Consider the following 54,974-nt stretch of genomic DNA (forward strand, 5'->3'; position numbering starts at 1 on the left):
CATGGCGGCGTTCAGCTTCCAGGTGATCCTGACCGGCGTCGAGCAGTTCCTCTACACAATCTTCCCCTGGGCATCCGAGGCGCAGCGCATCGTCTCGCTCAGCAAGATCGCGCCCGCCATCGCACTGTTCGGGGCGCTCTACATCCTGTTCTACTCGCTCACGCCCGGCCGCTACCGGAAGAGCAAATGCCCCAAATGGCCGGGCGCGCTGTTCACTGCGGCCTGGTGGCTGCTGGTCACCGCGCTGCTGCCCAAGATCCTCGGCACGCTCGGCAATTACGACCTGACCTATGGCAGCCTGGCCGGCGTGATGATCGCGCTGATCTTCTTCTTTCTCGTCGGACTGGGGCTCGTCGTCGGTGCGGAGTTGAACGCGGCTCTGGCGGAAACGCCCGAGAACGGTCTAGAGGAGCCCAGAGAAAGGGAGAATACGCCGTCGTGACCGGATTGATGCAGGGCAAGCGCGGGCTGATCATGGGCCTCGCCAATGACAAGAGCCTCGCCTGGGGCATCGCGAAGAAGCTCAGCGAACAGGGTGCCGAGCTGGCGTTCAGCTATCAGGGCGATGCGCTGCTGAAGCGGGTGAAGCCGCTCGCCGAGCAGCTGGGCTCGGATACGCTGATCGATTGCGACGTGTCGGACATGGACGCGCTCGACACGGCGTTCGACACGCTCAAGGCGAAATGGCCGACGATCGACTTCGTCGTCCACGCGATCGGCTTCTCGGACAAGTCGCAGCTGCGCGGGAAGTTCTACGACACCACGCTCGACAATTTCCTGATGACCATGAACATCTCGGCCTATTCCCTGGTCGCGGTGGCCAAGCGCGCGCGCGAGATGATGCCGGACGGCGGCTCGATCCTGACGCTCACCTATTACGGTGCCGAGAAGGTGATCCCGCACTATAACGTGATGGGCGTCGCCAAGGCCGCGCTGGAGACCAGCGTGAAATATCTCGCGGTCGACATGGGGCCGGAGAATATCCGCGTGAACGCGATCTCGGCCGGCCCGATCCAGACCCTGGCCGCGCGCGGGATCGGCGACTTCAACTATATCCTCAAGTGGAACGAGCTGAACTCGCCGCTCCGCCGCACCGTGACGATCGAGGATGTCGGCGGCGCCGGGCTCTACATGCTCTCGGACCTGTCGGCCGGCGTCACCGGCGAGATCCACCATGTCGATTCGGGCTATAACGTGATCGGCATGAAGGCCGAGGACGCGCCGGACATCGCGCTTTCGTGAGCATCGCCATTCGCCCTGCGACGGGCGGGGATGTCGCCGCGATCGATGCCTTGCTGCGCCGCGCCTTTCCGGCGGAGGACGAGGCCAGGCTGGTCCAGCGGCTGTGCATCGACGGCGACATGGTGCTGACCCTGGTGGCGGACGACGAGGAGACCGGCGCGCTCGCCGGCATGATCGCGTTCAGCCGGATGGACGTGGCGATCGCCGGCAAGCCGATCGCGGCGGTGGCGCTCGCGCCGCTGGCGGTGGGGGCGGCCTGGCGCAGGCAGGGCGTGGGCGAGGCGCTGGTGCAGGCCGGGATCGCCCAGCTTGCCGATGCGGGCGCGATGCTTGCCTTCGTGCTCGGCGATCCGGCTTATTATGGCCGCTTCGGCTTCGCGGCGGAATGGGCGCGCGGATTTGCCTCGCCCTATGCCGGCGACTATCTGATGGCGCTGCCGTTGCAGGGCGGCGCCATGCCGTGCGGGGTGCGCGGCGCCGCGACGCACGCACCGGCGTTCGCGCAACTGGGCGGGGAATCGTGAGCTTCAACACCTTCGGACGCGTCTTCCGCTTCACCACCTGGGGCGAAAGCCACGGCCCGGCGCTCGGTGCGGTCGTGGACGGCTGCCCGCCGGGGCTGGCCCTGTCCGAGGGCGGCATCCAGCCCTTCCTCGACAAGCGCCGCCCGGGCCAGTCGCGCTTCACCACCCAGCGCCAGGAGCCGGACCAGGTCCGCATCCTCTCGGGCGTGTTCGAGGGGCGCACGACCGGCACCCCGATCGCGCTGCACATCGACAATGTCGACCAGCGCTCCAAGGATTATTCGGAAGTCGCCAAGGCCTATCGCCCCGGCCATGCCGACTATGCCTATGACGCCAAATACGGCTTTCGCGACTATCGCGGCGGCGGCCGCAGCTCGGCGCGCGAGACGGCGGCGCGGGTGGCAGCGGGCGCGGTGGCGCGGCTGGTGATTCCCGAAGTCACGATCCTCGCCTGGGTGGAAGCGATCGGCGGCGACGCGATCGACTATGCCAATTTCGATGCGGCCGAGATCGGCAACAACCCGTTCTTCTGCCCCGATGCGGAAGCGGCGAAGCGCTGGGAGGCGCTGGTCGACGGCGCGCGCAAGGCGGGCTCGTCCCTCGGCGCAGTGATCGCCTGCGAGGCGAGCGGGGTGCCCGCCGGCTGGGGGGCGCCGCTCTACGCCAAGCTCGACAGCGAACTGGCCGCCGCCTGCATGTCGATCAATGCCGTGAAGGGCGTCGAGATCGGCGACGGCTTCGCGGCCGCCGCGCTCACCGGCGAGCAGAATGCCGATGCGATGCGCCCGGGCAATGACGGCAGGCCCGTCTTCCTGGCCAACCATGCCGGCGGCATCGCCGGCGGCATTTCGACCGGCCAGCCGGTGCGCGTGCGCGTGGCGTTCAAGCCGACCAGCTCGATCCTGACGCCGGTCGAGACCGTGACGCGCGAAGGCGATGCGACCGAGATCATGACTAAGGGGCGCCATGATCCCTGTGTCGGCATCCGCGGCGTGCCGGTGGTCGAGGCGATGGTCGCACTCGTCCTCGCAGACCAGAAGCTGCTCCACCGCGCGCAGACGGGCTGAGCGCCCCGAAGCCCGAGGCGGGGTGTGATCTTCCCCTCCCGACGACCTTCGCTTCTTCGGCCCGTCCCTCGTCCGGCTCGGCTCGCTGCCCAGCCGTGCGCGGGCCGGGGCTGGCCGTAACATCGGGAAACAATCCGGACATGCGCGGCGGCTCGAAGGGTCTCCGGCAAAAACCGAAGGAGGATTGCCCCGTATGTTGCTCAAGACCCTGATCGGCGCCGCGGCGCTGCTGGCTGCCCCCGCGGCCTTCGCCCAGACCACTTCTCCCACCGATCCGTCCGCGACGCCGCCGACGGAACATCCCGCTCCTGCGCCGGCACCCGATCCGGGCGCCAATCCCCCGGCGCCCGCGCCGGATGCCGCCACGGCCACGCCCGCGCCCGATCCGGCTTCCCCCAGCCATGATCCGGCGATGTCCGAGGATTCGGACAAGCGCGGCAAGAAGGACAAGAAGAAGCCCCATTAAGGGCTCTTGACGCAGGGGATGCGCTACCCGCTCTGGCCGGACGGGTAGCGCATTGCCCCGATCGGTCCGCGAAGGGACCGGGGCCAGGCCGGATCGGTCCGCGAAGGGACCGGGGCCAGGCCGGATCGGTCCGCGAAGGGATCGCGGACCAGGCCAAATCAGTCCGCGAAGGGATCGCGGACCAGGCCAAATCAGTCCGCGAAGGGATCGCGGACCAGGATCGTGTCCTCGCGCTCGGGGCTGGTCGAGACCAGGGTCACCGGACAGCGGATCAGTTCCTCCACGCGGCGGATATATTTGATGGCGGCTGCCGGCAATTCGGCCCAGCTGCGCGCGCCGGCGGTGGTTTCCTGCCAGCCCGGCATGGTTTCCCATACCGGCTCGACCGCGGCCTGATCGGCGGCGTTCGAGGGATAATAGTCGATCTCCTCGCCGCGCAGCCGATAGCCGACGCAGACCTTGATCTCGTCGAAGCCGTCGAGCACGTCGAGCTTGGTCAGCGCGATGCCGGTGATGCCGGAGACGGCGGCCGACTGGCGCAGCAGCACCGCGTCGAGCCAGCCGCAGCGGCGCTTGCGTCCGGTGACGGTGCCGAACTCGCGGCCGCGTGTGCCCAGCCGCTCGCCCACGTCATTGTCCTGCTCGGCGGGGAAGGGACCCGAGCCGACGCGGGTGGTATAGGCCTTGGCGATCCCCAGCACGAAGCCGACCGCGCCCGGGCCCATGCCCGAGCCCGAAGCGGCGGTGCCCGCCACCGTGTTCGACGAAGTGACGAACGGATAGGTGCCGTGATCGATGTCGAGCAGCACGCCCTGCGCGCCTTCGAACAGGATGCGGCGGCCGCGTTCGCGCGCGGCATTGAGCGCGCGCCACACCGGCTGGGCGAAAGGCAGGACGAAGCCGGCGATCTCGCGCAGCTGCTCGATCAGCGCCGCGCGGTCGATCGGCGGCTCGCCGAAGCCGGCGCGCAGCGCGTCGTGATGCGCGGTCAGGCGATCGAGCTGGGGGCCGAGATCGTCGAGATGCGCCAGGTCGCAGACGCGGATGGCGCGGCGACCCACCTTGTCCTCATAGGCGGGGCCGATGCCGCGCCGGGTAGTGCCGATCTTGCCGGCACCGCTCGCATCCTCGCGCAGCCCGTCCAGGTCGCGGTGGAAGGGAAGGATCAGCGGGCAATTGTCCGCCACCATCAGCGTATCCGGCGTCACGTCCACGCCCTGGGCGCGGATCCGCTCCACTTCGTCGCGCAGCGCCCAGGGATCGAGCACCACGCCATTGCCGATCACCGAAGGGGTGCCGCGCACGATGCCCGAGGGGAGCAGCGAGAGCTTGTAGACATTCTCGCCGACCACCAGCGTGTGGCCGGCATTGTGGCCGCCCTGGAAGCGCACGACCATGTCGGCGCGTTCGGCGAGCCAGTCGACGATCTTGCCCTTGCCTTCGTCGCCCCATTGGGCGCCGATAACCGCTACATTTGCCATGGATACACGTCTCCGCCTGCCGGGGCGGGCCCGAAGCCGCCCTTCGACAGGACTCGGCGGCTGGGCGGTACGGTGGCCGGGGCGCGGGGCGCCGGAGCCGCGGCGCGCATGGCCCCTGGGGGCGATTCGGTCAAGACCCTAAGCGTCCAGCGCGGCGCGAACGGCGGTGGCGAGACGATCGAGATCGAAGGGCTTGGCGAGGATCGTCTCGCCCGCCACGCGCGCCGTTTCCGGAGCATAGCCGCTGGTCAGCAGCACCCTGAGCCCTGGCAGTTTCGCCCTGGCGCGCGCGGCCAGCTCGTGCCCGGTCAGCTCGGGCATCACCACGTCGCTGAACAGCAGCGAGACGTGCGGCGCCCGCTCGATCAGCTGCAGCGCCTCGGGGCCGTCGCGTGCGCCGAGCACCTGATAGCCGAGCTCGCGCAACGCCTCGATCGAATAGTTGCGCACCCGCTCCTCGTCCTCGACGACGAGCACCACTTCGCCGGGCCGGCCGCCGGCGGGCGCCGACGCGGACCGCTCGGAGCGCGCCGCCGGCGCCTCGCCCTGATGGACGGGCAGATAGAGATGCACGGTGGTGCCCCGGCCCGGCGCGGTCTCGATCCGCACCGCGCCGCCCGACTGGCGGACGAAGCCGAACACCTGGCTGAGCCCGAGGCCGGTGCCCTTGCCGACGCCCTTGGTGGTGAAGAACGGATCGAAGGCCCGTGCGGCGACTTCGGGGGTCATGCCGGTGCCGCTGTCGGCCACGGCGATCTCGACATAATCGCCCGGCTGCAGCTCCAGCCCCGTGGCCTCGGCCGCCTCGAACCGCGCATTGGCGGTGGTGAGCACCAGCCTGCCGCCGCCCGGCATCGCGTCGCGTGCATTGACCGAGAGATTGAGGATCACATTCTCGAGCTGGTTGGGATCGGCCAGCAGCGGCGCGATGCCGGGGGGCAGCACGGTCTCCACCGTCACGTCGTCGCCCAGGGTGCGGACGAGCAGCTCGATCATGCCCTCCACCATCGCATTGGTGTCGATCGCTACCGGAGCGAGCGGCTGCTGGCGGGAAAAGGCGAGCAGTCGCTGAGTCAGCCCCGCGGCGCGCGTGGCGCCGTCGCGCGCGGCGGTGATGTATTTGCCGATGTCGCGATTGCCCTGCTTCAGCCGCCGCTCGAGCAGGTCCAGCGCGCCGATCACCACGGCGAGCATGTTGTTGAAGTCGTGCGCGATGCCGCCGGTGAGCTGGCCGACCGCTTCCATCTTCTGCGCCTGGCGCAGCCGCGCTTCCGCCGCCATCAGCTGCTCGGTGCGCTCGCGTACGGCCGCCTCCAGCGCCTCGCGCGAACGGGCGAGCACTTCGCGCGCATCGACGATGTCCTGGATGTCGGTGCAGGTGCCGAACCAGCGGGTGATCCTGCCCCGCTCGTCCCGCACCGGCTGGGCGCTGCCCAGCACCCAGCGATACCGGCCCGAACGATGGCGCAACCGATATTCGATCCGATAGCGCTCGCCGGTTTCCAGGCTGTGGTGCCACACCGCCCAGGTGCGCTCGCGGTCGTCGGGGTGGAACATGTTCTTCCACGCCTCGCCATCGGTGCTGCCCAGGGGTACGCCGGTATATTCGTACCAGCGGTCGTTGTAATAATCGTGATAGCCGTCGGGCAGCGACGACCAGACCATCTGGTCGATCGAATTGGCGATGGCGCGGAACTTGGTTTCGCTTTCCCGCAGCGCCGCCACGGCCTCGATGCGTTCCACCGCGTCCCAGGCCGTCTCCGCCACCGCTTCGACGAAGGCGACTTCCTCGGCCGACCAGCGGCGCGGGGCCGCGGTGTTGATCGACATCACCGCCACCCATTGCCCGCCGCGCAGCAGCGGCACGCCCACGCCTGCGCCGGCGATGCGCGCCAGCCCCGGCGCCTCGCGCGCGACGTCGTGGAGCACCACGGTGCGCCCGATGCGATAGGCGCGGGCATTGTCTCCCAGCGCGTCGATCGCCAGCGTATCCTCCAGGGGCGCCAGCACGTCATTGCTCCAATGCGGGCCGAAGCGCACTTCGTCGCCCTGCACGCGGTGGAAGCCCACCCGGTCGAGCCCCAGCTGCTCGCCCAGCGCCGCGGCAGTGAAGCGCATCACCGCATCCGCCGAATCGAGCGCCCGCTGATGATCGGCCAGCGCGCCGAGGAACGCCTGGGCTTCGTTCGCCTCGCGCAATTCCTCGGCGGCGTCGCGCGCGGCTTCCTCGGCCAGCTTGCGCTCGGTGATGTCGAAGGCGACGCCGGGAAAGCGCAGCGGCGTGCCGTCGTCGTCGAAGGTCGCGCGGCCCTGGGCGCTCACCCAGCGCAGCGTGCCGTCGGGCTGGATCAGCCGATATTCCTCGTTGAACGGCACGCGCGCGCCAAGGGTGCGGGCGATGCCCGCCTCCAGCCGAGCGCGGTCGCCGGGATGCACGTTGACGAAGAATTGCGCGATCGGCGTGCCCGTGCCGGCCAGCCCCTCGTCGACGCCGTAGAGGCGCAGGAAGCGGGCATCCGCCGTGACCAGGTCGGCGGGCACGTCCCACACCCAGGTGCCGACGCCGAGCGAGGCGTTGAGCGCGAGCTGCAGCCGCTCCTCGCTCCGGCGCAGCGCCTCTTCCGCCGCCGCGCGCTCGCTCACGTCGTTGGCGACGACGAAGATGTCGGTGGTGTTGCCGCCCTCGTTCTTGACCGGCTGGTAGACGAAATCGAGGAAGCGCGTCTCGGGCGGCGCCTCGGCGCTGCGCTGGAGCAGCACCGGCACGCCGTCCGCGCGGAAGGGCGCGCCGCTGGCACGGACGGTGTCGAGCAGGGCGACGAAGCCCTGCTCGACCAGTTCCGGCAGCGCCTCGGCCATTGTCCTGCCGAGCACCGGGCGCCCGCCGACCAGCGCGAGATATTCCGAATTGGCGAATTCGAAGCGGTGCTCGGGGCCGTGGAGCAGCGCCACCGCGCCGGGCGCCTGCTCGAACAGGTCGCGCAGCCGCGCCGCCTCCGCCAGGCGCGTGCGCTCCGCCAGCACGGAGCGCGTCGTCTCGTTGCCCTGGTTGATCAGCCCGCATACCCGGCCGGCGCCGTCGCGAATCGGCGTGAAGCTGTAGTTCCACCAGGTCTCCTGGCTGCGGCCGTCGCGTTCCATCGCCAGGAACTGGTCGTAGATCGCGAAGCCCCGCCCGGTGGCGGTCACGCTTGCCATCTGCGGACCCACCACGTCCCAGATGTCGCGCCACACGTCGCGCGCCGGGCGGCCCAGCGCGGCGGGATGGCGCTCGGCCGGGATCGGCGCCCAGGCATCATTGTAGAGGAGGTGGAGATCCTCGCCCCAGTAGATGGCGGTGGGAAAAGTCGAGGCGAGTGCCAGGTCGAGCGCGAAGCCGAGCGCGTCGGGCCAGGTTTCGGGCGGTCCGAGCGGGTGGTTCGCCCAGTCGAACGCGCGGATTCGCTCCGCCATCTCGCCTTCGTGATCCAGAAAGCGCGGGGTGGCGTCCATGGCCCCAACCGATGCGGGGGGCTGGCGCGCGAGTCAACCGACCGAGTCAACTCGACTTGCCCGCGCGGGCGGCTATGGATGGAGCAAAGGAGAGACTGATGAAGCTCGCAAGCCTGAAGAACGGCCGTGACGGCAAGCTGGTAGTCGTATCGAACGACCTGGCCTGGTACGCCAGTGCCGACATGATCGCGCCGACGCTGCAGGCGGCGCTCGACAATTGGGACCGGGTAGAGGCCGATCTGCGGAACCTCGCCACCGATCTCGACCATGAAGTGATTCCGCGCGAGCGCTTCCACGAACGGCTCGCCGCCGCGCCGCTGCCGCGCGCCTATCAATGGGCCGATGGCTCGGCCTATGTGAACCATGTCGCGCTGGTGCGGCAGGCGCGCGGGGCGGAGATGCCCGAGAGCTTCTGGCACGATCCGCTGATGTATCAGGGCGGCAGCGACGGGTTCCTCGGCCCGCGCGACCCGATCCCGCTCGCCGACGAAGCCTGGGGCTGCGACCTGGAAGGCGAAGTGGTGGTCGTCACCGGCGACGTGCCGCTGGGCGCGAGCCGCGAGGAGGCGCTGGCCGCGATCCGGCTGGTCGGCCTCACCAACGACGTTTCGCTGCGCAACCTGATCCCCGCCGAGCTCGCCAAGGGTTTCGGCTTCTTCCAGTCCAAGCCGGCCAGCGCCTTCTCGCCGGTCTTCGCCACGCCCGATTCGCTGGGCGACTGGTGGCAGGACGGCAAGCTTCACCGCAAGCTGATGGTCGATGTGAACGGCAAGCCCTTCGGCCGGGCCGAGGCCGGGGTGGACATGACCTTCGACTTCGGCACCCTGGTCGCCCATGCCGCGAAGACGCGCCGGCTCGGCGCCGGTACGATCATCGGCTCGGGCACGGTTTCGAACCGCGGCGCGGATGGCGGGCCGGGCACGCCGGTGGGCGAGGGCGGCGTCGGCTATTCCTGCATCGCCGAGATCCGCACGATCGAGACGATCCGCGGCGGCGCGCCGGTCACGCCCTTCCTCAAGGCCGGCGACACGGTGCGCATCTGGGCCGAGGACGACCGGCACCACCCGATCTTCGGCGTGATCGAGCAGACCGTGGGGGGATAGGATGCCCGGACGGGCCGGAGCTGCGGGGCACGGCTTGCGAATGCCGGCCGGCGTCCCGATCTTCGGCCCGGGTGCGGCGGTGCCGCGGGCTGGTGGAGCATCATGACCGTCGAGAGCTTCTATACCGTGTTCGAGACTGTGGCCGGCTTCGCCGCCATCGGCTGGAACGCGCAGGGCGTCAGCAGCTTCCGGCTGCCCCCAGGCACGGCGCGGGAGGCGGAGCGTTCGCTGCTGCGCCGCCTGCCGGATGCGAAGGCGGTGCCGCCGCCGCCCCAGGTACAGGCTGTGATCGACGATGCGCGGCGCTATTTCGCCGGGGAGCGCGTCGACTTTGCGGGCGTGGCGGTCGACCTCGGGCGGCAGGAGCCGTTTTTCGACCGCGTCTATGCCCATGTGCGCCAGCTCGGCTGGGGCGAGACGGCGACTTATGGCGCGATCGCCAGGGCGCTCGACGCGGGGCCGGAATTCGCGCGCGACGTCGGCCAGGCAATGGCGGGCAACCCGGTGCCGTTGATCATTCCCTGCCACCGCGTGACGGCCGCGAACGGGCGCATCGGCGGCTTCTCCGCGCCCGGCGGATCGCTGTCCAAGGCGCACATGCTCGCCATCGAGGGCGTCGAGGTGCAGGACGGCATCGTCACCCGGGACATGCCGCAGCTGGGCCTGGGCTTCTAGAAGCCGAACGATCCCTGCCGGTCGATCAGCGGCCAGCGGCCCAGCTCGATATGCCGGTGCGCGCCCAGGATCGAATGGATCAGCACGAAATCGGTCGCGTCCCAGCCGATCGGCTCGATCCTCCGCGTGAAGGGGCGGCCCTTGCGGTAGAGCAAGGTGACGTGCGGGTGGAACTCCCAGCCCCGGCGGAGCAGGGCGGCGGCGGCCAGGCCGCGCTGCAGCTGGCGGCCCAGCTCGGCGAGCGTGTCGATCTTGCGGGCGGGCCGCAACGCGATCGAGTCGCCGCCTGCCGAGACACGGTCGAGCGTGACCGGCACCGGCGCCGCCGCGACCTGCTCGCCGATCGCGATCAGCTGCTTGGCCTCGGCATAGGGGCGGTGGCCGAAATCCTCGGTGATGGCGAGGGTCATGTGCAGCCGGTCGTTCCCAACCAGGGCATCGGCCAGCCCGAGCTGGTCGCGCTGCACGCCGATCAGGTTGCGGGCCAGCGGGGCCGGGCGCAGCGCGTAGAACAGGCGGTGTCCGTGGATCGGCATCAGTGGAAGTCCCGCGAGCGCACCGGGATCAGGTCCGGCGCCTTGAGGCTGCGGCGCGGCGGCCAGTTGCCGGCCGAGTGCGGCCGGTCGCGCGGATCGATCTCGCCGCCATGCCTTGCGCCGTCGCCGGGCATCGTCATGTCCGGCAGCTCGAGCTCGCCGACTTCGCGCAGCCATGGCGTGAGGTCGGTGATCCGTTCGGCGACGAGATGGATGACGATGCCCTCGCGCTGTACCCGGCCAGCGATCGCCAGCATCGTCGCCGACATCACGGTGCGGCGATTGGCTTCGAACCGGTCGGCCCAGAGCACGGCATTGGCGATGCCGGTCTCGTCCTCCAGCGTGACGAACACCACGCCCTTGGCGCTGCCCGGCCGCTGGCGGACGAGGATCAGCCCGGCGACTTCCACGCGCTGCCCGTCCTGCATGTCCAGTAGGTCCGCGCACCGCGCGATCCGCCGGTCCGCCAGCCGCGCGCGCAGGAAGGAGAGGGGGTGGGCGCGCAGCGACAGCTGGGTGGCGCGATAATCCTCCACCACTTCGCGCCCCGCGGTGAGCGGCAACAGCGCCACCTGTGGCTCGATGATCTCGGCCATGCTTGCATCGGTGCGGGCATCGGCGGCGGCGAACAGGTCGAGCGGCGCCTGTCCCAACCCCCGGATCGCCCAGAGCGCCTGGCGCCGGTCCAGGCCCAGCGCCTGGAAGGCATCGGCACGCGCCAGCCGTTCGAGCGCGGCGGGTTTCACGCGGGAACGGCGCCAGGCATCCTCGATCGACGCGAAGGGCCCCCTGGTGCGGGCCTTCAGGATCGCCTCGGCGTCTTCCTGGGACAGCCCCTGCACGATCCGCATGCCGAGCCGGATCGGCTGCAGGCCCGCCCAGTCCGCGTCGGTGCCGCAGAACTTGGGGTCGCGCGCGCGCGGGTTCGGCCCCTCGGGCACCATTCGCGTGTCCCAGTCGCTGTCGTTGATGCAGACGGCGCGCGCTTCCACCCCATGCGTGCGCGCATCGCGGATCAGCTGGGCGGGCGCATAGAAGCCCATCGGCTGCGCGTTGAGCAGCGCGGTGCAGAATGCGTCCGGATGATGGCATTTCATCCAGCTCGAGGCATAGGCGATCTTGGCGAAGCTGGCGGCGTGGCTCTCGGGAAAGCCGTAATTGCTGAAGCCCTTGATCTGCTCGACCATCTGCGCGGCGAAGGTCTCGCTGATCCCGTTCCTGCGCATGCCTTCGATCAGCTTGGGGCCGAACTCGCCGATATCGCCGCTCGACTTGAACGTCGCCATCGCGCGGCGCAGCCGGTCCGCCTCGCTGGCGGTGAAGCCGGCGCCGACGATCGCCACCTGCATCGCCTGTTCCTGGAACAGCGGCACGCCCAGCGTCTTCTTCAGCACGTCTTCCAGTTCGGGCGAGGGGTAGGTGACCAGTTCCGGCTTCTGCCGGCGCTTCAGATAGGGATGGACCATGTTGCCCTGGATCGGCCCGGGCCGGACGATCGCGACCTGGATCGCGATGTCGTAGAAATTCACGGGCTTCATCCGCGGCAGCATCGACATTTGCGCGCGGCTCTCGATCTGGAACACGCCCAGCGTATCCGCCTGCCGGATCATCTCGAAGGTCGGCGGGTCCTCGCCCTGCATCAGCGGCGCGGCGAGGGTGAGATGGATGCGCTTGTGCGCGGCGAGCAGGTCGAAGGCGCGGCGCATGCAGCCGAGCATGCCGAGGCCGAGAATGTCGACCTTCATGAAGCCCAGTTCCTCGATGTCGAGCTTTTCCCATTCGACGACGTGGCGATCGATCATCGCGGCGGGCTCCACCGGGATCAGGTCGTGCAGCCGGTCGCGGGTGAGCACGAAGCCGCCGGGATGCTGGGAGAGGTGGCGCGGCGTGTCGACCAGCTGGCGCGCGAGCTCCAGGGTCAGCGCCAGCCGCGGATCACTGCGGTCGAGGTTGAGCGCATCGGCATGGCGGTCGTCGACGTCGTTCGACCAGCCCCAGACCTGGGAGGAGAGCGCGGCGGTCATGTCCTCGGGCAGGCCCATCGCCTTGCCGACTTCGCGCAAGGCGCTGCGCGAGCGGAAGCGGATCACCACCGCGGTGAGCGCGGCATGATCGCGGCCATAGGTGTCGTAGATCCACTGGATCACTTCCTCGCGCCGCTCATGCTCGAAATCGACATCGATATCGGGCGGCTCCTTGCGCTCGGTCGAGATGAAGCGCTCGAACAGCAGCTGGTGCTTGATCGGATCGATCGAGGTGATGCCCAGCGCGAAGCAGATCACCGAATTGGCGGCGCTTCCCCGGCCCTGGCACAGGATCTGCTGGCTGAGCGCGAACTGGACGATCGAATTGACCGTGAGGAAATAGGGCGCGTAGCCCATCTGCTCGACCAGGCCGAGCTCATGGGTGAGCAGGTCCCGATGCGCCTGCGAGGGCTTGCCGGCGAATTTCTGCCTGAGCCCGTTCCAGGCGAGCGCGGCGAGCGCCTCCTGCGCGCTGCGGCCATGGATGACCTCTTCCTCGGGATATTGGTGCCTGAGGTCGCGCAGGGTGAAGGTGCAGCGCTCGGCGATCGCCTCGGAGGCGGCGAGCGCCTGCGGATAGTCGCGGAAGCGGCGCGCCATTTCCGCGGGCGACTTCAAGTGCCGGTCGGCGCTGCGTTCGCGGCGGAAGCCGAGTTCGTCGATCGTGCATTTCTCGCGGATCGCAGTGACCACGTCCTGCAGCATGCGCCGGTCGGGCGTGTCGTAGAGCACGTCGCCGGTGGCGAGCGGCGTGAGGCCGAAGCGGCGGGCGGCGAGGTTCAGTTCGTGCAGCCGCATCGCGTCGCCCGGGCGGCGATGCTGCGTGAGGCAGACATGGCCGCGCTCTCCGAACAGGTCGGCAATCCATTGAAGGGCCTGGGAGTCGCCGCGATCGGCGAGGCCGGGCACCAGCGCGCCGACCATCCCCCGCGCTGCCTCGGCCAGGTCCTCCCAATGGAGGAAGCATCGCCCCTTCTCGCCCTTCTGCGCGTCCGCCCGCGACTTGCCGAGGGTGAGCAGCCGGGTGAGCCGCGACCAGGCGGCGCTGTCTTCGGGCCAGACCAGCACCGAGCTGCCGTCGGTCAGGTCGAGCCGGCAGCCGGCGATCATCCGGATCGGCACGCCGAGATCGCTGATCTGCTCCGCCGCGACCAGCGACCGCACCACCCCGCCCACCGAATTGCGATCGACGATGCCGAGTGCGGGCAGGCCGAGCAGCGCGCCCGTGCGGAACAGGTCCTCGGGCGAGGAGGCGCCGCGCAGGAACGAGAAATGCGTGGTGACCTGGAGTTCGGAATAGGTCATCCGAACACTCCGTGGAGATACCAGCTGAGATCGCCGGTCACCGCGCGCTCGCCGTCGCCCGAGCGGAACAGCCAGTAGCGGCGGCCCGTCTCGTCCTCGACGCGGAAATAGTCGCGCACGCTCATCCGTTCGGCATCGCGCTTCCACCATTCGCCCTGGATGCGCTCGGGCCCGTCGGCATGGATCACCTGATGGGCGCGCCCGCGCCAGGTGAAACGGCGCGGGGCATGGTCGGGCAGCTCGGCCATGACGTGATCGAGCCGTTCGGGCCGCGCGAGCAGCCGCGCCGGGCGCGGCCAGCCCGGGTGCCAGGGCGGCAAGGGCGGGTTGCGATCGAGCTGGCGGACATCGTCGCGCTTCGTGCGCATCGCGCCGCGGGCGGGCGGATCGAGCACCGGCGCGCGGATCAGGGATCGCTCGGGCACGTCGCTCTCCACCGGCCGCATCCGCCACAGGGCCGCCGGGCCGATCCGGGTCGCCAGCGTGTCCACCAGCGTGGCGAGGTCGGGCGCAGCTTCCTCGTCCAGCCGCTCGACCACCGGCTCGGGCCCGAGCATGCCGGCGCGGCGGACATGGAGCGTGATCGCATCGATGCCGTAACCCGGCTCGACATCCTCGATCCGGCGCTTGAGCAGGCGGAGCAGATGGGCGCTGTCGCGACTGGGGCGGGCGAGGCCGAGGCGGATGCGTTGCGGCACGCCGTCGACGCGTTCGGCGATGCACTCGAGCGCCTGCACGCCCAGCCCCTCGGCCTCGAGCGCGGCGGCGAGGCGCGGGGTGAGCACGCCCAGCCAATGCGCGATCGCCTCGGCAGTGGCGATCGGCTCGGCGAAGCGCTGGCGGACGGCGATCGCCTCGGGCGGGATCACCGGGACGAGCGGTTCGGCGATGCGGCCCAGCGCCTGGTCGAGCCGCAGCACCGTAGCGGCGCCGAAGCGGCGGACGAGCGGGGCGCGGGGCAGGGCGGCGAGCTGGCCGATCCGGTCGATGCCCAGGCGCCTGAGCAGTTCCACTGCCGCCGCGTCGACGCGCAGCGCCGGGGTGGGGAGATCGTCGAGCGCGCGGGCCTGCTCGCCGGGTGGACAGATGCAGTTGCCCTGGAACCGCGCCAGCGCCCAGGCGGCGCCCGGCGTGTCGGCGATGGCGATGCGGGCGGCGAAGCCGGCGCGCGCGAGCAGCGTCACGATGCGCCGTGCCATGCCTTCCTCGCCGCCGAACAGATGCGCGGTGCCCGAGATGTCGAGCATCAGCCCATCCGTTCCGGACACCGCCACCACCGGCGACCAGCGCCGCGCGGCAAGGATTGCCAGGCTCCTGAGCGATGCGAGATCGCCCTCCGGATCGGCCGGCCGGATATCGAGCCCCGGCACCTGCGCACGTGCCTGGGTGACTGCCATGCCGGGCCTCAGCCCCAGTGCCTGGGCGGCGGGGCAGGCGGCGGCGATCTCGATACGGCTGCCGTTGCGAAGGGAGGTGACGAGGGGGGCGTATACTTCCTCTCCCAGCTCGCTGGGGGAGGGGGACCGCGCGACGCAGTCGCGTGGCGGAGGGGCAGCGGGCGAAGCCCGCCGGCTGACGCCGGCGGCCCCTCCACCACGCCGCTTCGCGGCGCGGTCCCCCTCCCCGAGCCGGGCTCGGGGAGGAATTGGTTCATCCGCCTGCGCCCATTTCGCGCCCGGCCGCCAATGGCCCTCATGCTGGGCCGGCTTGCGCAGCGGCGCCTGGGGGGCGGCGAAGGCGCGCGCGTCAGGCCGCGCGCCGGCGCGCCGTTCCGCCCGCCACAGCCTTTCGATCGGCCACAGGGGAAGGAAGAGCGCAGCGACCCGTTGCATCGCATGCCTCCACTATCGTCTCGAAACTCTCGCCCCCCTTTTGCCGGGCCAGTTCCAGCCGCCAGCGCGGCCGCCCGACGCCCGCCACTGGCAGCGGCGCCGAGGGGGCGGACGTCACTCGCCAGCGCGTCACCGCCGCCGAAGGCATGCCGATCGGATCGCTGCCTTCGCGCGCGGCGCGCTTCAGCAGCAGCGCGATCGTCCGCCCGCCCTCGGCCGCCAGCTGGAGCCGGCGCGTCGCGGTCATGTCCGCGCGCCTGGCCTCGCCGATCACCGCGCCCAGTCCGCGATGGCGCAACCCTTCCTCCATGATCGCCAGCAGTTCGGCATCGTCCTTCGCCTCGGCATAGATCAGGCGCTTGGGATCGAGCCCCGACTGGGCGAGCCCGGGCGCGAACAGGTCGCGCCGCCGCACCACCCAGAGCACCGGCCCCCAGGCGCGCGCCGCGAGTCCGGCGAGGAACAGGGTGGCCGCGCAATCATCGGCCATGTCGCTCGTGCCCGCCGCCACTTCGTGCAGGGCGTCGAGCCTGAAGCCGCCATCGGCGAGGCGCGAATCGATCGCCTCGATGCCGAAGGGCAGCGAAGGCCGCCGGCGGAATCCACCGGTCTCGAGACCGCGCAGCGTCTCGCGCAATTGCTTCAGGACGGCAGGATCGGCCATAGGGCGCACGACTCGGAGAACAGAATGTTCCTATTCTGTTCCTTATTGCCGACGAGTCAATTGCCATTCCGCGGCACGTCCCTAAGCTCGGCGCCATTCATCGCTTTCAGGGAGCCTTCGGAACTTGATCCGCAACCTCAGCCGCCGCCAGGCGCTTCTCGGCACCAGCGCCTTGCTCGCAACGCCTTTCATGGGGAGCCTGATGGCAGAAGCCGCCGACACCGTGGACGCCGCGCCTTTGCTCGAGCCCTGGCCGGGCGGCTATGGCGGCGTGCCCCCCTGGGACAAGTTCAAGGTGGAGATGTTCCCGGCCGCCTTCGAAGCGGCGATCGCCGAGCAGCGCCGGGAGATCCATGCGATCCGCGACGCGCGGACCGCCTCGACCTTCCACAGCGTGATCGAGCCGATGCAGAAGGCGGGCGACACCATGGACCGCGTCGAATCGGCCTGGGGCGTCTATGAGAGCAACCTGGCCGACAAGCAGGTCCAGGCGATCGATCGCGAATGGAGCCCCAAGCTCGCCAGGGCGAATGACGAGCTGTTCCTCGATCCTTTGCTCTTCGCCCGAGTGAAGGGCGCGTACGACACGCGCGCCGGCCAGAAGCTCGATGCGCAGCAGCTGCGCCTGCTCGAGCGCAGCTATCGCGGCTTCGTCCGCCGCGGCGCCGCCCTCTCCGATGCCGATCGCGCCGAGGTCAGCCGGCTCAACCAGGCGCTCGCCTCGGCCTTTTCCGATTTCAGCCGCCGCCTGCTGGCGGACGAGGAGACCTGGATCGTCCTCGATTCCGAAGCCCAGCTCGCCGGCCTGCCGGACAGCTTCAAGGCCTCGCTCGCCAGCGCCGCCGCCGATCGCGGGCTGGCCGGCAAATGGGCGGTGGTCAACACGCGTTCCTCGGTCGCGCCCTTCCTGACCTATTCGACCGACCGGGGACTGCGCGAGAAAGTGTGGCGTGCCTTCGTCTCGCGCGGCGACAACGGCAATGCGAACGACAACAAGGCGGGCATCGCCGAGATTCTCAGGCTCCGCCAGCAGCGGGCGAAGCTGCTCGGCTTCCGGAACCACGCCTATTACCGCATGGACGACACCATGGCCGAAACCCCGGCCAATGCGATGAAGCTGATGATGGCGGTATGGCCCGCCGCTCGCGCTCGCGTCACGCAGGAAGTCGCCGACATGCAGGCGCTGGCCGACAGGGAAGGGGCGAAGATCACCATCGAGCCCTGGGACTATCGCTTCTATGCCGAAAAGGTCCGCAAGGCGAAGTACGACCTGGATGAGAGCGAGGTGAAGCCGTATCTCGAACTCGGCAACATCCTCCAGGGCGCCTTCTACGCTGCCGGCCGGCTCTACGATCTCGGCTTCCGGGAAGTGAAGGACGTGCCGGTGTTCGATCCCGCGGTGCGCACCTTCGAAGTGACCGACACGCGCACCGGCAAGAACATCGGGATTTTCTATTTCGACGGTTATGCCCGGTCGGGCAAGCGCTCCGGCGCCTGGGCGACGCGCTATCGCGGCCAGCAGAAGTTCGGCGGCGTGCGCAACACGCTGGCTTCGAACAACAATAATTTCGTCAAGGGCGGCGCCGGCGAGCCGACGCTGATCAGCCTCGACGATGCGACGACGCTGTTCCACGAGTTCGGCCATGCGATCCACAGCCTGCTGCAGAACGTCACCTATCCGGGGCTGGCCGGTACCCCGCGCGACTTCGTCGAATATCCCAGCCAGGTGAACGAGAACTGGCTGCTCACCCGCGACGTGCTCGACAAATATGCGAAGCACTACAAGACCGGCGCGCCGATGCCGCAGGCGCTGGTCGACAAGATCGAGAAGTCGTCCACCTTCAACCAGGGCTTCGATACGGTGGAATATCTCGCCTGCGCGATCCTCGACATGCAGCTGCACGATCGCGAGGTGCCGGTAACGGACATCGCCGCGTTCGAGAAGGAGGCACTGGGCGCGCTCGGCATGCCGAAGGAGATCGTGCTGCGCCACCGCATGCCGCAGTTCGGCCACCTCTTCTCGTCCGACGCCTATTCGGCCGGCTATTATTCCTATCTCTGGTCGGAGACGATGGACGCCGACACCTGGGCGGCGTTCCAGGAAACCGGCAATGTCTGGGACAAGGCGACGGCGGACCGCTTCCGCGCGACTTTGCTCTCCACCGGCAACGAGACCGACCGCAAAATTGCCTATCGCGCGTTTCGGGGCAGGGATCCGGACGTGTCGGCGCTGTTCAGGCGGCGTGGGTTCCCGGTGGCGTGAAGGCCGGGCTCGCCGCAGCCCTGATGCTCCTCGCGCCCGGAATCGCCCGGGCGCAGGACGCGCCTGTCCCGCACTATCTCCCGCCGGACTTCGCCGGGGAGGAGGGCGGCTTCTACGAGAGCTGGTTCGGCCGACATCTCGCCGCGATGGAAGAGCCGGTGCTTGGGGCGCCGCATGCGCTGGACGGCTATCGCATCCGCTTCCGCATGCTGGTGCTGCCCAGCTTCCTCGAGCCCTATGTGATCGGCGTCGATGAGCGTACCGACGGCCGGCACGTGGTGCGCTACACGCGCACCGACGGGCGCGGCGGCTATGGCCCGGGGCCGATCGCCGAACGGCGGATCGAGGCGCTGGCCGGCGATCGCTTCGTGCGCGTGGCGGATGCGCTCGCCGATGCCCGCCTTGCCGAGCGGCTGCCGAGCAATCGCGACGGGCAGGAGTTTGCCGGCGATGTGCCGCGCGCCGACATGGTGATCTGCCTGGACGGCACCCAGTTCGTCTTCGAGCTGCTCGATGGTGCGGGCCATCACGTCGTCACCCGGCATGATTGCAGCCTCGACGGGCCGATTCGGGCGCTGGTCGATGCCACGCAGCGCGCCGCCGGCCTCCTGCGACGCAAGCGCCGCAGCGACTGATCCGTCTGGATTCTCGTCCCGAATTCCCAGCATTTCGGGCGGCGTTTCAGGTCAGCACCCCTGACCTACTTGCGCCGGGCTTTGAAATTTTATAACAATGGCGCGAAACGTGATTCCCGCGCGTTTGGCGACGGGAGCCTATGTCCGGAGAGCCCATGTCGAGCGAGCGCGATCGCGCCAATTTGCCCCCGCTTGCGCTGCACGTGCCCGAGCCGCGATTCCGGCCGGGGGACGAGGCAGACTTCAGCGACATCGTGGTGCCGGCGGCCGGCGTCACCCGCCGTCCCGACACCGCCGACCGTGCCGACAGCTTCCATGAGCTGGCCTACGGCCTGGTCCGCGTCCTCGATGACGAAGGCAATGCGGTCGGCCCCTGGGACCCGCGGCTCGATGCCGATGCCAAGCGCCGCATGCTCCGTTCGATGGCGCTCACCCGCGCGTTCGACGAGCGCATGTTCCGTGCCCAGCGCCAGGGCAAGACCAGCTTCTACATGAAGTCCACCGGCGAGGAGGCCGTCTCGATCGGCGCGGCGATGGCGCTGGCCGGCGACGACATGTGCTTCCCCTCCTATCGCCAGCAGGGGATCCTCATCACGCGCGGCTATCCGATCGTGACGATGATGAACCAGATCTATTCGAACAAGGCCGATCCGCTGGAAGGGCGCCAGCTGCCGATCATGTACAGCTCGAAGGAATTCGGGTTCTTCTCGATCTCGGGCAATCTCGCCACGCAATATCCCCAGGCGGTCGGTTGGGCGATGGCGAGCGCGGCCAAGGGCGACACGCGCATCTCCGCCACCTGGTGCGGCGAGGGCTCGACGGCCGAGGGCGACTTCCACTCGGCGCTGACCTTCGCCACCGTCTACAAGGCGCCGGTCATCTTCAACGTCGTCAACAACCAATGGGCGATCTCGAGCTTCTCGGGCTTCGCCGGCGCCGAGGCGACCACCTTCGCAGCGCGGGCGATCGGCTATGGCATTGCGGGCCTTCGCGTCGACGGCAATGATGCGCTGGCAGTGTATGCAGCCACCGAATGGGCGGCGGAGCGCGCGCGGACCAACCAGGGCCCGACGCTGATCGAGCATTTCACCTATCGCGCCGAAGGCCATTCGACCTCGGACGACCCCACCGCCTATCGCTCGGCCGGCGAGCCCAATGCCTGGCCGCTCGGCGACCCGATCCGTCGCCTCAAGGAGCATCTGATCAAGCTCGGCGAATGGGACGAGGAGCGCCACGCCGCGCAGGACCTCGAGCTCGCCGAGCTGGTCAAGGCGTCGCAGAAGGAAGCCGAGAAGAACGGCATCCTCGGCCACGGCATGCACCAGCCCTTCGAATCGATGTTCGAGGGCGTGTTCGAGACCATCCCCTGGCACCTGAAGGAACAGCAGCAGCAGATGCTGGACGAGCAGAAGGCGGCCGGCCTGTGAGCGACATTATCGACGCCGAGGGCACCACCGTGCAGATGAACATGATCCAGGCGATCAATTCCGCCATGGACGTGATGATGGCGCGCGATCCGAACGTGATCGTGATGGGCGAGGATGTCGGCTATTTCGGCGGCGTCTTCCGCGCGACTGCCGGGCTTCAGGCCAAATATGGCAAGGCGCGCGCGTTCGACACGCCGATCACCGAGATCGGCATCATGGGCGTGGCGATCGGCATGGGCGCCTATGGCCTGCGCCCGGTCCCCGAGATCCAGTTCGCCGACTATATCTATCCGGCGCTCGACCAGCTCGTCTCCGAAGCCGCCCGCCTGCGCTATCGCTCGGCGGCGGACTTCACCGCGCCGATCACCATCCGCTCGCCCTATGGCGGCGGCATCTTCGGCGGGCAGACCCATTCGCAGAGCCCCGAGGGCATCTTCACCCACGTCTCGGGCATGAAGACGGTGATCCCCTCGACGCCGTACGACGCCAAGGGGCTGCTGATCGCGGCGATCGAGGACAATGATCCCGTCCTCTTCCTCGAGCCCAAGCGCATCTATAACGGCCCGTTCCACGGCCATTATGATCGCCCGGCCAAGACCTGGGCCGATCATCCCGGCGCCCGGGTGCCCGAGGGCCATTACCGCGTCGAGCTGGGCAAGGCCGCGGTCGTTCGCCCTGGCGAGGCAGTGACGATCCTCTGCTACGGCACGATGGTTCATGTCGTCGCCAACACGGTCGAGGAGCTGGGCGTGGACGCCGAGATCGTCGATCTGCGCACGCTCGTCCCGCTCGACATCGAGACGATCGAGGAGTCGGTGAAGAAGACCGGCCGCTGCCTGATCGTCCATGAAGCGACGCGCACCTCGGGCTTCGGCGCCGAGCTTTCGGCCCAGGTGCAGGAGCGCTGCTTCTACCATCTCGAAGCGCCGATCGAACGCGTCACCGGCTTCGACACGCCCTATCCGCACAGCCTGGAATGGGCCTATTTCCCCGGCCCGGTCCGCATCGGCACCGCCCTCAAGAAGATCCTGAAGGACTGATCCGCCATGGCACGCTTCACGTTTCGTCTGCCGGACATCGGCGAAGGCATTGCCGAGGCCGAGATCGTCGCCTGGCACGTCAAGATCGGCGACAAGGTGTCGGAGGACCAGCAGGTCGCCGACATGATGACCGACAAGGCCACCGTCGAGATGGAATCGCCCGTCACCGGAGTGGTGGTCGAGCTGGCCGGCGAAGTCGGCGACCAGGTCGCGATCGGCTCGGCGCTGATGGTGATCGAAGTCGAGGGCGAGGATGCCGGCGAGACTCCGGTGGAAAAGCAGGCCGAGGCGGCGACGCCGGGGGTTGAGGAGGTGGCAGCGCCGCAGGCCGAACCCGCTCCCCTTCCGCTTGCGGGAGGGGCTGGGGGAGGGCCTGTCGCACCCGCCGCGGTTGAAGAAACATCCCCTCCCCCGACCCCTCCCGCAAGCGGAAGGGGGGAAGAGAAGGTCCTCGCCAGCCCCGCGGTGCGCGCCCGGGCCAAGGATCTCGGCATCGACCTCGCCGTGGTGAAGGCGGACGGCAACCATGTCCGCCATGCCGATCTCGACGCCTATCTCCGCTATGGCAGCGCCCAGGGCTATCACGCTCCGCATGCCAGCCGCGCCCGCGAGGACTTGCCCGTCAAGGTCATCGGCATGCGCCGCCGCATCGCCGAGAACATGGCCGCGTCGAAGCGCGCCATTCCGCATTTCACTTATGTCGACGAGATCGACGTCACTGCGCTCGAGGCGATGCGCGGCGATCTCAACGACAATCGCGGCAACCGCCCGAAGCTGACCATGCTGCCGTTCCTGATCGTCGCGATCTGCCGGGCGCTGCCCGACTTCCCGATGATCAACGCGCGCTATGACGACGAGGCCGGCGTGGTCACCCGGCATGGCCGCGTCCATCTGGGCATGGCGGCGCAGACCGATGCCGGGCTGATGGTGCCGGTGATCCGCGACGCGCAGGACAAGAATGTCTGGCAGCTCGCCGCCGAGATCAGCCGCCTGGCCGAGGCCGCGCGCACCGGCAAGGCCAAGTCGGAGGAGCTGTCGGGCTCCACCCTCACCGTCACGTCGCTCGGCCCGCTCGGCGGCATCGCCACCACCCCGGTGATCAACCGCCCCGAAGTCGCGATCATCGGCCCGAACAAGATCGTCGAGCGCCCCATCTTCCAGGGCGACGAGATCGTTCGCGCCAAGCTGATGAACCTGTCGATCTCGTGCGACCACCGCGTCGTCGATGGCTGGGATGCGGCGAGCTTCGTCCAGGCGGTGCGGAAGCTGCTCGAAACCCCCGTCCTGCTCTTCGCGGATTGAGCGTGGCGGGGCGGGCCACCATCGCCGGTGCCGTCGCCGCCTCGCTCCCCGTCGCGATCGGTCTATGGTTGGCGCTGCGCCACGGCCTGCCGCCGATCGCGGCCCAGCCGATGCTGTTCGCGCTCCAATGCTCGGGCGCGGTGGTGCTGCTTGCGCTCGTGCCCGGCATCGAGGCGGTCGCGCACGAGCGGCTCTTCCATCGCTCGATCGATCCGCTGGCCGGCGCCGATTCGCCGCGGCTGATCGTCAACCAGCGCTATATCCAGAACACGCTCGAGCAGCTGGCGGTGCTGTTGCCCGGCCTGTTCCTGCTCGCGCATTACGAGCCTGACCTGCGCCTCGTCGCCGCCACCGCGATCCTGTGGACGCTCGGGCGCTGGGCATGGTGGATCGGCTATCACATCCATCCGCTGTGGCGCGGGCTCGGCGTCTATTCGATGTTCCTCGGCATGGTCGTGCTGCTGTGGGGCGTCGGCCGGTTCGGGTTCGAGTTGGCCGGCTGGGCCGGGGTGGCGGCGCTGCTCGGCCCCTTCGCGCTGATCGAGCTCTGGCTCTTCCGGGTGCTCCGCCGCTAGGATGCGGCGATGCAAGACTCGCTTCAATGGCGGCCGATGACGGCAGAGGATCTCGACGGCGTCGTCGCGGTGGCCCGTGTCGCCTTTCCCGACCATCCCGAAGGCCGCGCCTGTTTCGTCGAGCGGCTTGCGCTCGCGCCCGACACCTGTTTCGTACTGGCGGGCGAGGGGCGAGTGGCGGGCTATCTGATCGCCTATCCCTGGCCGCTGGAGGCGATCCCGCCGCTCGACACGCTGCTGGGGGCACTGCCCGGGACGCGGGACAGCTGGTATCTTCACGACCTGGCGTTGCTTCCCGAGGCGCGGGGCGGCGGCAATGCCCGGACGGGGCTCGACCTGTTGTTCGGCAGGGTCGACGCGCCGATCGCGCTCGTGTCGGTGAACGAATCCGCCGCCTTCTGGCAGGCGCAGGGTTTCGCGCCGCTGGACAGCCCGGCCCTGCGAGCCAAGCTTTCCAGCTATGGCCCGCATGCGCGTTACATGGTGCGGAGCGTCACAAAGCCGGTGTAGAACCGGGGCCATGCACTTCGATCACCTCCAGTCGATCAGCCTAGCCGGCGATGCCTCCGTTCCCAATGACGACCGTGCGGGCTTCGCGCACGCCCATGCCTGGGTGATCGACGGCGCCACCGATCTCGGCCCGCCGGGGCTGGTCGGCGCGCAGGGCGGCGCGGCCTGGCTGGCGAGCGTGGCGCAGGCGGCGTTCACCGGTTCCGGCGCCACGACCATCGGCACGCTCTATGCCGATGTCGCCGCGCACATCCTCGCCGCCTGGGAGCGCGATCGCACCCGCGACCCCGAGGATCGCTGGGAATATCCCCTCGCCTCGGCGCTCGCCGTCCGGCTGGGCGGCGAAGGGCTCGAGATCGGCTGGCTGGGCGATTGCGTCGGCTTTCTCCGCTCGGGCGGCCGGGTCGTGCGGCTCGGCCCGGAAAAGGAAATCCGCAATTCCGAGGCGGAGCGTGCCGCCAGCCTGGCCGAGCATGGCCTGGGCAGCCCCAAGCACTCCGCACCGATCCTCGCCAATCTGCGCGCGACGCGCGGGCGGACCGGCATGCGCGTGCTCAGTGTGGATCCCGAGCACATGGCGCAGGTCGATACCGCCGGCATCGCCTGCGCGCCCGGGGACGAGGTCTTCCTGATGAGCGACGGCTATGCCGCGCTGATCGACAGCTATGCCGCCTATGACGATACCGCGCTGGTGGAGGCGATCCGCGCACGTGGCCTCGCCGCCATCGCGGAGGAGCTGCGCGCGATCGAGCGCGCAGATGCCGCCTGCACCCGCTTCCCGCGGTTCAAGGCATCGGACGACGCCACTGCCCTGTGGCTCCGCATCGGAGGCTGAGATGCACTGGATCCTGCGCTACGTCATCGCATCCGATTATCTCGAACGCCGCGCCGGCTTCCGCGACGCGCATCTGGCCCTGGCCTGGGAAAGCGCCGATACGGGCGCGCTGATCCTGGGCGGCGCGGTCGGCGATCCGCCCGAGAGCGCCTTGCTGCTCTTTTCCAGCGAGGCAGCCGCGCGGGCCTTCGCCCAGGCCGATCCCTATGTCGCGAACGGTCTGGTGACGGACTGGGACGTGCTGCCCTGGAACACGGTGGTCGGCCAGGCGGCGGCGAACCCGGTGCGGCCCGCCGCCTGAACGCCGCTATTCCCTGGCGTAGATCGAGCGGCTGAGCGCGTCGCGCACCTCGTCGCGGCCGGCGGTGATGCGCGCGCGGGCATCCCGGTCGATCGCGCCGGCCTGCTCGGCCACTGCCTGGCGCCGGGTGCCCAGTGCGGCGAAGGCCGCTGCATCGGCGCCGCTGCGGAAGCCGAAATAGCCATTGGCATTGTACCAGCTCCTGCGGGCAAGGAGCGCGCAGAGCTCGGCCGTGGCGTCGAGCATCGCCTGTTGATTGGCGAGCAGCGGGTCCGCCGCCGCGTCGCCCGCGATCCTGGCAATGCCCAGCTTGGCCGCCCTGGGCAGGCTCGCGCTCCCGATCGCCTCGGCCAGCGCCTTGCGCCGTGCGATGCGCGCCAGGCTCTGCTCGCCGGCAAGTGCGCGGATCGGCTCGATCGCCTTGCAATTGCCGATCGCATGCGGGTTCTGCTGGAGCAGATAGGGGCTGTTGAGCGCGCCGGCACCGAATTTGTCCAGGGCATCGGCAAAGGCGCGCCGCGCGGCGACATCGGCCTGCAGCGATTCGGCATAGAGGCCCGAGACCGGCCCGCGCGCGGCCGCGCCGGCCGGCAGGAGCGGGGTGCCGTCCGCTGCCAGCTCGATCTCGGCGAAGCTGCTCGCATCGGCGCGCGACTGGGTCTGGAACTGGCCGTGCGCGATTGCCGCCGCGCCGGCACCGGCGCCGATCAGCAAGGCCAGCGAACCGAGCTTCCATCCCGCATTCGCGTGGCGCGTCGTCGCCAGAAAGCCGATCAGCCACAGCACCAGCCCCGCCGCGGCGCCGCCGATCAGCAGCGCCGGCAACGGCAGCGGCGAGCCGAAGCGCGGCCCCAGCAACGCCGCGAGCACCAGCACCGCGCCCCCGGCCAGGGTCGCGATCAGCGGATGGCCGTGCGGGCCTTCCTCATCCCAATTGTCCGACATGATTTCCCCCAGTTCCCGGCGACAGCCTAGCGGGGAAGCGTTTCCGTGCAATCGCTTTGGCGGTCCCAAGCCGGCCTTGCTTGCGCCGCGGCGCCTGCCCGCGCAAGGAGCCCGCATGACCAGCACCACCGCTACCGGACGCGCATCCGGGCACAAGGGCCTCGCCCTCGCCATCGGCGCCTATGGCATCTGGGGCTTCCTGCCGCTCTATTTCCACATCCTGGCCAGCGTGCCGGCGCTGCAGATCCTGGCGCACCGCATCGTCTGGTCGGTGCTGTTCCTCGGCGTGCTGGTCTTCGCGCTCGGCCGGGCGGGGGCGATATGGCGCGCGGCGCGCGGGCGCACCCTGGTGCTGCTCTGCGCCAGCGCCACCCTGATCGCGATCAACTGGTTCGTCTATATCTGGTCGGTCGAGACCGGCCATGTGCTCGAGGCGAGCCTGGGCTATTTCATCAATCCGCTGGTCAATGTCGCGCTCGGCATGCTCGTGCTCGGCGAGCGGCTGCGGCGCTGGCAGGGCGCGGCGATCGCGGTGGCCGGCGCGGGCGTGCTGGTGATGGCGCTCGACGGCGGCGGGGCGATCCTGATCTCGCTCGCGCTCGCCTTCAGCTTCGGCCTGTACGGGCTGGTCCGCAAGGTGGTGGCGATCGATTCGCTGGGCGGGCTCACCGTCGAGACGATCCTGCTGGTCCCCTTCGCCGCCGCATGGCTGGTCTACACCGCGGGGCAGGGGACGAGCGGCTTCGGCGTGTCGGCCGGGCAGAACGCGCTGCTCCTCGCCGCGGGCGTGATCACCGCGACGCCGCTGCTGATGTTCGCCGCCGCCGCCCGGCTGATGCCGCTCTCGCGGCTGGGGCTGCTCCAATATATCGCACCCACCATCCAGTTCTTCGTCGCGATCGCGCTGGGCGAGCCGCTCCGCACCGTCCACCTGATCACCTTCGCGCTGATCTGGGCGGGTTGCGCGCTCTATGCCTGGGACAGCCTCCGCGCCGCCCGCGCCCCTCTGTCCGGCGACGCCTAGATATTGTTTCGGATGCAGGATCCTCCTGGTGGAGCCGGCGCATGACCGGTTCCGCCAGACCCCACGCCGCAGCCGGAAGCCGGCTGTCCGCGAAAACATTGAACCGATCGGTTGACTATTCCAGTGGGGGGCGACATATTCAACCACATGGTTGAATATAGACTCGACGCCACCTTCCACGCCCTTGCCGATCCGACGCGGCGCGGCATGCTCGCGCATCTCTCGCTGGGCGAGAAATCGATCGGCGAGCTGGCCGAGCCCTTCGCGATGACCTTTGCCGGGGCGGCCAAGCATGTGCGGGTGCTCGAGGGAGCGGGCCTGGTCGCCCGCCGCAAGGTGGGACGCAGCTATATGTGTGCCTTGAAGCCCGATCCGCTCGCCGAGGCCCAGAAGTGGCTGAGGCAATGGGAGAAGTTCTGGACCATCCGCCTCGACGCGCTCGAAGCGATCATCGCCGCCGACCAGCGGGAAAAGCCCGAATGAGCTACATCGATGGATATGTGCTCGCCGTGCCGGGCGGCAACCGGGAGCGGTACCGCGCGATGGCGGCAAGCGTCGCGAAAATCTTCGCCGAGCATGGCGCGTTGCGCGTGGTCGAGAACTGGGGAGAGGATGTGCCCGATGGCGAGCACACCGACCTGAGGCGCGCGGTGGCGCTGCGGGAGGGCGAGACGGTCGTCTTCTCCTGGGTGGAATGGCCGTCGAAGGCGGCGCGCGATCGCGGCAACGAAGCCATTGCCGCCGATCCGAGGCTCAAGCCCGATCCGGCCGATGCCGACATCCTCGATCCCAAGCGCATGATCTATGGCGGGTTCGTCACCATCGTCGACGAACATGGAGGCAAGGCATGACCCAGGCGACGCCCTTTCTGATGTTCCAGGGCGGCAAGGGCCAGGCGGCGCTCGATTTCTATGTCGAGACGGTGCCCGGCAGCCGCATCGAATCGGTCGAGCGTTTCGGCCCCGATGGTCCTGGGCCCGAAGGCACGATCCTGCGCGCCCGTGCAGTGATCGCCGGGCAGAAGGTGATGGTCCATGACAGCTTCATCACCCATGGCTTCGATTTCACGCCGTCCTGGTCCTTCTTCCTCGATGTGGACGATCGCGCGGCGTTCGACCGGCTGTTCGCGGCGCTGTCGGAGGGGGGCGGCGTGCTGATGCCGCCCGACGATTATGGCTGGAGCAGCCGCTTCGGCTGGGCGAACGACCGCTATGGCATCTCCTGGCAGGTCAATCTCGCATGAGCGCGCCTGTGATCCTCACCATCGCCCGGGCCTTTGCGGCGAGCCCGGAGCGCGTGTTCGACGCCTGGCTCGATCCAGCCCAGGCGGCGCGCTTCCTGTTCGCCACGCCCGAGGGCGAGATGCGCAGCTGCGAGATCGATGCGCGCGTCGGTGGCCGGGGGCTTATCGTCGAGCGGCGGGCCGGGGGCGATGCCCATCACCGCCTCCGGTTCGAGGCGATCGACCGTCCGCGCCGCCTGGTCTTCCTCTTCTCGGCCGACCCGGCGGAAGAGGGGGAATGGACGCGCGTCACGATCGACATCGCGCCCACGCCGACGGGCTGCGCATTGACGCTCACCCATGAAATGGACCCTGCCTGGGCAAGCTATGAGGAACAGACCCGCAAGGGCTGGACGATGATCCTCGAAAGCCTGGGCCGTATCACGGAGACGGAAAATGGCTGACACGCTGACTGCCGACACGATCACCCCGCAGATGCTCCGCTTCGAGCGCGACCTGGCCGCGCCGGTCGAGACGGTGTGGCAATATCTGGTCGATCCGGAGCTGCGCGCCCGCTGGTTCATGGGCGGACCCACCGAGCCGCAGGTGGGCGGCAAGCTCGGCCTGACCTTCAACCATCAGGACTTGTCCGACGACGCGGTGCCCAACCCCGAGCGCTACGCCGAATATGAGGGCAAGGCCTGGTCGGAGACCATCCTGAAGATCGAGCCGCCGCATTTGCTCGCCTTCACCTGGGACAATGGCGACGCGGGGGAAGTGACGATCGAGCTGTTCGCCTTCGCTTCCGATCGCACGCGCCTCGTCCTCACGCACAACCGCCTGCGCGGGCCCGAGGATGCGCGCAGCTTCGGTGGTGGCTGGACCGCGCATCTCGCGGTGCTGCAGAAGCGCCTGGCGGGCGAACATGTCGCCAGTTTCTGGGACCTGCATGCCGAGGCGGAGCAGCGGGCGGGGGAAGCAGTGGGGCTCTAGGGCGTATCGGCATTCGACCATGCGGGGTGTCGTCCGCACCTTCTCCCGAAGGGAGAAGGGGACGAGCAGGGCGCCCCGTGCCCCGCACCGGGCCGGAGTTGCCGGGGCAATTCCAGCCGCACATCGGCGAAGCCGGTGGTGGAGAGGGGGCGCCGCAGGCGATGTCGCTCGCGGCTGGCCCCCTCCACCAGCTCAGGCCGCTTTCCCCTGAGTGGGAATTGCCCGGCGCGGAAGATTTCCCGATGCGAAATTAGTCTCAACGCCTGGGGGGCGACTTTCGGGACCTCTTCGGCTCTTTCCGGATACGTGGTTCAGGGGATTTCGAACAATCCCGCCGCGCCCATGCCCCCGGCCGTGCACATCGAGACGACGACATGGCGCACGCCGCGCTTGCGCCCTTCGATCAGCGCATGGCCGACGAGGCGCGATCCGCTCATCCCGAACGGATGGCCGATCGCGATGGCGCCGCCATTGACGTTGAGCCGGTCGGGGTCGATCCCCAGCGTGTCGCGGCAATAGAGGCATTGGCTGGCGAATGCCTCGTTGATCTCCCACAAGCCGATATCCTCGACCCTGAGGCCGGCCCGCTTGAGCAGCTTGGGCACCGCGAAAACGGGGCCGATCCCCATCTCGTCGGGCTCGCAGCCGGCGACCTGGAAGCCGCGATAGATGCCGAGGATCTCCTTGCCCTCGGCCTTGGCGGTCTGGCGATCCATCAGGATCTGGGCGGCGGCGCCGTCTGAGAGCTGGCTGGCATTGCCGGCGGTGACGTGCCGCCCCTGCGCGACGAACTGGCCGTCCTTCCAGACCGGCTTCAGCGTGGCGAGCACTTCGGCGGTGGTACCGGCACGGATGCCTTCGTCCTGGGTAACGGTGACGGTCTCGCTGCCGGTGCGGTTGCCTTCCTTGTCGAAGAGCGCCTTCGCCACGGTGATCGGCGCGATCTCCTCGGCAAAGGCGCCGCTTGCAAGGCCGGCGGCCGCGCGCTGCTGGCTGGCGGCGGCGAAGGCGTCCTGGGCCTCGCGGCTGATCCCGTAGCGCTCCGCGACGATCTCGGCGGTCTCGATCATCGGGATATAGGCGGCGGGCACCCGGTCGGTGACGGACTTGTTCGGATAGCGCGGCGCGTCGCGCATCGTCAGGCTGATCGATTCCATGCCGCCGGCCAGCGCGACGTCGATCTCGTCGGTCATGATCGAGCGTGCGGCCAGGGCAATGGCGGTGAGGCCCGATCCGCATTTGCGGTCGAGGCTGAAGGCAGGCACGCTGTGCGGCAGCCCGGCGGCGAACAGCGCCATCCGCGCCATGTTGGCGCCCTGCGTTCCCCATTGGTTGCCCATGCCGTAGAAGACGTCGTCGATCCGCGCCGGATCGATGCCGGCGCGCGCCACCGCCGCGTTCATCACATGGGCGGCGAGCACCGGTGCCTCGGTGTCGTTGAAATAGCCCCGCCCCGCCTTGCCGATTCCCGTTCGCGCGGTCGAGACGATCACAGCTTCACGCATTGCGGCACCCTCCTGTTTTCGAAGATGCGGTATGGCCGTGCGTCGGCGCGATTGCAATGGCTGTGCACCGTCCCATATCCGCCGACGGAGGTGCGCCATGGCGAGCAGGCCGATACGGATTCCGGGACCCGACCACCCCATCACGGTCACCCGGTCGGATGCGCATGTGGTGGTGCGCGCCGCCGGCCAGGTGATCGCCGAGACGCGCCGCGCGCTCGAACTGCGCGAGGCGAGTTATCCGCCGGTCTTCTACATCCCGCGCGCGGATGCCGATATGGCCTCGCTCCAGCGGACCGACCATGCGAGCTATTGCCCGTACAAGGGCGAGGCCGCCTATTTCTCGATCCGCGGCGGGGCCGAAAATGCGGTGTGGAGCTATGAGGCGCCCTATGCGGCGGTCGCCGAAATCCGCGATCATCTGGCCTTTTATCCGGACCGGGTGGAGGCGATCGAAGTCAATCGCTGAACGCCGGCGGGCGCTTCTGCATATTGGCCATCACTGCCTCGATCTGGTTGGGCGTGCGCAGCAGCGCGGCCTGCTCCCGGCTTTCGGCAAGCAGGGTCTCGGCGGCGCCGGCCTCGAGATTGGCGAGCCGCTTGGCGGCGCGGACGGCATGGGGGTTGCGCCCGGCAATGGCCCGGGCGAGCGCCATCGCTTCGGCATGCGGATCCTCGGCGATGCGCGTGACGAAGCCGAGCGCCACTGCTTCGGCCGCGTCGAGCTCGCGGGCGGTATAGGCAAGCTCGCGCAGCACGTCGTCGCGGACGTTGCCGCGCCAGAGCGCATAGCCGGCCATGTCGGGCACGATGCCCCATTTCATTTCCATCACCGAAAGCCGCGTGCCCGGTGCGGCGATCCGCACGTCCGCGCCGCTGGCGATCTGGAGACCGCCGCCGAAAGCGACGCCATGCACCGCGGCGATCACCGGCATCGGCAAGGCGCGCCAGCCCCAGGCGACCTGCTGGAAATCATTGGCCAGGCCATGGCTGCGCCGGGCAAGATCGATCCCCGATCCCCCCGCCGCCATGCTGGCCATATCGAGGCCCGCGCAGAAGCCGCGCCCCTCGCCCGAGAGCACCACGGCGCGGATGCCGGCCTCGCCCTCCAGCCGGGCGATCGCCGCGATGATCGCCGCGAACATCGCCGGATCGAGCGCATTGAGCTTGTCGGGCCGGGCCAGCCGCACATCGGCGATGCCGTCCTCTATCTCGATCCTGACCCGCTCTTCCATGCCTGCTCTCCTTTGTCTTGCGAACAGAATAGCGCGCAATCAGCTCACGCAAAGCCGATAGCCGCGTCCCTTGTCGGTGCGCAGCATCGGTATGGCGAAACCCCGGTCGAGCTTGGCGCGCAGCCGCGAGACATGCACTTCGACGACATTGGTGCCGGGATCGAAGTCGAGGCCCCATACCGCCGCCAGCAATTCGGAGCGCCCCGCCGGCCGGTCGCCCTGGCGGACCAGATACAGGAGCAGCGCATATTCGCGGGGCAGCAGCGATATCGGCCGGCCTGCGCGCGTCACTCGGCGCTCGACCGGATCGATGCGAAGCTCGCCGAGCACGATCCCGGGCCGCCGCCGGATCCGCGCGGCCAGGCGGGCGGCCACTTCCTCGGCCGTGGCGGAAGCGGGCATCGCATCGTCGGCGCCGGCATCGAGGGCATGCGCCACGCTGCCCTCGATGGGTAGGAGGAGGAGGAGCGGCTCCTGCCAGCCCAGCGCCCGGATCCGCGCCACGCTCTCCCCCGTGCCTGCGAACAGGCCCGCCGCCGCCTCCACCCCCGGCGCATAGGGGACGAGCCCCAGTCCGCGCGCCGCCGTGGCTCGGGCAAGGTCAGGGAGTTCGACTGTACAGGCGACACGCAGGGTCACGGCACCGAAGCTAGCGGCGATGACACCGTTTCGGCGGCAACCATGTCCGTTACGGAGCTAGTCTCGCCCGGGCATGGCCGGCGACGAAGCGGTCGGGATCGCCCGTCGCGCGGGAAAGCAGCATCGGCGCTTCGCCAGGTAGCGCCGAGACGAGCGCGTCGAGCGCGGTCACCCGCATCCTCGCGCAAGGATGGCGGAGGGCAAAGCGTTCGGCGAGGTCCAGCCCGTTGCCGACATGCACCGCAAGGGCGACCAGGGCTTCCGCGGCGGTCACCGTCAGCCCCTCGGCGATCGTGCCGCGCCCGATATCGAAGCGATACTGGTCGAGCCAGGGCTGGGCGGGATCGGCGGCGAGGATGTTGAGCGAGACCGACATGCTGTCCGGCGGCAGCTGGACATGCACGTCGCGCCGCATCCGATAGAGCATCAGTCTGCCCGGTTCGAGCCGGGCGCGCTCGACGAAGCGAAGCCCCGCATGCTCGCCGGGCAGGCCGGTGAGCGGCGCGGCATCATATTCGTAATAGTCGCTCCAATAGCCCGGGCCGAGATAACCATAGGTAAGAAAATGGAAATTATGGTCGTGCGGCAAGTCGTAGAAGAACGCCGCCGGCCCGCTGCGGCGCGTGGCCGAATCCGCGCGCGCCGGCCAGAAATTGGCGCGCAGCACATAGCGGCCATTGGGCGGGCGAAGCAGGAAGACCTGCGCGCCATAGCCATTGCCGGCATGCTGGGCTGCGCAGCGTGTCTTGAGCTCGGCGATCGCGAGGTCGGCGAGGAAATCGGAGTTGCGCCCCAGCCGCGCGAGCAACGGTCCCCAGCTCGCGAAAGCATCCTCGTCGCGCGCGTCGACGGGATAGGCGTCGAGCGTTTCGACCAGCTCGACCAGCTCGATCGGGCCGCCCTGGCCGGGATCGATCAGGCGCGGCATGTCGCGCTCAGCCGCGGGCGCACCGCTGCGAGTGTCCGTCCGGCGGCCTCGCGTATCTCGATATGCGGATCGCCTGCCGCCATCGCTTCGAGCCGAGGCAGGGCGGCGCGCGCATCGAGCGCCAGCCATTCGCGCATCGCCGCCCAGCGCAGATGGAAGGCCGGGTCGCGCGTCGCCGCGTCGAATTGCGGGGCTGCATCCGCCCGCCCGGCGAGGCGGAGAAAGGCGAGCAGCATCTCGGCGCGCGAGGCCTGGTCGTCCCCGCTCGCGACGCGAAGCAGCTTGCCGTCACCGATCGCATGCTCGCGCATCAACGGCGCGGCGCCCGCCCGGATCGTCGCCGCCAGCGTGACCACGTCGCTGCCGGCATCGGCGAGCAGCTGTGCCTCGCAGCGTCCGTCGATCGCGTGGACCTCACCATCGGCGAGCCGCAGCGATTCCCTCTCCTCGCATGGTGGCGCTTCGGCGGCGCGGAAGTCCGGCCCGGCGGGCGCGGTCCGCCAGCGCCGCAACGTCGCGCTTCCCGCGCGGACGAAGCGCGTCACGACGATCCGGCCGGAGAAGGTGCAGGCGGTCGGCGGTGGCCGCCGGCGCATCGCCGCCGCGCTGGTCACGCAGGCGGAGACCGCCACCGCGGGGCAATCGAACAGCACCGCGCCGATGCGGAGGCCGTCGCGGCTCGCCTTGAAGGGCGGCTCGAACAAAGGGTCGGCGGCGATCGCATCGATCAGCGGCTGGAGCAGTGCCCCGGCCCAGCCGCCGTCGTCGAGCAGCCTCGTCGCGCGGTGCGTCACTTCCTCGGCATCCTTGGCGGCGCAATCGGCGAAGACGGTTTCGAGCATGCGATGCGCATCGCCGTGCCGCCATTTCCGGATCGTACCCCGCCCAGCCTCCCGCGCGGCGACGAGCGCCGCGCGCGTTCCGGCATCCATCCCGTTCATGCGAAATCGGGCGCGATCTCGTAGATCAGGATCGCGATGCCGACGATCAGCTCGAACAGATCGTCGACATCGTTCTGGGCCGCGCGCAGGGCTCCATGCAGCGCCACGCCGGTGCCCAGTTCCGGGATCTCCCCCAGATCGATCTTCAGCAATCCCATGCTTCCCTCCCTTCCGAAGGTTCCCCGATGGGGCCACGCTAGGGCGGGACGGGAATGGTGCATCTTACAACGATGTAATTGCCGCCATTTGCGTGCTTTCCGTCGTCGCGCTAGGGGGCGGCCATGCGCCAACCGGCTCCTTCCGCCTTCGACCCGCTGCGCTTCTTCGAGCTGCGATACGCCAGCCACGGCACGCGGCTGGGCATCGGCTATCGCACCCATGGCCCCGACTGGGCCGAGCTCGAGCTGCCCTATCGCGCGGACATGATCGGCGACCCGGCCTCGGGCGTGCTCGCTTCCGGGCCGATCCTGGCGCTGATGGACATGGCGACCGCGGTCTCGGTCTGGCTGCGGGCCGGCGCCTTCGTTCCGCAGGCGACGCTCGATCTCAGGATCGACTATCTGCGCCCGGCGACCCCGGGCCGCGCGGTGGTCGGCCGGGGCGAATGCTATCGGCTGACGCGTTCGATCGCCTTTGTGCGCGGCCAAGCGCATGACGGCGATCCGGACGATCCGATCGCGCATGTCGCCGGCACGTTCATGGCGACGGAGCGCTATCGGTGATCCTGCCTCCCTATGCCGAACTGCTCGGCCTTACGGTCGAACCCGGCGAGCGGGCGCCGGTGCTGGTGATGCCCTTTGGCGACGGCGTGCTCGGCCGGCCCGGCTTCCTGCACGGCGGCGCGATCGGCGGGCTGCTCGAAATGGCGGCGGTGGGTGCGCTCTGGCAAGCGCTCGGCACCGACGAGACTCAGGTCAAGCCGATCAACCTGACCGTGGACTATATGCGCGGCGGCCGCGACAAGCCGACCCGGGCCCGCGGCGCGGTGACGCGGCTGGGCACGCGCGTCGCCAATGTCGAGGCGATCGCCTGGCAGGACGAGCCTGACCGGCCGATCGCGGCGGCGCGGATGAACTATCTGATCGTTCGCTAGGACGTCATTTGGGCGTCAGCCTGAACAGCCGCCCATTGGCCTTGCCGGCATCCTCGAGCAGCCATACCGCGCCGTCGGGCCCCTGCGCCACGTCGCGGATGCGCATGTCCAGCTCCCATTGGTCGGCCTTGCTCGCCTTGTCGCCGTCCAGCGCGACGCGGATCAGCCCGCGGCCCGAAAGCGCGCCGATCAGCAGCGAGCCCTTCCATTTCGGGAACATGCCGCCCGAATAATAGATCATCCCGCCCGGCGAGATCGACGGGTTCCAATATACCGCGGGCGCCTCGAAGCCGTCGCCGGGGGCGTGGCGGGGGATCGGCGTGCCGTCGTAATTGTCGCCGTTGGAAACCAGGGGCCAGCCATAGTTCCTGCCCTTGCGGATCAGATTGACTTCGTCGCCTCCCTTGGGGCCCATCTCGTTCTCCCAGAGCCGGCCGGCCGCATCGAACACCAGCCCATAGGGATTGCGATGGCCGAGGGTCCAGGTCTCGGCGGGGACCAGATTGGGGCCGTCCACTGCCTGGGTGCGCGCCGGCGCGGTCTTGGCGAGCTCGGTGTTCCGGGGCGGATCGGTGACGGCCACCGTCGCCGTGCCGGCCTTGCCCGCCCAGGGATTGCCGGGCGCCGGCTTGCCGTCGAGCGTCAGGTGCAGGATCTTGCCGAGTGCCTGGTCCGGATCCTGTGCCGGCGTGAAGCGCTGGCGCTCGCCCGAGGTCAGGAACAGCGACTTGCCGTCGGGCGCGAAGGCGATGATCGCGCCGAACTGGCCGCCCTTGCCGTCCGCCCCTGCGCGCCACAGCACCTGCGGGTCGGCGAGCGCCGGCGCCGCGCCGTCGACGAAGGTCGCGCGGGCCATCGCCAGGCTGGATCCCTGGGGCCGCGGCTCGGCATAAGTGTAATAGACCAGGTGGCTCTTCGCGAAATCGGGGGCGGGAATCACGTCGAGCAGCCCGCCCTGGCCCTGAAAGACCACGTCGACATTGGCGATCACCTGCCGCTGCCTGCCGTCCGCCGAGACGAGCAGGATCCTGCCCGCCTTCTCCGTAACCAGCATCCGCCCGTCGGGCAGGAACGCCATCGCCCAGGGCGCGTCGAACGCGGCGACCTGAGTCATGTTGAAGGGAGGTTCGCCGCCGGCGGCCGAGGGCCCCGCCTGTCGCGCCGAGAGCCCCGAGCCCGCATTGCAGGCGGCGAGCAATGCCAGCGCGGGCAAGGCCAGGCGAAGACTTTTCTGCATCGGATCGATCCCTCTCTTCCGTTGTCCCGGCGCCAACGCTTCGAAAACCATAGCGGCTCCGGGCGTTGCCTCCGGCGCCAATTCTGCTTGCATCCTGGGCGCCTGCCAAGTGAAGCTGACATGGGGAAGGCAGCAGGGGGAATCATGCGGGGCAAGCTTTTTCGGGGGATGGCGTTCGCCTGCGCAATGGCGCTCGCCGGCATTGGGCAGGCGATGGCGCAGGCCGGGGCAGCCGCTGCGGATACCGATCCCGCTGCGCCGAGCGCCGCCGATTTCGGGGCGTTGCCGGCGATCGGCTCGCCCGTGATCGCGCCCGACGGGAAGCTCATCGCCGCCAAGGGGCTCCTCAAGGGCAAGGGGGTGGCGCTGATCTTCGACACGGCCACCGAGGGGCGCAAGGTCCGGCCGATTCCGATTCCCGACAAGCATCGCATCGAATGGATCCGCTGGGCGGGCAGCCGGCGCGTCCTCGTCAGCCTGAGCACCATGGCGAACGTGCTCGGCGAAGACAGCCGCATGACCCGGATCGTGCTGCTCGACCTCGATACCGGCAAGCAGAGCTTCGTCGGCCCGCGCGACCAGGGCGTGGACGGCGACAATGTCGTCCATGTCGATCGGGACGGGCAGTATCTGCTGCTCAACACCCAGCCGAGCATCTATGAATGGCCGTCGGTCTATCGGGTCGATCTCGGCACCGGCAAGTCGACCAAGATCGTCAGCTCGCGCGAGGATGTGTGGGACTGGTATGCCGATTCCGACGGCGTGGTGCGGGTCGGCATGGGCACGCGCGACGGGCGCTACTGGACCTATTATCGCGACAAGGACGGCGAGGACTTCCGGCGCAGCCAGCGCCGCGACGTGGGCACCGGCGCCGGCGACACCCGGATCGACAGCTTCACCTTGGCGCCCGGCAGCGCCCAGGGCTATGCGGTGGCGGCGGGCAAGAGCGGCCGTTTCGGCCTGTATCGCTACGACTTCGCCAAGGAAGCGCTGGGCGAGCAGATCTACGAGAATCCGCAGGTCGACATCGACGATTTCGACCTTGGCCTGGACGGCAAGGTGCGCGGCGTCTTCTACGACGAGGACAGGCCCGGGGTCACCTGGTTCGATCCCGAGATGCAGAAGCTCCAGGCCAGGCTCGACCGTGCGGTGCCCGACCATCTCAACCGCGTCGTCTCGTCGAGCCGCGACAAGATGCAGCTGCTGATCTGGAGCGCTTCGTCCGACGATCCCGGCACCTACTATATCTATGATCGCCGGACCCGGCACATGGATGCGTTCGCCACGCCGTATGACAGCCTGGTCGGCAAGCGGCTCGCAGTGATGGAACCGGTCCGCTACCAGGCGCGCGACGGGCTCGGGCTGCGCGCCTATCTGACGATGCCGCCGGGCCGCGGCGACAAGAACCTGCCTATGGTCGTCATGCCGCATGGCGGCCCCTTCGCGCGCGACAGCTGGGGCTATGACGCCTGGGTCCAGTTCCTGGCGAGCAGGGGCTATGTGGTGCTCCAGCCCAATTTCCGTGGTTCGACGGGCTTCGGCCGCGATTTCGTCGCCAAGGGCATCGGCCAATGGGGGCGCGGCATGCAGGACGATATCGACGACGGCGTGAAATGGCTGGCCGCGAAGGGCGTGGTCGATCCCAAGCGCGTCTGCATCATGGGTGCTTCGTTCGGCGGCTATGCGGCGATGTGGGCGGCGGTGCGCAATCCCGAGGCCTATCGCTGTGCGATCAGCTTCGCCGGGGTCTCCGATGTCGCCTCGATGCTGCGCTACGACAGCCGCACGATGGCCGCGACTCGCTATTTCCGCGACTGGCGCACCCGGGTGCAGGGCGACAAGCATTTCGAACTCGATACCGTCTCGCCCCTCAAGCAGGTCGAGCGGATGCGCGTGCCGATCCTGCTCGCGCATGGCGAGGACGACGACAATGTGCCGCTCTACCAGTCGCGCCGGCTGCACGAGGCGCTGCAGAAGCTGGGGCGGGCGCATGAATATGTCGTCTATCCCAAGGAAGGGCACGGATTCGTCGATCCGGTGCATTCGACCGACTTCCTCACCCGGGTCGGCAAGTTCCTCGACGCGCATAATCCGAGTTGAGGGCGGGGCGGCGGATTTGCCCCGATGGGGCGACGGGTCGTCATTTGCGATGCGAGAGGCCTTTCGCTCGCGCTGCGGAAAGGCCCCGCTCCGGCTCGAATCCGATTGCTCTTGCCGCCGCCGCGCCGAGTGCGTATATCGCCCGTGCTTTCTCGACATCGTCAAACATGCCGAGGTCGGGGCCCGCGGGGCTCCGGCGCTGAAGCTGCTTGACCATCATCGGAGTGCCGCGTGGCGAATATTGCCGACCTCACCAAGCTGATCGAACCCGAAGCCCAGGCGCTCGGGCTCGCGCTGGTGCGCGTCAAGATGTTCGGCGGCACCAGCGATCCGACGCTGCAGGTGATGGCCGAGCGCCCCGATACCCGCCAGCTCACCATCGACGACTGCGCCGACCTGTCGCGCCGCATCTCCGATGTGTTCGATGCGCTGGAGGAGGCGGGCAAGGACCCGTTCGATTACGCCTATCGCCTCGAGGTCAGCTCGCCGGGGATCGACCGGCCGCTCACCCGGCTCCAGGACTATGCGGACTGGAAGACGCACGAGGCGCGGCTGAACCTGGCCGAGCCGCTCGAGGACGGTCGCAAGCAATTGACCGGTGACCTGATCGGCATCGAGGGCGACCTCGTCTCGATCGACGTCCGCAAATACAAGGTGGTCAGCGTTCCGTTCGGCAGCATCGCCGACGCCAAGCTGCTGATGACCGACCGACTGATCAACGCAACCGCGCCGCTCTCCACCGAAGGCGCAGACGAATACGAAGCAGAGGAAGACAACTGATGGCCACCGCCATTTCCGCCAACAAGGCCGAGCTGCTCGCCATTGCCGATTCGGTCGCGAAGGAGAAGCTGATCGACAAGGCCATCGTCATCGAGGCGATGGAGGACGCGATCCAGCGCGCCGCGAAGAACCGCTACGGCGTGGAGAACGACATTCGCGCCAAGCTCGACCCGAACACCGGCGACCTGCGCCTGTGGCGCGTCGTCGAAGTGGTCGAGGCGGTCGACGACTATTTCAAGCAGGTCGACGTCAACCAGGCGCAGAAGCTCCAGAAGGGCGCGGCCGTGGGCGACTATATCGTCGATCCGCTGCCCCCGATCGAGTTCGGCCGGATCCAGGCCCAGGCCTCGAAGCAGATCATCTTCCAGAAGGTCCGCGACGCCGAGCGCGAGCGCCAGTATGAAGAGTTCAAGGATCGCCAGAACGAGATCATCACCGGCGTGGTGAAGCGCGTCGAATTCGGCCATGTGGTCGTCGACCTGGGCCGCGCCGAGGGCGTGATCCGCCGCGACCAGCAGATCCCGCGCGAAGTGGTTCGCGTCGGCGACCGCGTCCGCTCGATCATCCTCAACGTCCGCCGCGAGAACCGCGGGCCGCAGATCTTCCTGAGCCGCGCGCACCCCGAGTTCATGAAGAAGCTGTTCGCGCAGGAAGTGCCCGAGATCTACGACGGCATCATCGAGATCAAGGCCGCCGCCCGCGATCCGGGCTCGCGCGCCAAGATCGGCGTCATCTCGCATGATTCGAGCATCGACCCGGTCGGCGCCTGCGTCGGCATGAAGGGTTCGCGCGTCCAGGCCGTCGTGCAGGAGATGCAGGGCGAGAAGATCGACATCATCCCCTGGTCGCCCGACACCGCGACCTTCGTCGTCAACGCGCTGCAGCCGGCGAATGTCAGCCGCGTCGTGATCGACGAGGAAGAGGATCGCATCGAAGTCGTCGTCCCCGACGATCAGCTCAGCCTCGCCATCGGCCGCCGCGGCCAGAATGTGCGCCTGGCCTCGCAGCTGACCGCCAAGGCGATCGACATCCTCACCGAGACCGACGCCAGCGAGAAGCGCCAGGCCGAGTTCGTCGCGAACAGCGAGATGTTCCAGAACGAGCTCGACGTCGACGAGACGCTGGCCCAGCTGCTGGTCGCCGAGGGCTTTTCCAGCCTCGAGGAAGTGGCCTATGTCGAGCTCGACGAGATCGCTTCGATCGAAGGTTTCGACGAGGAGCTCGGCCAGGAGCTGCAGAGCCGCGCCCAGGAAGCGCTGGAGCGCCGCGAGGAAGCCAACCGCACCGAGCGCCGCGCGCTGGGCGTCGAGGACGATCTCGCCGCCATGCCCTATATGACCGAAGCGATGCTGGTCACGCTCGGCAAGGCGGGCATCAAGACGCTCGACGATCTGGCGGACCTCGCCACCGACGAGCTGGTGCAGAAGAAGCGCGCCGAGCCGCGCCGCCGCAACGAGGACGCCCCGAAGCGCGAGCAGGACAAGGGCGGGATCCTTGCCGAATACGGGCTCAGCGACGAGCAGGGCAACGAGATCATCATGGCGGCGCGTGCGCACTGGTTCGCCGACGAGGACGCGGCGGAAGTCGCGCCGGCGGAGGACGAGGCCTGATGCCCTTCATCGACATTCGTCTGGCCGGCCCGGCCACCCGCGCGCAAAAGGCCGGCATCGTCGCCGATGTCACGGCCTCCATGGTCGCGCGCCTGGGCAAGCCGGCGGGTGCCGTGCAGGTCAACATCACCGAGCTCAGCTTGGAGAATTACGGCGCGGGCGGTCAGCTGATCGCGGACCGCGACGCGCCGGCGAAGGGAGACGCGCATGCGGAACCCTCACAATGACACGACACGGCTAAAGCCCAAGGCGACCACCCCTTCCGCCGCGCGGGAGGGGCATGATCCCATGCGCACCTGCGTGCTGAGCCGCGAAGAGGCTCCGCGCGACGGGCTGATCCGGCTCGCACTGTCGCCGGATGGCGAGGTGTTGCCCGATGTCCGCGCCAAGGCGCCGGGCCGCGGCGCCTGGATCGGCGTGACCCGCGCCGAGCTCGACGCTTCGGGCAAGAAGCTCAAGGGCGTGCTCGCCCGCGCCTTCAAGGGCGCCGAGCTGCGCATTCCCGAGGATCTCGGCGCGCGGATCGAGGACCAGCTGCAGCGCAACGCGCTCGATCGCCTCGGCCTGGAGTTCAAGGCCGGGCATGTCGTGATCGGCGGCGACCGCATCCAGGAATCCGCGCGCAGCGGCCGGCTCCACCTGCTGCTCCATGCGAGCGACGCGGGCGAGGACGGGGCGCGCAAGCTCGCCCAGGCCTGGCGCGTGGGCAGCGATCGCGAGGGCAGCGGCCTCCGGGGCTTAACATTGCCGATCCCGCGCACCATATTGTCCTTGGCGCTTGGCCGCGAAAATGTGGTACATGCCGGCCTGACCGACGCCAAAGCGGCTGCGCGGACGAGCGAGGCGCTCGATCGGTGGCTGCGCTTTATCGGATCCGATTCCACCCCTCGCCCTTGCGAAACCGCTTCGCAAGGCGCATCGGCGCTTCCGTCGGAAGCGTCCGAAGACGAACGACAGACTGAAGGACTTTAGGCAGGCGCATGAGCGACACCGATAACGATAAGCCGAAACTGGGCATGCGCGCACCGCTGGGGCTGAAGCGCACGGTCGAGACGGGCAAGGTGAAGCAGAGCTTCAGCCATGGCCGCTCGAACACCGTGGTCGTGGAAGTGAAGCGCCGCCGGGTCCTGGGGCCGCACGGCACTCCGCAGGACGAGGCGCAGGCCGCGCCCGAGCCCGTCGCCGCGCCCGCGCCGCCGGCGCCGCCCGCCCCGCCGCGCCCCGCCGCGCCCGCACCGCGCCCGTCGAACGAGACGGCGCAGGAGCGCCAGGCCCGATTGCTGCGCGAGGCGGAAGACCAGCGCATGCAGGCGAACGAGGAAGCGCGCCGCCGCGAGGAGCGCGAGCGCGCCGAGGCGGCCGAAGCGGAAGCCCGCCGCGTCGAGGAAAAGGCGCGTGCCGAGGCGGAAGCCGCCAAGGCGCCGCCGGCCCCCGAGCCCGAGGTCGAGAAGGCCGTCGAGGCCGCTCCGGCGCCCGTCGCCGCGCCGACGCCGGCTCCTGTCCCGGCTCCGGCCCCCAGGCCCGCGCCGACGCCGGCGGCCCCCCCGGCCCCGGTCGCGCTGCAGCTCGATCCGAGCCGCCCGGCCCCGCGCCTGTTCACGCCCGTGCAGCGCCCCGAGATTCCCAAGCCGCAGCCCAAGCCCGAGCCGAAGCCCGAGGCTGCCGCTCCGGCGCCGGCCCAGGCCGCGCGTCCGGCCGGCGGCGGTGCGCCTGCATCGCGTCCCGCTCCCACGGGCGGCGCGCCGGTGCGCCGCGGCCCCGAGCCTGCGCGTCCGCAGCAGCGCGACCGCAAGGGCGACGATCGCCGCCAGTCGGGCAAGCTCACCGTCAATCGCGCCCTGGGTGGCGAGGATGGCGCGCGCGCCCGCTCGCTCGCCGCGCTGAAGCGCGCCCGCGAGAAGGAGCATCGTCGTTCCTATGGCGGTTCGTCGGCGCCGCGCGAGAAGCAGGTCCGCGACGTGGTCGTCCCCGAGGCGATCACCGTGCAGGAGCTCGCCAACCGCATGGCCGAGAAGGGCGCCGACCTGGTGAAGGCGCTGTTCAAGATGGGCATGCCGGTCACCGTCAACCAGACGATCGACCAGGACACGGCCGAGCTGCTCGTCACCGAATTCGGCCACAACCTGCAGCGCGTCAGCGAGAGCGACGTCGATCTGGACGTATCCGAGGCCGATGCCGAGGACACGCTGCAGCCGCGCGCCCCGGTAGTGACGATCATGGGTCACGTCGATCACGGCAAGACTTCGCTTCTCGACGCCCTGCGCGGCACCGACGTGGTGAAGGGCGAGGCCGGCGGCATCACCCAGCACATCGGCGCCTATCAGGTCACGCTGAAGGACAAGTCGAAGATCACCTTCCTCGACACGCCGGGCCATGAGGCGTTCACCCAGATGCGCGCCCGCGGCGCCGACATCACCGACATCGTCGTGCTGGTGGTGGCGGCGAATGACGGGCTGATGCCGCAGACGATCGAGGCGATCAATCACACCAAGGCGGCCGGCGTGCCGATGATCGTGGCGATCAACAAGGTCGATCTCGACAGCGCCAACCCGCAGCGCGTGCGCGAGCGCCTGCTCGAGCATGAAGTGATCGTCGAGGAGATGGGCGGCGAGACGCAGGACGTCGAAGTCTCCGCGCTCAAGAAGATCGGCCTCGACGCGCTGATCGAGAAGATCCAGCTCCAGGCCGAACTGCTCGACCTCAAGGCCAATCCGGACCGCGAGGCCGAGGGCACGGTGATCGAGGCGAAGCTCGACAAGGGCCGCGGCCCGGTCGCGACCGTCCTCGTCAACCGCGGTACCCTGAAGGTCGGCGATGTGTTCGTCGTCGGCGCCGAGAGCGGCAAGGTTCGTGCGCTGGTCAACGACAAGGGCCAGCAGGTGAAGGAAGCCGGCCCGTCGGTGCCTGTCGAGATCCTGGGCCTCTCCGGCGTGCCGATGGCGGGCGATCCGCTCCAGGTCGTCGAGAACGAGGCGCGCGCGCGCGAAGTCGCCGAATATCGCCAGGGCGTTGCGCTCCAGAAGCGCACCACCCAGGCGCCGGCCAGCCTCGAGAGCATGTTCTCGGCGCTCAAGGAAAAGCAGGCGATGGAATATCCGCTGGTCGTCAAGGCGGATACCCAGGGCACGGTCGAGGCGATCGTCGCTGCGATCAACAAGATCAGCACCGACGACATCAAGGCCCGCGTTCTCCATGCCGGCGTGGGCGGCATCACCGAAAGCGACGTGACGCTCGCCGGCGCCGCCGGTGCGCCGATCATCGGCTTCAACGTCCGCCCGAACGCCAAGGCGCGCGAGATCGCCGAGCGCAACAAGGTCGCGTTCAAATATTATGACGTGATCTACGACCTGACCGACGAGATCCGCGCGGGCATGGCCGGCCAGCTTGGCCCGGAAGCCTTCGAAACCGTCGTCGGCCGCGCCGAGATCAAGGAAGTCTTCTCGGCGGGCAAGCACGGCAAGGCAGCCGGCCTGCTCGTCACCGAGGGGGCGATCCGCAAGGCGCTCAAGGCGCGCATCACCCGGGACGATGTCATCATCTACCAGGGCGAGATCGCCTCGCTGCGCAGGTTCAAGGACGATGTGGCCGAAGTGCGCGCGGGCCTGGAATGCGGCGTGACGTTCAGCCAGAACTTCACCGACATCAAGGCGGGCGACTATCTCGAGACCTTCGAAGTCGAGATGCGCGAGCGCACGCTGTAACCAACTCCCTCTCTCCGCTTGCGGGGAGAGGGTCGGGGAGAGGGTGCATCGCACTTGCCCCTCTCCCCGGCCATCATCAGATCGGTCATGCCGGCGGCATGACCGATCTGATGATCCCCTGAAGGAGAGAGGGAGAATGGTAGCTTCGATCTTCGACGATTTCCCGTCGCCTTCCTCCGCCCGGCTACTCGGCTGGGAGATGAAGGGGTTCGATGCGGAAGCGCGGACGATCGAGATCGGCTTCCAGCTCGACGATCGCTTCCTGAATCCTGCCGGCACGGTGCAGGGCGGGTTCCTGGCGGCGATGCTCGACGACACGCAGGGCCCCTGCCTGTTCGCGGCGAGCGAAGGCACGGTCTATGCGCCGACGATCGATTTCCATGTCGTGTGCCTGAAGCCTGCGCGGCCCGGGCGCTTCACGGGCAAGGGCAGGGTGGTGAGCCTGGGCAAGACGATCGCGGTCACCGAGGCCGAATTGTTCGACGAAGGCGGCAGCATGGTCGCCCGCGGCACCTTCACGGGCCGCGTGATGGAAGGCGCGATGGCGCGCCGGGGTGAGAAATGAAGACGCAGACCACCACCGAGGAACGTTCCGTCCGCCTGCTGCGCGTCGGCGAGCAGGTGCGTCACGTGCTGAGCGAGATCCTGCAGCGCGGCGACGTGCACGACGACACGCTGGCCAGCCACATGGTCTCGATCACCGAGGTCCGCATGTCGCCCGACCTGCGCCATGCCACGGTGTTCGTGAAGCCGCTGCTCGGCAAGGACGAGGAAGTGGTGATCAAGGCGCTGCGCACCAACACCGCCTATCTCCAGCGCGAAGTCGCGCACCGGGTGAAGATGAAATATGCGGCGAAGCTCAAGTTCCTGGCGGACGAGAGCTTCGACGAGGGCAGCCATATCGACCAGCTGCTCCGTTCGCCCGAAGTGGCGCGCGACCTGGGCGACGACACCGCCAAGGCCTGAGCCGGGCGCGTGACGTCGCATCCCGGCGGGGATTGATTCCGCCCGCGCGCGGTGCAGTATCGTGCGATGCGCGCGCTGCTGCTCTTCTTCCTCTTCTGCTCGGCATGGACGGTGCCCGCCCGCGCGCAGGTCGGCGCGCTCCAGACCGACTGCAAGCTGGGCGGCGGCGGCCCGGGCGGATACCAGTTCGTCGCCACCTGCGCCGGGCGGGCCAGGTCGCCCGACGGGCATTTCGCGGTGGTCCAGCGCGCCTATCAGGACAAGCAGCCGCCGATCGAAGTGCAGGATGCCCGGGGGCGCGTGGTCGCCCGGCTTTCCAGCATCAGCGACGACATGCCGTTCAGCGTCCATTGGGCGCCCAATTCGCGCTGGTTCTTCGTCAACCACCATGTCGGCTCGTTCATGGACGTGCTGCGGGTCTTCGAGATCGCCGGCGGCAAGGTGATCGAGCGTCCGGCGCTCGGGCGCGCGGCGGTGAAGACCGCGTCGCTGCGCTATCCCTGCCTGGGGCGCGACATGGTCCTGCCCAATGGCGTGCGCTGGGCGCGCGGCGGCCACAGCATCGTGCTGGTGACGATCAGCCGCCCCGATGCCTGTAGTTCCGACCATACCAACAGGCCGGGCCGCTGGAAGCCGCTCTGGATGATCGGCGATGCCCGGACCGGGCGGGTGGAAGCGCGGTCGATCCAGCCGAACCGCGACGCACGCGGGCTGCGCGAGCCGCGCGGGGGGCTTTACTCGCGGCCCTGAGGCTCCGAAGAAGCCGGATGGCCAAGCTCTATTTCTACTATGCCTCGATGAATGCGGGGAAATCGACCACGCTGCTCCAGGCCGATTTCAACTATCGCGAGCGCGGCATGCGCACCTTGCTGTTCACCGCCGGCATCCATGATCGCGGGGGCAAGGGCGTGATCGATTCGCGGCTCGGCATCAGCGCCGTCGCCACGCCGTTCGAGGAGGCGACCGACCTGCGCCGCATCGCCGAGGACGCGCATTACGAATCGCCGCTCGCCTGCATCCTGGTCGACGAGGCGCAGTTCCTCTCGCCCGCCCAGGTCCGCCAGCTCGCCCATCTCGCCGACGAAGTGGGCATCCCGGTGCTCTGCTACGGCCTGCGCACCGATTTCCAGGGCCGGCTCTTTCCCGGCTCGGCCGAGCTGCTCGCGCTCGCGGACTCGCTCGTCGAGATCAAGTCGGTGTGCGAATGCGGGCGCAAGGCGACGATGAACCTGCGCGTCGACGGCGCGGGCAATGCCGTGCGGCAGGGCGAGCAGCGCGAAGTGGGCGGCAACGAGCGCTATGTCGCGCTGTGCCGCCGGCACTTCATGCAGCGTACAGCCTGACTATGCTAAGGCGCGGGGCAGGAGTGTTTCACATGGTCTTCGAAAGGAGACGAACCATGTTCCGCAAGACCGTCCTCGCGCTGGCGCTGCCGGCGCTGTTCGTCACCTCGGCTGCCGTGGCGCAGCAGGCGGGTCCCACGCCGGGGCCGAAATCCGGCGATCCCGCGACGATCCCGTTCATGACCCGCAACGACATCCGCACCTTCGACTCCACCGACGATGGCGACGGCGTCTATATCCAGGATGCCCGGCGCAACTGGTATTATGTGACCTTCTTCGGCCGCTGCAACGAGCTGCCCTGGGCGATCGGCGTGGGCTTCAAGACCTTTGCCGGCGGCTTCCAGATCGATCGCGGCGACACGATCATCGCCGGGCGCGAGCGGTGCAGGATCGCCGACATCGTCCATAGCGGCCCGCCGCCAGCCAAGGCCGCGAAGGCCGGCAAGGCCAAGGGCGCCTGACGCTGGCTCCGGCGCCCCGCCTCGGCTAGGGGCCGCCGGATGCATGGCTGGATCATCCTCGACAAACCCTTGGGCCTCGGCTCCACCCAGGGCGTGAGCGCCGTCAAGCGCGCGCTGCGCGACGGCAAGTACGGCAAGTTCAAGGTCGGCCATGGCGGCACGCTCGATCCGCTGGCGACCGGGGTGCTGCCGGTCGCCATCGGCGAGGCGACCAAGCTGGCCGGGCGGATGCTCGACAGCGACAAGGTGTACGACTTCACCATCGGCTTCGGCGTGGAGACCGACACGCTCGACCGGGAGGGCAAGGTGGTCGCCACCTCGGAGGTGCGCCCCACGGTCGTGCAGGTCGAGGCAGTGCTGCCGCGTTTCACCGGACCGATCGAACAGGTACCGCCCGCTTATTCGGCGCTCAAAGTCGATGGCGAGCGCGCCTATGATCTGGCCCGGGCAGGGGAAGAAGTGAAGCTGGCCAGCCGCAACGTGGTGATTCACGACCTCCGGATCCGTCATCCCGGCGAAAGCCGGGATCTGGGGCAGTCGGGCGGGGCAGGAGTCGCACGAGATCCCGACTTGCGCCGGGATGACGAAAGGGGTGCGGGTGACGATCTGGAAGCAATCACCCTGCGTGCCCATGTCTCCAAGGGCACCTATATCCGCTCCCTCGCGCGCGACATCGCGCGGGCGCTCGGCACCGTCGGCCATGTCACGATGCTCCGCCGGGTGAAGGCCGGGCCGTTCACGCTCGATCACGCGATTTCGCTGGACAAACTGGCAGAAGCCGGTATGGCGCGCACCCTTGAACACCTCCTCCTGCCATTGAGGGCGGGGCTGGACGACATCCCGGCTCTATCTCTCGCTCCCGACCAGGCAGGGCTGCTCCGACAGGGGCAGGTTCTGGCCGGGATCGCTGCTGAAGACGGCCAATATTTCGCGCAATCGGGCGATGTGCCCATCGCGCTGGTGGAGGCTCAGTCCGGTTTCGTCCGGGTCGTTCGCGGCTTCAACCTGTAAGCGATGTCGAAGGAAAGACTATGTCGATCACTGCCGAGCGCAAGGAAGCGCTCATCAAGGAACACGCCCGCGGCGGCACCGACACCGGCAGCCCCGAAGTGCAGATCGCGATCCTCTCGGAGCGCATCTCGAACCTGACCGAGCACTTCAAGACGCACGCCAAGGACAACCATTCGCGCCGCGGCCTGCTCATGCTGGTCAACAAGCGCCGTAGCCTGCTCGACTATCTGAAGAAGAAGGACGAGAGCCGCTACACCGATCTCATCGCGAAGCTCGGGCTTCGCAAGTAACCGAAAAGGCGGCCCCCGGGTCGCCTTTTTGTCATTCGGGCACGCTACCGTGCCGAACCGCCTCCGCATCGGAGGCACGACGGGGATCGGCAATCCGGCCGATCCTGGAGCCACGTATGGCTCAACTCATAGGCCCCCGCTGCATCGGGTAGCGGGAGTGAAGGAAATCCAATGTTCGACAAGAAGACTGTATCGATCGAGTGGGGCGGCAAGACGCTGACCCTCGAAACGGGCAAGGTTGCCCGCCAGGCCGACGGCGCCGTGATGGCGACTCTCGGCGAGACGGTGGTGCTCTGCGCGGTCACGGCCGCGAAGAGCGTGAAGGAAGGCCAGGACTTCTTCCCGCTCACCGTCCATTATCAGGAAAAATTCTCGGCCGCCGGGCGCATCCCGGGCGGCTTCTTCAAGCGCGAGCGCGGCGCCACCGAGAAGGAGACCCTGGTCTCGCGTCTCATCGACCGCCCGATCCGCCCGTTGTTCCCGGAAGGCTTCTACAACGAGATCAACGCCATCGCTCAGGTGCTGAGCTATGACGGCGAGAACGAGCCGGACATCCTGTCGATGGTCGCCGCTTCGGCAGCGCTCACCATTTCGGGCGTGCCCTTCATGGGCCCGATCGGCGCCGCCCGCGTCGGCTATGTCGATGGCGAATACATCCTGAACCCGACCGACGAGCAGGTTGCCGCCGGCGAACTCGATCTGGTCGTCGCCGCCACCTATGACGCGGTGATGATGGTCGAATCGGAAGCCAAGGAGCTTTCCGAAGAGATCATGCTCGGTGCCGTGCTGTTCGCGCACGACGCCTGCCGCGAAGTGATCAAGGCGATCATCAAGCTGGCCGAGCAGTCGGCCAAGGAGCCTTGGGAAATGGCGTCGCAGGACGACAACGCCAAGCTCAAGGACAAGATCAAGAAGCTGATCGGCAAGGACATCGCCGCCGCCTACAAGCTCACCGACAAATCGGCTCGCTCGAACGCGCTGAACGAGGCGCGTGCCAAGGCCAAGGCGCAGTTCGCCGAGGACGGCCTTTCGCCCCAGGAAGTTATGGCCGGCATCAAGCTGACCAAGAAGCTGGAAGCCGAGATCGTCCGCACCGCCATCCTCAAGGACGGCAAGCGCATCGACGGCCGCACCACCACGCAGATCCGCCCGATCGTGGCGGAGACGCACTTCCTGCCGCGCGCGCACGGCTCGGCGCTGTTCACCCGCGGCGAGACCCAGACCATCGCCACCGCGACGCTGGGCACCAAGGATGCGGAGCAGATGATCGACGGCCTGAACGGCCTGTCGTACCAGCATTTCATGCTGCACTATAACTTCCCGCCCTATTCGGTCGGCGAAGTGGGCCGCTTCGGCGCGCCGGGCCGCCGCGAAGTCGGCCATGGCAAGCTGGCGTGGCGCGCGCTGCACCCGGTGCTGCCGTCGAAGGACGAGTTCCCCTACACGATCCGCCTGACCAGCGACATCACCGAGTCGAACGGCTCGTCCTCGATGGCGTCGGTGTGCGGCGGCAGCCTCGCGATGATGGACGCCGGCGTGCCGATCAAGCGCCCGGTCTCGGGCATCGCCATGGGCCTGATCCTCGAGGGCAAGGACTATGCGATCCTGAGCGACATCCTGGGTGACGAGGATCACCTGGGCGACATGGACTTCAAGGTGGCGGGCACGTCCGAAGGCATCACCACGATGCAGATGGATATCAAGATCGCCGGCATCACCAAGGAGATCTTCGAGGCTGCCCTGGCCCAGGCCAAGGAAGGCCGCGCCCACATCCTGGGCGAGATGAACAAGGCGCTGGGCGAGACTCGCTCGGAGCTGTCGGCGCATGCGCCGCGCATCGAGACGATCACGATCGACAAGACCAAGATCCGCGACGTCATCGGCACGGGCGGCAAGGTGATCCGCGAGATCGTCGCCACCACCGGCGCCAAGGTCGACATCGACGACGAGGGCGTGATCAAGATCTCGTCGTCGGACCTGACGCAGATCGAGGCCGCCAAGAACTGGATCCTCGGCATCGTCGAGGAAGCCGAAGTCGGCAAGATCTACACCGGCAAGGTGGTCAACCTCGTCGATTTCGGTGCGTTCGTGAACTTCATGGGCGGCAAGGACGGCCTCGTCCACGTCTCGGAGATCAAGAACGAGCGCGTCGAGAAGGTCTCGGATGCCCTGAGCGAAGGCCAGGAAGTCAAGGTCAAGGTCCTCGAGATCGATCCGCGCGGCAAGGTCCGCCTGTCGATGCGCGTCGTCGACCAGGAGACCGGCGAGGAGCTGGAGGACACGCGTCCGGCCCGCGAGCCGCGCGAACCGCGCGGGGATCGTGGCGATCGTGGCGACCGCCGTCGTGACGGCGGCCGTGGCGGCGATCGTGGCCCGCGCCGCGAGGGCGGCGACCGTGGCGACCGTGGTCCGCGCGGCGATCGTGGCGATCGCGGCCCGCGCCGCGAGCGCTCCGAATCGAAGGACGAGGGCGGCGAGAATATCGGCCTGCCGGCGTTCCTCACCGGCGGCGACGACTGATCGTCTCCGCATCGTGAAAACCGGAAAGGGCTCGCTTTGGCGGGCCCTTTTTCGTGGTTTTCCAGCCGCCTGACCAGCTGAGTGCGCGTGTCGACTTGTCCTGGATCAGCGCGCCCGGGCCCGTGGTGCGCTATCCTCGGTGACAGGCAAGGATCGGGACGATGGGACGGGGCCAGGACGATATCCGCTGGATGGAAGACCTGCCGGTCCTTCAGGATCGGCCCTGGCTCCAGCTCGGCCTGACGCTGGCCATCACCGGTACCGCATTGCTGGTTCGCATCGCGCTCGGTCCGTTCCTGCCGCCGGGCCTGCCCTATGCGACCTTCTTCCCGGCGGTGATCGTCACCAGCTTCCTGCTCGGCGCGCGGCCCGGGCTGCTGGCGGCGATACTGGGCGGGATATTGGGCTGGCTGTTCTTCATCGGCGATCCGCTCGCGATATCGCCGCTGCCGGGCACGGCACCCTCGCTCCTCCTCTATGTCGTCGGCGATGCGCTGATCCTGCTGCTGTTCCACTGGATGCAGGTGGCGACGGCCAGCCTGGTCGCGCAGCGCGAACGCAACCATCGGCTGGCCGAGACCCGCACCTTGCTGTTCCACGAGCTGCAGCACCGCGTCTCGAACAATCTCCAGGTCGCCGCCGGCCTGCTGGTGCTGCAGAAGCGCCATGTCGGCGATCCCGCCGCCCAGGCCGCGCTCGACGAGGCCGCCCGCCGTATCGGGACGATCGGGCGGATCAGCCGCCGGCTCTATCGCCCCGATGGCGAAGCGCAGGACGTGCGGGCGCTGCTCGCGGCGCTGGTCGCCGATGTGATCGAAGCGAACGGCAAGCCGGTCGACCTGAAGATCGAGGATCCCGACGCGCTGGCGCTCGCGCCCGATGCGGCGGTGCCGGTCGCGCTGATCGTTGCCGAGGCGGTGGCCAATGCGATCGAGCACGGCCTTGGCGGGCGGGAAGGTGGGCGGATCGTGATCCGCTGCCTGCGCCGGGAGCAGGGCTTCGCGATCGAGATCGAGGATGACGGGCAGGGGCTCCGCCCGGGCTTCGACATGACGCGCCACGCCAGCCTGGGCCTGCACATCGCCGCGACGCTGGCCGGCCAGCTGGGCGGCCGCTTCGAGCTGGAGCCGGGCGACCGGGGCGCGCGCGCCCGGCTGGTCGTGCCTTAGTCCGGATCGACGGTCAGGCTAAGGGTGTGGCTTGGCGGATTGGAACACTTCGAGCCAACCTCCGTCGTCACCCTGAAACAAGTTCAGCATGACGGAGGGGAGAGGCGTCGACATGCAACTTCCGTCCCTCGTCTCCGGGAGCGGAAGGGACAAAGCTCAATGCCGATTGCCCCTAGCCTTCGCGCCCGGGCCGGTAGCGCAGCGCCTCGACGATCGCGGCGAAGGCGGGGGTGGGCTGGCGCCGGCTGGGATAATAGAGATGATAGCCGGAAAAGGGCGGCGACCAGTCTTCGAGCACTGCCTCCAGCGCACCGCTGTCGAGATGCTCGCGGACGAGATTCTCCATCAGATAGGCGAGCCCGAACCCGTCCAGCGCCGCCTCGCGGATATGGAAGATGCTGTTGAAGGTCAGCTGCCCGTCCACCCGCACCCGCTGCGCCCGCCCGGCCCGCTCGAACTCCCAGGCATAGAGGCCGCGCAGCGTGGGCAGGCGCAGGTTGATGCAGCAATGGCCGGCCAGTTCCTGCGGCGTGCGCGGCCGTCCGGCCTTGGCGAAATAGCCGGGCGTCGCCACCACGAGCATCCGCATCTCCGGGCTGATCGGCACCGCGATCATGTCCTTGGCGATGATATCGCCCAGCCGCACGCCCGCGTCGAACTTCTCGGCGACGATATCGACCAGGCGATAGTCGGTCTCGATCTCCAGCCGGATGTCCGGATAGCGCGCCAGCACGCCGCGCAGCCGGGGCCAGAGCACGGTCTGGAGCGAGAATTCGTCGGCGGTGATGCGGATATTGCCCGCGGGCCGCTCGCGCAGGTCGTTGAGCGCGGCGACATGCGTCTCGATCTCGTCGAGATGGAAGGCGACGGAGCGCAGCATCCGCTCGCCCGCCTCGGTGGCGGTGACGCTGCGGGTGGTGCGATTGAGCAGCCGCACGCCCAGCCGCTCCTCGAGCCCGCGCATGCAATGGCTGAGCGCCGACGGCGTCACTCCCAGCTGCGCTGCTGCGCGGGTGAAGCTGCGCTCGCGCGCCACGGCAACGAAGGCAGCGAGATCGGCGAGGTCCTGGCGGTTCATTGCTGAGAATTTCTCATAAACCCGTTCAGATTGCAGCCCCTAATCGGCGGGGCGATCTACCCTATCTCTGCCGGGCACGGGGCGGCTCATCTCAGGAAGACAGGACATGCAGAAGCGCATTCTCGGCAACGGCCTCGAAGTCTCGGCGATCGGCTATGGCTGCATGGGGCTGGACTTCGCCTATGGCAGCAAGCTGAGCCCGGCCGAGAGCAGCACTCTGCTGCGCGCCGCGGTCGATCGCGGCGTCACGTTCTTCGACACCGCCGAAGTCTATGGTCCCTTCACCAACGAAGGGTTGGTGGGCGCGGCGTTGCGCCCGGTGCGCGACCAGGTGGTGATCGCCACCAAATTCGGCTTCAACATCGTGGACGGCGTGCAGCAGGCGGGCCTGAACAGCCGGCCGGAGCATATCCGCGCAGTCGCCGAGGCTTCGCTCCAGCGGCTCGGCATCGAGCAGATCGACCTGCTCTACCAGCACCGTGTCGATCCCGATGTGGCGATCGAGGAAGTCGCCGGCGCGGTGAAGGAGCTGATCGCGGAAGGGAAGGTCAAGCATTTCGGCCTGTCCGAGCCGAGTGCCGACACGGTGCGCCGCGCGCATGCCGTGCAGCCGGTCACCGCGATCCAGAACGAATATTCGCTATGGACGCGCGGCGTGGAGACCAACGGCATCTTCGCGGCCTGCGAGGAGCTGGGCATCGGCCTGGTGCCCTACAGCCCGCTCGGCCGCGGCTTCCTCACCGGCGCGATGCACGCGGACACCGCGTTCGGCGAAGGCGATTTCCGCAGCAAGCTGCCGCGCTTCACGCCCGAGGCGATGGCGAAGAACCAGGCGCTGGTCGACCTGCTCCAGCGCATCGCCGAAGGGAAGCAGGCGACGCCGGTCC

General features: G+C 68.8%; 56 protein-coding genes (2 of these 56 running past the window's edge). 41 read left to right on the plus strand and 15 right to left on the minus strand.

The window, feature by feature from the left end:
* The 5 genes from CAP40_RS03530 to CAP40_RS20340 all read left to right on the plus strand — a co-directional run.
* A protein-coding gene (locus CAP40_RS03530; RefSeq protein ID WP_256924001.1) for a YihY/virulence factor BrkB family protein crosses the window boundary here: on the plus strand, positions 1 to 442 show its final stretch. It extends 443 nt beyond the left edge of the window; only the last 442 of its 885 coding nucleotides appear in the window; its start codon lies beyond the left edge, outside the window; the stop codon is at positions 440 to 442.
* Positions 443 to 450: 8 nt separating this feature from the next.
* A complete protein-coding gene (fabI, locus tag CAP40_RS03535) occupies positions 451 to 1,242 on the plus strand; it encodes an enoyl-ACP reductase FabI (RefSeq protein WP_086127944.1) in 792 nt (263 codons plus the stop codon).
* Complete coding sequence (locus CAP40_RS03540) at positions 1,239 to 1,766, plus strand: GNAT family N-acetyltransferase (RefSeq protein WP_086127945.1); 528 nt, start codon at positions 1,239 to 1,241, stop codon at positions 1,764 to 1,766. The genes fabI and CAP40_RS03540 overlap by 4 nt, the downstream gene beginning before the upstream one ends.
* Positions 1,763 to 2,833, plus strand: a complete 1,071-nt coding sequence (gene aroC, locus CAP40_RS03545; protein ID WP_086127946.1) for a chorismate synthase — start codon at positions 1,763 to 1,765, stop codon at positions 2,831 to 2,833. Before CAP40_RS03540 ends, aroC begins: the two co-directional genes overlap by 4 nt.
* Positions 2,834 to 3,026: 193 nt before the next feature.
* Complete coding sequence (locus tag CAP40_RS20340) at positions 3,027 to 3,299, plus strand: hypothetical protein (protein WP_086127947.1); 273 nt, start codon at positions 3,027 to 3,029, stop codon at positions 3,297 to 3,299.
* A gap of 191 nt (positions 3,300 to 3,490) precedes the next feature.
* Here the strand turns inward: CAP40_RS20340 and CAP40_RS03555 are convergent, their stop codons facing one another.
* Positions 3,491 to 4,780: an adenylosuccinate synthase gene (locus CAP40_RS03555; protein WP_086127948.1), complete on the minus strand. Its 1,290-nt coding sequence runs from the start codon at positions 4,778 to 4,780 to the stop codon at positions 3,491 to 3,493.
* Between the two features lie 138 nt (positions 4,781 to 4,918).
* Positions 4,919 to 8,272 carry a PAS domain-containing protein gene (locus CAP40_RS03560; protein WP_256924002.1) on the minus strand — a complete coding sequence of 1,118 codons (3,354 nt, stop codon included), beginning with the start codon at positions 8,270 to 8,272 and terminating at the stop codon, positions 4,919 to 4,921.
* A gap of 98 nt (positions 8,273 to 8,370) precedes the next feature.
* Here CAP40_RS03560 and CAP40_RS03565 point away from each other — a divergent pair, with 98 nt between their 5' ends.
* Positions 8,371 to 9,375: a fumarylacetoacetate hydrolase family protein gene (locus CAP40_RS03565; RefSeq protein ID WP_086127949.1), complete on the plus strand. Its 1,005-nt coding sequence runs from the start codon at positions 8,371 to 8,373 to the stop codon at positions 9,373 to 9,375.
* A gap of 102 nt (positions 9,376 to 9,477) precedes the next feature.
* Complete coding sequence (locus tag CAP40_RS03570) at positions 9,478 to 10,050, plus strand: methylated-DNA--[protein]-cysteine S-methyltransferase (protein ID WP_086127950.1); 573 nt, start codon at positions 9,478 to 9,480, stop codon at positions 10,048 to 10,050.
* Here CAP40_RS03570 and CAP40_RS03575 read toward each other — a convergent pair.
* The 4 genes from CAP40_RS03575 to CAP40_RS03590 form a co-directional block, all read right to left on the minus strand.
* Positions 10,047 to 10,586 carry a 2'-5' RNA ligase family protein gene (locus tag CAP40_RS03575; protein WP_086127951.1) on the minus strand — a complete coding sequence of 180 codons (540 nt, stop codon included), beginning with the start codon at positions 10,584 to 10,586 and terminating at the stop codon, positions 10,047 to 10,049. The two genes, CAP40_RS03570 and CAP40_RS03575, sit on opposite strands and share 4 nt — an antisense overlap.
* Positions 10,586 to 13,915 (minus strand): error-prone DNA polymerase, encoded by a 3,330-nt coding sequence (locus CAP40_RS03580; RefSeq protein WP_086127952.1) that lies wholly within the window; start codon positions 13,913 to 13,915, stop codon positions 10,586 to 10,588. Before CAP40_RS03580 ends, CAP40_RS03575 begins: the two co-directional genes overlap by 1 nt.
* On the minus strand, positions 13,912 to 15,420 hold the full coding sequence (locus tag CAP40_RS03585; RefSeq protein WP_256924036.1) for a DNA polymerase Y family protein: 1,509 nt from the start codon (positions 15,418 to 15,420) through the stop codon (positions 13,912 to 13,914). Before CAP40_RS03585 ends, CAP40_RS03580 begins: the two co-directional genes overlap by 4 nt.
* Before the next feature lie 241 nt (positions 15,421 to 15,661).
* Positions 15,662 to 16,411 (minus strand): ImuA family protein, encoded by a 750-nt coding sequence (locus CAP40_RS03590; RefSeq protein WP_086127954.1) that lies wholly within the window; start codon positions 16,409 to 16,411, stop codon positions 15,662 to 15,664.
* Positions 16,412 to 16,535: 124 nt separating this feature from the next.
* On the opposite strand from CAP40_RS03590, the gene CAP40_RS03595 reads away from it, so the two are divergent.
* The 9 genes from CAP40_RS03595 to CAP40_RS03635 all read left to right on the plus strand — a co-directional run bounded on the left by CAP40_RS03595 (position 16,536) and on the right by CAP40_RS03635 (position 25,299).
* Positions 16,536 to 18,674 carry a M3 family metallopeptidase gene (locus CAP40_RS03595; RefSeq protein WP_256924003.1) on the plus strand — a complete coding sequence of 713 codons (2,139 nt, stop codon included), beginning with the start codon at positions 16,536 to 16,538 and terminating at the stop codon, positions 18,672 to 18,674.
* A 23-nt stretch (positions 18,675 to 18,697) separates the two neighbouring features.
* Positions 18,698 to 19,309 carry a hypothetical protein gene (locus CAP40_RS03600; RefSeq protein WP_218822102.1) on the plus strand — a complete coding sequence of 204 codons (612 nt, stop codon included), beginning with the start codon at positions 18,698 to 18,700 and terminating at the stop codon, positions 19,307 to 19,309.
* Positions 19,310 to 19,464: 155 nt separating this feature from the next.
* Positions 19,465 to 20,736, plus strand: a complete 1,272-nt coding sequence (locus tag CAP40_RS03605; RefSeq protein ID WP_086127956.1) for a 3-methyl-2-oxobutanoate dehydrogenase (2-methylpropanoyl-transferring) subunit alpha — start codon at positions 19,465 to 19,467, stop codon at positions 20,734 to 20,736.
* 35 nt (positions 20,737 to 20,771) lie between these two features.
* Complete coding sequence (locus tag CAP40_RS03610; RefSeq protein ID WP_086128440.1) at positions 20,772 to 21,776, plus strand: alpha-ketoacid dehydrogenase subunit beta; 1,005 nt, start codon at positions 20,772 to 20,774, stop codon at positions 21,774 to 21,776.
* 6 nt (positions 21,777 to 21,782) lie between these two features.
* Positions 21,783 to 23,078: a dihydrolipoamide acetyltransferase family protein gene (locus CAP40_RS03615; RefSeq protein ID WP_086127957.1), complete on the plus strand. Its 1,296-nt coding sequence runs from the start codon at positions 21,783 to 21,785 to the stop codon at positions 23,076 to 23,078.
* A 2-nt stretch (positions 23,079 to 23,080) separates the two neighbouring features.
* On the plus strand, positions 23,081 to 23,653 hold the full coding sequence (locus CAP40_RS03620; protein ID WP_086127958.1) for an MAPEG family protein: 573 nt from the start codon (positions 23,081 to 23,083) through the stop codon (positions 23,651 to 23,653).
* Between the two features lie 9 nt (positions 23,654 to 23,662).
* Complete coding sequence (locus tag CAP40_RS03625) at positions 23,663 to 24,163, plus strand: GNAT family N-acetyltransferase (protein WP_218822103.1); 501 nt, start codon at positions 23,663 to 23,665, stop codon at positions 24,161 to 24,163.
* 10 nt (positions 24,164 to 24,173) lie between these two features.
* Positions 24,174 to 24,998 (plus strand): protein phosphatase 2C domain-containing protein, encoded by an 825-nt coding sequence (locus tag CAP40_RS03630; RefSeq protein ID WP_086127960.1) that lies wholly within the window; start codon positions 24,174 to 24,176, stop codon positions 24,996 to 24,998.
* A 1-nt stretch (position 24,999) separates the two neighbouring features.
* Positions 25,000 to 25,299, plus strand: a complete 300-nt coding sequence (locus CAP40_RS03635; protein WP_086127961.1) for a YciI-like protein — start codon at positions 25,000 to 25,002, stop codon at positions 25,297 to 25,299.
* Between the two features lie 6 nt (positions 25,300 to 25,305).
* Here CAP40_RS03635 and CAP40_RS03640 read toward each other — a convergent pair whose 3' ends face one another.
* A complete protein-coding gene (locus CAP40_RS03640; RefSeq protein WP_086127962.1) occupies positions 25,306 to 26,244 on the minus strand; it encodes a hypothetical protein in 939 nt (312 codons plus the stop codon).
* Positions 26,245 to 26,359: 115 nt separating this feature from the next.
* On the opposite strand from CAP40_RS03640, the gene rarD reads away from it, so the two are divergent.
* From rarD to CAP40_RS03670, 6 genes are all read left to right on the plus strand, one after another.
* Positions 26,360 to 27,268, plus strand: a complete 909-nt coding sequence (gene rarD, locus CAP40_RS03645) for an EamA family transporter RarD (protein WP_086127963.1) — start codon at positions 26,360 to 26,362, stop codon at positions 27,266 to 27,268.
* A gap of 147 nt (positions 27,269 to 27,415) precedes the next feature.
* Complete coding sequence (locus CAP40_RS03650) at positions 27,416 to 27,751, plus strand: helix-turn-helix transcriptional regulator (protein WP_086127964.1); 336 nt, start codon at positions 27,416 to 27,418, stop codon at positions 27,749 to 27,751.
* Positions 27,748 to 28,119, plus strand: coding sequence for a DUF1428 domain-containing protein (locus tag CAP40_RS03655; protein WP_086127965.1), 372 nt, complete (start codon positions 27,748 to 27,750; stop codon positions 28,117 to 28,119). Before CAP40_RS03650 ends, CAP40_RS03655 begins: the two co-directional genes overlap by 4 nt.
* Complete coding sequence (locus CAP40_RS03660) at positions 28,116 to 28,511, plus strand: VOC family protein (RefSeq protein ID WP_086127966.1); 396 nt, start codon at positions 28,116 to 28,118, stop codon at positions 28,509 to 28,511. The genes CAP40_RS03655 and CAP40_RS03660 overlap by 4 nt, the downstream gene beginning before the upstream one ends.
* The gene (locus CAP40_RS03665; protein ID WP_086127967.1) at positions 28,508 to 28,954 is read left to right on the plus strand and encodes an SRPBCC domain-containing protein; all 447 of its coding nucleotides are present in this window, start codon (positions 28,508 to 28,510) and stop codon (positions 28,952 to 28,954) included. Before CAP40_RS03660 ends, CAP40_RS03665 begins: the two co-directional genes overlap by 4 nt.
* The gene (locus CAP40_RS03670) at positions 28,947 to 29,483 is read left to right on the plus strand and encodes an SRPBCC family protein (protein ID WP_218822104.1); all 537 of its coding nucleotides are present in this window, start codon (positions 28,947 to 28,949) and stop codon (positions 29,481 to 29,483) included. Before CAP40_RS03665 ends, CAP40_RS03670 begins: the two co-directional genes overlap by 8 nt.
* A gap of 311 nt (positions 29,484 to 29,794) precedes the next feature.
* Here CAP40_RS03670 and CAP40_RS03675 read toward each other — a convergent pair whose 3' ends face one another.
* Positions 29,795 to 30,988: an acetyl-CoA C-acyltransferase gene (locus CAP40_RS03675; protein WP_086127968.1), complete on the minus strand. Its 1,194-nt coding sequence runs from the start codon at positions 30,986 to 30,988 to the stop codon at positions 29,795 to 29,797.
* A gap of 97 nt (positions 30,989 to 31,085) precedes the next feature.
* On the opposite strand from CAP40_RS03675, the gene CAP40_RS03680 reads away from it, so the two are divergent.
* Complete coding sequence (locus CAP40_RS03680; protein ID WP_086127969.1) at positions 31,086 to 31,454, plus strand: DUF427 domain-containing protein; 369 nt, start codon at positions 31,086 to 31,088, stop codon at positions 31,452 to 31,454.
* Here the strand turns inward: CAP40_RS03680 and CAP40_RS03685 are convergent.
* The 5 genes from CAP40_RS03685 to CAP40_RS20345 are packed head-to-tail and all read right to left on the minus strand — an operon-like array spanning position 31,444 to position 34,886.
* Positions 31,444 to 32,220: a crotonase/enoyl-CoA hydratase family protein gene (locus CAP40_RS03685; protein ID WP_086127970.1), complete on the minus strand. Its 777-nt coding sequence runs from the start codon at positions 32,218 to 32,220 to the stop codon at positions 31,444 to 31,446. The two genes, CAP40_RS03680 and CAP40_RS03685, sit on opposite strands and share 11 nt — an antisense overlap.
* A gap of 39 nt (positions 32,221 to 32,259) precedes the next feature.
* Positions 32,260 to 32,859, minus strand: a complete 600-nt coding sequence (locus CAP40_RS20705; RefSeq protein ID WP_256924004.1) for a winged helix-turn-helix domain-containing protein — start codon at positions 32,857 to 32,859, stop codon at positions 32,260 to 32,262.
* A 49-nt stretch (positions 32,860 to 32,908) separates the two neighbouring features.
* The gene (locus tag CAP40_RS03695) at positions 32,909 to 33,787 is read right to left on the minus strand and encodes a transposase (protein WP_179187880.1); all 879 of its coding nucleotides are present in this window, start codon (positions 33,785 to 33,787) and stop codon (positions 32,909 to 32,911) included.
* Positions 33,775 to 34,728, minus strand: a complete 954-nt coding sequence (locus CAP40_RS03700; RefSeq protein ID WP_086127971.1) for a hypothetical protein — start codon at positions 34,726 to 34,728, stop codon at positions 33,775 to 33,777. Before CAP40_RS03700 ends, CAP40_RS03695 begins: the two co-directional genes overlap by 13 nt.
* On the minus strand, positions 34,725 to 34,886 hold the full coding sequence (locus CAP40_RS20345; protein ID WP_179187884.1) for a hypothetical protein: 162 nt from the start codon (positions 34,884 to 34,886) through the stop codon (positions 34,725 to 34,727). The genes CAP40_RS03700 and CAP40_RS20345 overlap by 4 nt, the downstream gene beginning before the upstream one ends.
* Before the next feature lie 123 nt (positions 34,887 to 35,009).
* On the opposite strand from CAP40_RS20345, the gene CAP40_RS03705 reads away from it, so the two are divergent.
* Positions 35,010 to 35,450, plus strand: a complete 441-nt coding sequence (locus CAP40_RS03705; RefSeq protein WP_086127972.1) for a PaaI family thioesterase — start codon at positions 35,010 to 35,012, stop codon at positions 35,448 to 35,450.
* Positions 35,450 to 35,821, plus strand: a complete 372-nt coding sequence (locus tag CAP40_RS03710) for a PaaI family thioesterase (protein WP_086128443.1) — start codon at positions 35,450 to 35,452, stop codon at positions 35,819 to 35,821. Before CAP40_RS03705 ends, CAP40_RS03710 begins: the two co-directional genes overlap by 1 nt.
* Positions 35,822 to 35,825: 4 nt before the next feature.
* Here CAP40_RS03710 and CAP40_RS03715 read toward each other — a convergent pair whose 3' ends face one another.
* Positions 35,826 to 37,058 carry a PQQ-dependent sugar dehydrogenase gene (locus CAP40_RS03715; protein ID WP_086127973.1) on the minus strand — a complete coding sequence of 411 codons (1,233 nt, stop codon included), beginning with the start codon at positions 37,056 to 37,058 and terminating at the stop codon, positions 35,826 to 35,828.
* Between the two features lie 144 nt (positions 37,059 to 37,202).
* On the opposite strand from CAP40_RS03715, the gene CAP40_RS03720 reads away from it, so the two are divergent.
* The 15 genes from CAP40_RS03720 to CAP40_RS03790 all read left to right on the plus strand — a co-directional run bounded on the left by CAP40_RS03720 (position 37,203) and on the right by CAP40_RS03790 (position 53,009).
* On the plus strand, positions 37,203 to 39,158 hold the full coding sequence (locus CAP40_RS03720; RefSeq protein WP_218822105.1) for a S9 family peptidase: 1,956 nt from the start codon (positions 37,203 to 37,205) through the stop codon (positions 39,156 to 39,158).
* Between the two features lie 231 nt (positions 39,159 to 39,389).
* Complete coding sequence (gene rimP / locus CAP40_RS03725; protein ID WP_086127975.1) at positions 39,390 to 39,938, plus strand: ribosome maturation protein RimP; 549 nt, start codon at positions 39,390 to 39,392, stop codon at positions 39,936 to 39,938.
* Positions 39,938 to 41,548, plus strand: coding sequence for a transcription termination factor NusA (gene nusA, locus CAP40_RS03730; protein ID WP_086127976.1), 1,611 nt, complete (start codon positions 39,938 to 39,940; stop codon positions 41,546 to 41,548). The genes rimP and nusA overlap by 1 nt, the downstream gene beginning before the upstream one ends.
* On the plus strand, positions 41,548 to 41,775 hold the full coding sequence (locus tag CAP40_RS03735) for a 4-oxalocrotonate tautomerase family protein (protein WP_086127977.1): 228 nt from the start codon (positions 41,548 to 41,550) through the stop codon (positions 41,773 to 41,775). Before nusA ends, CAP40_RS03735 begins: the two co-directional genes overlap by 1 nt.
* 61 nt (positions 41,776 to 41,836) lie before the next feature.
* Positions 41,837 to 42,520: a DUF448 domain-containing protein gene (locus tag CAP40_RS03740; protein WP_256924037.1), complete on the plus strand. Its 684-nt coding sequence runs from the start codon at positions 41,837 to 41,839 to the stop codon at positions 42,518 to 42,520.
* Between the two features lie 8 nt (positions 42,521 to 42,528).
* A complete protein-coding gene (infB, locus tag CAP40_RS03745) occupies positions 42,529 to 45,249 on the plus strand; it encodes a translation initiation factor IF-2 (protein WP_086127979.1) in 2,721 nt (906 codons plus the stop codon).
* A 136-nt stretch (positions 45,250 to 45,385) separates the two neighbouring features.
* Positions 45,386 to 45,814 (plus strand): PaaI family thioesterase, encoded by a 429-nt coding sequence (locus CAP40_RS03750; RefSeq protein ID WP_086127980.1) that lies wholly within the window; start codon positions 45,386 to 45,388, stop codon positions 45,812 to 45,814.
* Positions 45,811 to 46,215, plus strand: coding sequence for a 30S ribosome-binding factor RbfA (gene rbfA, locus CAP40_RS03755; RefSeq protein WP_086127981.1), 405 nt, complete (start codon positions 45,811 to 45,813; stop codon positions 46,213 to 46,215). The genes CAP40_RS03750 and rbfA overlap by 4 nt, the downstream gene beginning before the upstream one ends.
* Positions 46,216 to 46,266: 51 nt before the next feature.
* Positions 46,267 to 46,965 carry a hypothetical protein gene (locus CAP40_RS03760; protein ID WP_179187887.1) on the plus strand — a complete coding sequence of 233 codons (699 nt, stop codon included), beginning with the start codon at positions 46,267 to 46,269 and terminating at the stop codon, positions 46,963 to 46,965.
* Between the two features lie 17 nt (positions 46,966 to 46,982).
* Entirely contained in the window at positions 46,983 to 47,558 is a 576-nt protein-coding gene (locus CAP40_RS03765) for a thymidine kinase (RefSeq protein WP_086127983.1), read from the plus strand.
* Positions 47,559 to 47,614: 56 nt separating this feature from the next.
* The gene (locus CAP40_RS03770; RefSeq protein ID WP_086127984.1) at positions 47,615 to 48,019 is read left to right on the plus strand and encodes a DUF6491 family protein; all 405 of its coding nucleotides are present in this window, start codon (positions 47,615 to 47,617) and stop codon (positions 48,017 to 48,019) included.
* A 39-nt stretch (positions 48,020 to 48,058) separates the two neighbouring features.
* Positions 48,059 to 49,030 (plus strand): tRNA pseudouridine(55) synthase TruB, encoded by a 972-nt coding sequence (truB, locus tag CAP40_RS03775; protein WP_086127985.1) that lies wholly within the window; start codon positions 48,059 to 48,061, stop codon positions 49,028 to 49,030.
* A 20-nt stretch (positions 49,031 to 49,050) separates the two neighbouring features.
* Positions 49,051 to 49,320 carry a 30S ribosomal protein S15 gene (gene rpsO / locus CAP40_RS03780; protein WP_086127986.1) on the plus strand — a complete coding sequence of 90 codons (270 nt, stop codon included), beginning with the start codon at positions 49,051 to 49,053 and terminating at the stop codon, positions 49,318 to 49,320.
* A gap of 171 nt (positions 49,321 to 49,491) precedes the next feature.
* Positions 49,492 to 51,840: a polyribonucleotide nucleotidyltransferase gene (gene pnp / locus CAP40_RS03785; RefSeq protein WP_086127987.1), complete on the plus strand. Its 2,349-nt coding sequence runs from the start codon at positions 49,492 to 49,494 to the stop codon at positions 51,838 to 51,840.
* A 161-nt stretch (positions 51,841 to 52,001) separates the two neighbouring features.
* Complete coding sequence (locus tag CAP40_RS03790; protein ID WP_086127988.1) at positions 52,002 to 53,009, plus strand: sensor histidine kinase; 1,008 nt, start codon at positions 52,002 to 52,004, stop codon at positions 53,007 to 53,009.
* Between the two features lie 172 nt (positions 53,010 to 53,181).
* Here the strand turns inward: CAP40_RS03790 and CAP40_RS03795 are convergent, their stop codons facing one another.
* Positions 53,182 to 54,087 (minus strand): LysR family transcriptional regulator, encoded by a 906-nt coding sequence (locus CAP40_RS03795; RefSeq protein ID WP_086127989.1) that lies wholly within the window; start codon positions 54,085 to 54,087, stop codon positions 53,182 to 53,184.
* Positions 54,088 to 54,193: 106 nt separating this feature from the next.
* Here CAP40_RS03795 and CAP40_RS03800 point away from each other — a divergent pair, with 106 nt between their 5' ends.
* On the plus strand, positions 54,194 to 54,974 hold the 5' portion of the coding sequence (locus CAP40_RS03800; protein WP_086127990.1) for an aldo/keto reductase. Its footprint extends 209 nt past the window's final position; 781 of the gene's 990 nt are visible here — the first part of the coding sequence; its start codon is at positions 54,194 to 54,196; the stop codon falls past the right edge of the window.

Origin of the sequence: Sphingomonas sp. IBVSS2 (assembly GCF_002127225.1) — a bacterium.
GTDB lineage: Bacteria > Pseudomonadota > Alphaproteobacteria > Sphingomonadales > Sphingomonadaceae > Sphingomonas.

Bases quoted from the DNA above. Each gene is read 5' to 3' on its own strand.
- fabI (WP_086127944.1), top strand. From the start codon at position 451: ATGCAGGGCAAGCGCGGGCTGATCATGGGCCTCGCCAATGACAAGAGC.
- CAP40_RS20340 (WP_086127947.1), top strand. From the start codon at position 3,027: ATGTTGCTCAAGACCCTGATCGGCGCCGCGGCGCTGCTGGCTGCCCCC.
- CAP40_RS03555 (WP_086127948.1), bottom strand. From the start codon at position 4,780: ATGGCAAATGTAGCGGTTATCGGCGCCCAATGGGGCGACGAAGGCAAG.
- CAP40_RS03560 (WP_256924002.1), bottom strand. From the start codon at position 8,272: ATGGACGCCACCCCGCGCTTTCTGGATCACGAAGGCGAGATGGCGGAG.
- CAP40_RS03565 (WP_086127949.1), top strand. From the start codon at position 8,371: ATGAAGCTCGCAAGCCTGAAGAACGGCCGTGACGGCAAGCTGGTAGTC.
- CAP40_RS03570 (WP_086127950.1), top strand. From the start codon at position 9,478: ATGACCGTCGAGAGCTTCTATACCGTGTTCGAGACTGTGGCCGGCTTC.
- CAP40_RS03575 (WP_086127951.1), bottom strand. From the start codon at position 10,586: ATGCCGATCCACGGACACCGCCTGTTCTACGCGCTGCGCCCGGCCCCG.
- CAP40_RS03580 (WP_086127952.1), bottom strand. From the start codon at position 13,915: ATGACCTATTCCGAACTCCAGGTCACCACGCATTTCTCGTTCCTGCGC.
- CAP40_RS03590 (WP_086127954.1), bottom strand. From the start codon at position 16,411: ATGGCCGATCCTGCCGTCCTGAAGCAATTGCGCGAGACGCTGCGCGGT.
- CAP40_RS03600 (WP_218822102.1), top strand. From the start codon at position 18,698: ATGCTCCTCGCGCCCGGAATCGCCCGGGCGCAGGACGCGCCTGTCCCG.
- CAP40_RS03605 (WP_086127956.1), top strand. From the start codon at position 19,465: ATGTCGAGCGAGCGCGATCGCGCCAATTTGCCCCCGCTTGCGCTGCAC.
- CAP40_RS03610 (WP_086128440.1), top strand. From the start codon at position 20,772: ATGAACATGATCCAGGCGATCAATTCCGCCATGGACGTGATGATGGCG.
- CAP40_RS03615 (WP_086127957.1), top strand. From the start codon at position 21,783: ATGGCACGCTTCACGTTTCGTCTGCCGGACATCGGCGAAGGCATTGCC.
- CAP40_RS03625 (WP_218822103.1), top strand. From the start codon at position 23,663: ATGCAAGACTCGCTTCAATGGCGGCCGATGACGGCAGAGGATCTCGAC.
- CAP40_RS03630 (WP_086127960.1), top strand. From the start codon at position 24,174: ATGCACTTCGATCACCTCCAGTCGATCAGCCTAGCCGGCGATGCCTCC.
- CAP40_RS03635 (WP_086127961.1), top strand. From the start codon at position 25,000: ATGCACTGGATCCTGCGCTACGTCATCGCATCCGATTATCTCGAACGC.
- CAP40_RS03640 (WP_086127962.1), bottom strand. From the start codon at position 26,244: ATGTCGGACAATTGGGATGAGGAAGGCCCGCACGGCCATCCGCTGATC.
- rarD (WP_086127963.1), top strand. From the start codon at position 26,360: ATGACCAGCACCACCGCTACCGGACGCGCATCCGGGCACAAGGGCCTC.
- CAP40_RS03650 (WP_086127964.1), top strand. From the start codon at position 27,416: ATGGTTGAATATAGACTCGACGCCACCTTCCACGCCCTTGCCGATCCG.
- CAP40_RS03655 (WP_086127965.1), top strand. From the start codon at position 27,748: ATGAGCTACATCGATGGATATGTGCTCGCCGTGCCGGGCGGCAACCGG.
- CAP40_RS03660 (WP_086127966.1), top strand. From the start codon at position 28,116: ATGACCCAGGCGACGCCCTTTCTGATGTTCCAGGGCGGCAAGGGCCAG.
- CAP40_RS03665 (WP_086127967.1), top strand. From the start codon at position 28,508: ATGAGCGCGCCTGTGATCCTCACCATCGCCCGGGCCTTTGCGGCGAGC.
- CAP40_RS03670 (WP_218822104.1), top strand. From the start codon at position 28,947: ATGGCTGACACGCTGACTGCCGACACGATCACCCCGCAGATGCTCCGC.
- CAP40_RS03675 (WP_086127968.1), bottom strand. From the start codon at position 30,988: ATGCGTGAAGCTGTGATCGTCTCGACCGCGCGAACGGGAATCGGCAAG.
- CAP40_RS03680 (WP_086127969.1), top strand. From the start codon at position 31,086: ATGGCGAGCAGGCCGATACGGATTCCGGGACCCGACCACCCCATCACG.
- CAP40_RS03685 (WP_086127970.1), bottom strand. From the start codon at position 32,220: ATGGAAGAGCGGGTCAGGATCGAGATAGAGGACGGCATCGCCGATGTG.
- CAP40_RS03695 (WP_179187880.1), bottom strand. From the start codon at position 33,787: ATGCCGCGCCTGATCGATCCCGGCCAGGGCGGCCCGATCGAGCTGGTC.
- CAP40_RS03700 (WP_086127971.1), bottom strand. From the start codon at position 34,728: ATGAACGGGATGGATGCCGGAACGCGCGCGGCGCTCGTCGCCGCGCGG.
- CAP40_RS20345 (WP_179187884.1), bottom strand. From the start codon at position 34,886: ATGGGATTGCTGAAGATCGATCTGGGGGAGATCCCGGAACTGGGCACC.
- CAP40_RS03705 (WP_086127972.1), top strand. From the start codon at position 35,010: ATGCGCCAACCGGCTCCTTCCGCCTTCGACCCGCTGCGCTTCTTCGAG.
- CAP40_RS03715 (WP_086127973.1), bottom strand. From the start codon at position 37,058: ATGCAGAAAAGTCTTCGCCTGGCCTTGCCCGCGCTGGCATTGCTCGCC.
- CAP40_RS03720 (WP_218822105.1), top strand. From the start codon at position 37,203: ATGCGGGGCAAGCTTTTTCGGGGGATGGCGTTCGCCTGCGCAATGGCG.
- nusA (WP_086127976.1), top strand. From the start codon at position 39,938: ATGGCCACCGCCATTTCCGCCAACAAGGCCGAGCTGCTCGCCATTGCC.
- CAP40_RS03735 (WP_086127977.1), top strand. From the start codon at position 41,548: ATGCCCTTCATCGACATTCGTCTGGCCGGCCCGGCCACCCGCGCGCAA.
- CAP40_RS03740 (WP_256924037.1), top strand. From the start codon at position 41,837: ATGCGCACCTGCGTGCTGAGCCGCGAAGAGGCTCCGCGCGACGGGCTG.
- infB (WP_086127979.1), top strand. From the start codon at position 42,529: ATGAGCGACACCGATAACGATAAGCCGAAACTGGGCATGCGCGCACCG.
- CAP40_RS03750 (WP_086127980.1), top strand. From the start codon at position 45,386: ATGGTAGCTTCGATCTTCGACGATTTCCCGTCGCCTTCCTCCGCCCGG.
- rbfA (WP_086127981.1), top strand. From the start codon at position 45,811: ATGAAGACGCAGACCACCACCGAGGAACGTTCCGTCCGCCTGCTGCGC.
- CAP40_RS03765 (WP_086127983.1), top strand. From the start codon at position 46,983: ATGGCCAAGCTCTATTTCTACTATGCCTCGATGAATGCGGGGAAATCG.
- CAP40_RS03770 (WP_086127984.1), top strand. From the start codon at position 47,615: ATGTTCCGCAAGACCGTCCTCGCGCTGGCGCTGCCGGCGCTGTTCGTC.
- truB (WP_086127985.1), top strand. From the start codon at position 48,059: ATGCATGGCTGGATCATCCTCGACAAACCCTTGGGCCTCGGCTCCACC.
- rpsO (WP_086127986.1), top strand. From the start codon at position 49,051: ATGTCGATCACTGCCGAGCGCAAGGAAGCGCTCATCAAGGAACACGCC.
- pnp (WP_086127987.1), top strand. From the start codon at position 49,492: ATGTTCGACAAGAAGACTGTATCGATCGAGTGGGGCGGCAAGACGCTG.
- CAP40_RS03790 (WP_086127988.1), top strand. From the start codon at position 52,002: ATGGGACGGGGCCAGGACGATATCCGCTGGATGGAAGACCTGCCGGTC.
- CAP40_RS03795 (WP_086127989.1), bottom strand. From the start codon at position 54,087: ATGAACCGCCAGGACCTCGCCGATCTCGCTGCCTTCGTTGCCGTGGCG.